The 55,445-nt window shown below is 66.8% G+C and carries 52 protein-coding genes (1 of these 52 running past the window's edge); 28 read left to right on the top strand and 24 right to left on the bottom strand.

The genetic code is table 11. From position 1 onward, the window contains the following. The 6 genes in view from ACWV14_RS31290 to ACWV14_RS31265 are tightly spaced (at most 48 nt apart) and all read right to left on the bottom strand, a layout consistent with a single transcriptional unit that may run on beyond the window. Positions 1-694 carry the 5' portion of an amino acid ABC transporter ATP-binding protein gene (locus ACWV14_RS31290; protein WP_454905756.1) on the bottom strand. It extends 35 nt beyond the left edge of the window, so the window shows 694 of its 729 coding nt (coding positions 1-694); its start codon is at positions 692-694; its stop codon lies off the left edge, out of view. Beyond that, entirely contained in the window at positions 678-1,325 is a 648-nt protein-coding gene (locus ACWV14_RS31285; RefSeq protein ID WP_454906142.1) for an amino acid ABC transporter permease, read from the bottom strand. The genes ACWV14_RS31290 and ACWV14_RS31285 overlap by 17 nt, the downstream gene beginning before the upstream one ends. Before the next feature lie 25 nt (positions 1,326-1,350). Next, entirely contained in the window at positions 1,351-2,034 is a 684-nt protein-coding gene (locus ACWV14_RS31280; protein ID WP_454905754.1) for an amino acid ABC transporter permease, read from the bottom strand. A gap of 48 nt (positions 2,035-2,082) precedes the next feature. Further along, positions 2,083-3,315 (bottom strand): UxaA family hydrolase, encoded by a 1,233-nt coding sequence (locus tag ACWV14_RS31275; protein WP_454905753.1) that lies wholly within the window; start codon positions 3,313-3,315, stop codon positions 2,083-2,085. A 14-nt stretch (positions 3,316-3,329) separates the two neighbouring features. Beyond that, the gene (locus ACWV14_RS31270) at positions 3,330-3,656 is read right to left on the bottom strand and encodes a UxaA family hydrolase (RefSeq protein WP_454905751.1); all 327 of its coding nucleotides are present in this window, start codon (positions 3,654-3,656) and stop codon (positions 3,330-3,332) included. 7 nt (positions 3,657-3,663) lie between these two features. Further along, the gene (locus ACWV14_RS31265; protein ID WP_422084396.1) at positions 3,664-4,335 is read right to left on the bottom strand and encodes an RraA family protein; all 672 of its coding nucleotides are present in this window, start codon (positions 4,333-4,335) and stop codon (positions 3,664-3,666) included. Positions 4,336-4,564: 229 nt separating this feature from the next. Here ACWV14_RS31265 and ACWV14_RS31260 point away from each other — a divergent pair, with 229 nt between their 5' ends. The 3 genes from ACWV14_RS31260 (at position 4,565) to ACWV14_RS31250 (ending at position 6,979) form a co-directional block, all read left to right on the top strand. Further along, positions 4,565-5,335: an SDR family oxidoreductase gene (locus tag ACWV14_RS31260; protein ID WP_454905749.1), complete on the top strand. Its 771-nt coding sequence runs from the start codon at positions 4,565-4,567 to the stop codon at positions 5,333-5,335. Positions 5,336-5,345: 10 nt separating this feature from the next. Next, the gene (locus tag ACWV14_RS31255; protein ID WP_422084397.1) at positions 5,346-6,200 is read left to right on the top strand and encodes an IclR family transcriptional regulator; all 855 of its coding nucleotides are present in this window, start codon (positions 5,346-5,348) and stop codon (positions 6,198-6,200) included. A 62-nt stretch (positions 6,201-6,262) separates the two neighbouring features. After that, entirely contained in the window at positions 6,263-6,979 is a 717-nt protein-coding gene (locus ACWV14_RS31250; RefSeq protein WP_454905747.1) for a hypothetical protein, read from the top strand. Between the two features lie 15 nt (positions 6,980-6,994). On the opposite strand, the gene argC is transcribed toward ACWV14_RS31250, so the two are convergent. Further along, positions 6,995-7,918 (bottom strand): N-acetyl-gamma-glutamyl-phosphate reductase, encoded by a 924-nt coding sequence (argC, locus tag ACWV14_RS31245; RefSeq protein WP_454905745.1) that lies wholly within the window; start codon positions 7,916-7,918, stop codon positions 6,995-6,997. 204 nt (positions 7,919-8,122) lie between these two features. Between argC and sucC the strand changes: the two genes are divergently transcribed. The 8 genes from sucC to ACWV14_RS31205 all read left to right on the top strand — a co-directional run bounded on the left by sucC (position 8,123) and on the right by ACWV14_RS31205 (position 16,336). After that, positions 8,123-9,289: an ADP-forming succinate--CoA ligase subunit beta gene (sucC, locus tag ACWV14_RS31240; protein WP_454905743.1), complete on the top strand. Its 1,167-nt coding sequence runs from the start codon at positions 8,123-8,125 to the stop codon at positions 9,287-9,289. A 10-nt stretch (positions 9,290-9,299) separates the two neighbouring features. After that, a complete protein-coding gene (gene sucD / locus ACWV14_RS31235) occupies positions 9,300-10,193 on the top strand; it encodes a succinate--CoA ligase subunit alpha (RefSeq protein ID WP_081268719.1) in 894 nt (297 codons plus the stop codon). 119 nt (positions 10,194-10,312) lie between these two features. Continuing rightward, positions 10,313-10,996, top strand: a complete 684-nt coding sequence (locus ACWV14_RS31230; RefSeq protein WP_454905741.1) for a TerC family protein — start codon at positions 10,313-10,315, stop codon at positions 10,994-10,996. A gap of 25 nt (positions 10,997-11,021) precedes the next feature. After that, positions 11,022-11,831: a Stp1/IreP family PP2C-type Ser/Thr phosphatase gene (locus ACWV14_RS31225; protein ID WP_422084402.1), complete on the top strand. Its 810-nt coding sequence runs from the start codon at positions 11,022-11,024 to the stop codon at positions 11,829-11,831. A 66-nt stretch (positions 11,832-11,897) separates the two neighbouring features. Next, positions 11,898-12,548, top strand: coding sequence for an FHA domain-containing protein (locus ACWV14_RS31220; RefSeq protein WP_422084403.1), 651 nt, complete (start codon positions 11,898-11,900; stop codon positions 12,546-12,548). Positions 12,549-12,599: 51 nt separating this feature from the next. After that, positions 12,600-14,852: a CHASE2 domain-containing protein gene (locus tag ACWV14_RS31215; protein WP_454905738.1), complete on the top strand. Its 2,253-nt coding sequence runs from the start codon at positions 12,600-12,602 to the stop codon at positions 14,850-14,852. Between the two features lie 29 nt (positions 14,853-14,881). Continuing rightward, a complete protein-coding gene (locus ACWV14_RS31210) occupies positions 14,882-15,685 on the top strand; it encodes a 3',5'-cyclic-nucleotide phosphodiesterase (protein WP_454906140.1) in 804 nt (267 codons plus the stop codon). 210 nt (positions 15,686-15,895) lie between these two features. Continuing rightward, the gene (locus ACWV14_RS31205; RefSeq protein WP_454905736.1) at positions 15,896-16,336 is read left to right on the top strand and encodes a pilin; all 441 of its coding nucleotides are present in this window, start codon (positions 15,896-15,898) and stop codon (positions 16,334-16,336) included. Positions 16,337-16,466: 130 nt separating this feature from the next. On the opposite strand, the gene ACWV14_RS31200 is transcribed toward ACWV14_RS31205, so the two are convergent. Beyond that, positions 16,467-16,976, bottom strand: coding sequence for a hypothetical protein (locus tag ACWV14_RS31200; RefSeq protein ID WP_454905734.1), 510 nt, complete (start codon positions 16,974-16,976; stop codon positions 16,467-16,469). 453 nt (positions 16,977-17,429) lie between these two features. Here ACWV14_RS31200 and ACWV14_RS31195 point away from each other — a divergent pair, with 453 nt between their 5' ends. Genes ACWV14_RS31195 through ACWV14_RS31170 form a run of 6 tightly spaced genes read left to right on the top strand, consistent with a single transcriptional unit; the run spans position 17,430 to position 25,385 of the window. Continuing rightward, positions 17,430-17,915, top strand: a complete 486-nt coding sequence (locus ACWV14_RS31195; protein ID WP_454906138.1) for a GspH/FimT family pseudopilin — start codon at positions 17,430-17,432, stop codon at positions 17,913-17,915. A 31-nt stretch (positions 17,916-17,946) separates the two neighbouring features. Continuing rightward, positions 17,947-18,480 carry a type IV pilus modification protein PilV gene (gene pilV / locus ACWV14_RS31190; RefSeq protein ID WP_454905732.1) on the top strand — a complete coding sequence of 178 codons (534 nt, stop codon included), beginning with the start codon at positions 17,947-17,949 and terminating at the stop codon, positions 18,478-18,480. A gap of 4 nt (positions 18,481-18,484) precedes the next feature. Beyond that, the gene (locus ACWV14_RS31185) at positions 18,485-19,342 is read left to right on the top strand and encodes a PilW family protein (protein WP_454905731.1); all 858 of its coding nucleotides are present in this window, start codon (positions 18,485-18,487) and stop codon (positions 19,340-19,342) included. Then, the gene (locus ACWV14_RS31180; protein ID WP_454905730.1) at positions 19,339-19,908 is read left to right on the top strand and encodes a pilus assembly PilX family protein; all 570 of its coding nucleotides are present in this window, start codon (positions 19,339-19,341) and stop codon (positions 19,906-19,908) included. Before ACWV14_RS31185 ends, ACWV14_RS31180 begins: the two co-directional genes overlap by 4 nt. A 15-nt stretch (positions 19,909-19,923) precedes the next feature. Next, complete coding sequence (locus ACWV14_RS31175) at positions 19,924-24,915, top strand: pilus assembly protein (protein WP_454905728.1); 4,992 nt, start codon at positions 19,924-19,926, stop codon at positions 24,913-24,915. After that, positions 24,888-25,385 carry a type IV pilin protein gene (locus ACWV14_RS31170; protein ID WP_454905726.1) on the top strand — a complete coding sequence of 166 codons (498 nt, stop codon included), beginning with the start codon at positions 24,888-24,890 and terminating at the stop codon, positions 25,383-25,385. The genes ACWV14_RS31175 and ACWV14_RS31170 overlap by 28 nt, the downstream gene beginning before the upstream one ends. 22 nt (positions 25,386-25,407) lie before the next feature. On the opposite strand, the gene moaC is transcribed toward ACWV14_RS31170, so the two are convergent. Beyond that, positions 25,408-25,890 carry a cyclic pyranopterin monophosphate synthase MoaC gene (gene moaC, locus ACWV14_RS31165; RefSeq protein WP_454905724.1) on the bottom strand — a complete coding sequence of 161 codons (483 nt, stop codon included), beginning with the start codon at positions 25,888-25,890 and terminating at the stop codon, positions 25,408-25,410. Between the two features lie 53 nt (positions 25,891-25,943). On the opposite strand from moaC, the gene ACWV14_RS31160 reads away from it, so the two are divergent. Beyond that, positions 25,944-27,509, top strand: a complete 1,566-nt coding sequence (locus ACWV14_RS31160; protein WP_454905722.1) for a M48 family metalloprotease — start codon at positions 25,944-25,946, stop codon at positions 27,507-27,509. 30 nt (positions 27,510-27,539) lie between these two features. Here the strand turns inward: ACWV14_RS31160 and ACWV14_RS31155 are convergent, their stop codons facing one another. From ACWV14_RS31155 to ACWV14_RS31145, 3 genes are all read right to left on the bottom strand, one after another. Then, positions 27,540-27,893: a phage holin family protein gene (locus ACWV14_RS31155; RefSeq protein ID WP_422084420.1), complete on the bottom strand. Its 354-nt coding sequence runs from the start codon at positions 27,891-27,893 to the stop codon at positions 27,540-27,542. An 88-nt stretch (positions 27,894-27,981) separates the two neighbouring features. Next, positions 27,982-28,446 (bottom strand): hypothetical protein, encoded by a 465-nt coding sequence (locus ACWV14_RS31150; protein WP_422084421.1) that lies wholly within the window; start codon positions 28,444-28,446, stop codon positions 27,982-27,984. Positions 28,447-28,533: 87 nt separating this feature from the next. After that, positions 28,534-29,280 carry a TerC family protein gene (locus ACWV14_RS31145; protein ID WP_422084422.1) on the bottom strand — a complete coding sequence of 249 codons (747 nt, stop codon included), beginning with the start codon at positions 29,278-29,280 and terminating at the stop codon, positions 28,534-28,536. Positions 29,281-29,775: 495 nt separating this feature from the next. Here ACWV14_RS31145 and ACWV14_RS31140 point away from each other — a divergent pair, with 495 nt between their 5' ends. Together ACWV14_RS31140 and ACWV14_RS31135 are read left to right on the top strand one after the other, a co-directional pair. Continuing rightward, positions 29,776-30,246: a DUF3717 domain-containing protein gene (locus ACWV14_RS31140; protein ID WP_454905719.1), complete on the top strand. Its 471-nt coding sequence runs from the start codon at positions 29,776-29,778 to the stop codon at positions 30,244-30,246. Between the two features lie 2 nt (positions 30,247-30,248). Next, the gene (locus ACWV14_RS31135; RefSeq protein ID WP_422084424.1) at positions 30,249-30,554 is read left to right on the top strand and encodes a putative signal transducing protein; all 306 of its coding nucleotides are present in this window, start codon (positions 30,249-30,251) and stop codon (positions 30,552-30,554) included. Between the two features lie 12 nt (positions 30,555-30,566). On the opposite strand, the gene ACWV14_RS31130 is transcribed toward ACWV14_RS31135, so the two are convergent. Continuing rightward, positions 30,567-31,127 carry a YaeQ family protein gene (locus tag ACWV14_RS31130; RefSeq protein ID WP_454905717.1) on the bottom strand — a complete coding sequence of 187 codons (561 nt, stop codon included), beginning with the start codon at positions 31,125-31,127 and terminating at the stop codon, positions 30,567-30,569. Then, complete coding sequence (gene purB, locus ACWV14_RS31125; RefSeq protein ID WP_422084426.1) at positions 31,127-32,506, bottom strand: adenylosuccinate lyase; 1,380 nt, start codon at positions 32,504-32,506, stop codon at positions 31,127-31,129. Before purB ends, ACWV14_RS31130 begins: the two co-directional genes overlap by 1 nt. Before the next feature lie 131 nt (positions 32,507-32,637). On the opposite strand from purB, the gene ACWV14_RS31120 reads away from it, so the two are divergent. Further along, positions 32,638-33,249 (top strand): glutathione S-transferase N-terminal domain-containing protein, encoded by a 612-nt coding sequence (locus tag ACWV14_RS31120; protein ID WP_422084427.1) that lies wholly within the window; start codon positions 32,638-32,640, stop codon positions 33,247-33,249. Positions 33,250-33,256: 7 nt separating this feature from the next. Here ACWV14_RS31120 and ACWV14_RS31115 read toward each other — a convergent pair whose 3' ends face one another. From ACWV14_RS31115 to ACWV14_RS31090, 6 genes are all read right to left on the bottom strand, one after another. Continuing rightward, complete coding sequence (locus tag ACWV14_RS31115; protein ID WP_422084428.1) at positions 33,257-34,051, bottom strand: SDR family NAD(P)-dependent oxidoreductase; 795 nt, start codon at positions 34,049-34,051, stop codon at positions 33,257-33,259. Further along, positions 34,048-35,346 (bottom strand): MFS transporter, encoded by a 1,299-nt coding sequence (locus ACWV14_RS31110; RefSeq protein ID WP_454905714.1) that lies wholly within the window; start codon positions 35,344-35,346, stop codon positions 34,048-34,050. The genes ACWV14_RS31115 and ACWV14_RS31110 overlap by 4 nt, the downstream gene beginning before the upstream one ends. A 15-nt stretch (positions 35,347-35,361) precedes the next feature. Next, positions 35,362-36,579, bottom strand: a complete 1,218-nt coding sequence (locus tag ACWV14_RS31105; protein ID WP_454905712.1) for a class I SAM-dependent methyltransferase — start codon at positions 36,577-36,579, stop codon at positions 35,362-35,364. A 61-nt stretch (positions 36,580-36,640) separates the two neighbouring features. Next, the gene (locus ACWV14_RS31100; RefSeq protein WP_454905710.1) at positions 36,641-37,438 is read right to left on the bottom strand and encodes a DUF1365 domain-containing protein; all 798 of its coding nucleotides are present in this window, start codon (positions 37,436-37,438) and stop codon (positions 36,641-36,643) included. Then, positions 37,435-38,778, bottom strand: coding sequence for an NAD(P)/FAD-dependent oxidoreductase (locus tag ACWV14_RS31095; RefSeq protein ID WP_454905708.1), 1,344 nt, complete (start codon positions 38,776-38,778; stop codon positions 37,435-37,437). The genes ACWV14_RS31100 and ACWV14_RS31095 overlap by 4 nt, the downstream gene beginning before the upstream one ends. Before the next feature lie 305 nt (positions 38,779-39,083). Next, entirely contained in the window at positions 39,084-39,698 is a 615-nt protein-coding gene (locus tag ACWV14_RS31090; protein ID WP_454905706.1) for a glutathione peroxidase, read from the bottom strand. A gap of 129 nt (positions 39,699-39,827) precedes the next feature. On the opposite strand from ACWV14_RS31090, the gene ACWV14_RS31085 reads away from it, so the two are divergent. From ACWV14_RS31085 to ACWV14_RS31075, 3 genes are all read left to right on the top strand, one after another. Further along, positions 39,828-40,685, top strand: coding sequence for a ferritin family protein (locus tag ACWV14_RS31085; RefSeq protein WP_237678033.1), 858 nt, complete (start codon positions 39,828-39,830; stop codon positions 40,683-40,685). 80 nt (positions 40,686-40,765) lie between these two features. After that, positions 40,766-41,656 (top strand): RNA polymerase sigma-70 factor, encoded by an 891-nt coding sequence (locus ACWV14_RS31080; protein ID WP_454905704.1) that lies wholly within the window; start codon positions 40,766-40,768, stop codon positions 41,654-41,656. A gap of 87 nt (positions 41,657-41,743) precedes the next feature. Next, positions 41,744-42,205, top strand: a complete 462-nt coding sequence (locus tag ACWV14_RS31075; protein WP_454905702.1) for a carboxymuconolactone decarboxylase family protein — start codon at positions 41,744-41,746, stop codon at positions 42,203-42,205. 4 nt (positions 42,206-42,209) lie between these two features. On the opposite strand, the gene ACWV14_RS31070 is transcribed toward ACWV14_RS31075, so the two are convergent. Together ACWV14_RS31070 and glnE are read right to left on the bottom strand one after the other, a co-directional pair. Beyond that, on the bottom strand, positions 42,210-43,421 hold the full coding sequence (locus ACWV14_RS31070) for a septal ring lytic transglycosylase RlpA family protein (RefSeq protein WP_454905700.1): 1,212 nt from the start codon (positions 43,419-43,421) through the stop codon (positions 42,210-42,212). Further along, the gene (gene glnE / locus ACWV14_RS31065; protein ID WP_454905698.1) at positions 43,414-46,209 is read right to left on the bottom strand and encodes a bifunctional [glutamate--ammonia ligase]-adenylyl-L-tyrosine phosphorylase/[glutamate--ammonia-ligase] adenylyltransferase; all 2,796 of its coding nucleotides are present in this window, start codon (positions 46,207-46,209) and stop codon (positions 43,414-43,416) included. The genes ACWV14_RS31070 and glnE overlap by 8 nt, the downstream gene beginning before the upstream one ends. Positions 46,210-46,234: 25 nt before the next feature. Here glnE and ACWV14_RS31060 point away from each other — a divergent pair, with 25 nt between their 5' ends. The 4 genes from ACWV14_RS31060 to ACWV14_RS31045 are packed head-to-tail and all read left to right on the top strand — an operon-like array spanning position 46,235 to position 54,012. Continuing rightward, positions 46,235-50,467: a YhdP family protein gene (locus ACWV14_RS31060; protein ID WP_454905696.1), complete on the top strand. Its 4,233-nt coding sequence runs from the start codon at positions 46,235-46,237 to the stop codon at positions 50,465-50,467. After that, positions 50,464-51,279 carry a carbon-nitrogen hydrolase family protein gene (locus ACWV14_RS31055; protein ID WP_454905695.1) on the top strand — a complete coding sequence of 272 codons (816 nt, stop codon included), beginning with the start codon at positions 50,464-50,466 and terminating at the stop codon, positions 51,277-51,279. Before ACWV14_RS31060 ends, ACWV14_RS31055 begins: the two co-directional genes overlap by 4 nt. A 2-nt stretch (positions 51,280-51,281) precedes the next feature. Continuing rightward, on the top strand, positions 51,282-53,336 hold the full coding sequence (locus tag ACWV14_RS31050) for a two-component system sensor histidine kinase NtrB (RefSeq protein ID WP_454905693.1): 2,055 nt from the start codon (positions 51,282-51,284) through the stop codon (positions 53,334-53,336). A gap of 49 nt (positions 53,337-53,385) precedes the next feature. Continuing rightward, positions 53,386-54,012 (top strand): response regulator transcription factor, encoded by a 627-nt coding sequence (locus ACWV14_RS31045; protein WP_081268755.1) that lies wholly within the window; start codon positions 53,386-53,388, stop codon positions 54,010-54,012. 12 nt (positions 54,013-54,024) lie between these two features. Here the strand turns inward: ACWV14_RS31045 and ACWV14_RS31040 are convergent, their stop codons facing one another. Beyond that, complete coding sequence (locus ACWV14_RS31040) at positions 54,025-54,591, bottom strand: OmpA family protein (RefSeq protein WP_454905691.1); 567 nt, start codon at positions 54,589-54,591, stop codon at positions 54,025-54,027. A gap of 122 nt (positions 54,592-54,713) precedes the next feature. Further along, the gene (locus ACWV14_RS31035) at positions 54,714-55,373 is read right to left on the bottom strand and encodes an OmpA family protein (protein ID WP_081268757.1); all 660 of its coding nucleotides are present in this window, start codon (positions 55,371-55,373) and stop codon (positions 54,714-54,716) included. Positions 55,374-55,445: the final 72 nt, after the last annotated feature.

The raw sequence follows: 55,445 nt of genomic DNA, 5'->3' as shown, positions 1-55,445 counted from the left end.
GCGTCTGCGGGTTGCCGAGGATGCTGGCGTCGCCCTCCTCCCACACCAGCCCCTGGTGCATGTAGATGACCTTGTCGGCCACGCCGCGCGCAAAGGCCATCTCGTGCGTGACGAGGATCATGGTCATGCCTTCGGAGGCGAGCTTCTCCATCACCTTGAGCACTTCGCCGGTGAGCTGCGGGTCGAGCGCGGAAGTGACTTCGTCGAAAAGCATGAGCTGCGGCTTCATCGCGAGCGAGCGCGCGATGGCCACGCGCTGCTGCTGGCCACCGGAGAGCTGCTCGGGGTAGGCATCGGCCTTCTCGGCCAGGCCCACGCGCTCGAGCACTTCCATGGCGATGGCGCCGGCTTCCGAGGCGCTCATCTTCTTCACCGACTGCGGCGCGAGCGTGATGTTCTGCTTGACCGTGAGATGCGGGAACAGGTTGTAGCTCTGGAACACGATGCCCACGTCCTTGCGCAGCGCGCGCAGGTTCAGGGCCGGGTCGTGCACCGCGTGGCCGCAGCACTGGATGGTGCCGCTGTTGATGGTCTCCAGCCGGTCGATGCAGCGCAGCGCCGTGCTCTTGCCCGAGCCGCTCTGGCCGATGATCGCCACCACCTGCCCGCGCTGGACCGAGAACGACACGCCCTTGAGCACATGCAGCTTGCCGAAGTGCTTGTGGACGTCGTTGAGTTCAACCACGGGCTGCATTGAGCTTCCTTTCAAGGGCGCGACTCCATCGCGAGAGCGGGTAGCAAAGAATGAAATACAGAACCACCGCGCACCCGAAATACAGGAAGGGCTGGAAGGTCGAGTTGTTCAGCACCTTGGCGTTGTAGGAAAGCTCGGCATAGCCGACCACCAGCGACGCGATCGATGTGTTCTTGATGATCTGGACCAGGAAGCCCACCGTGGGCGGCGTCGCGATGCGCAGCGCCTGCGGCAGGATCACGCGGCGCATGCGCTCGATCCGCGTGAGCGCCAGGCATTCGGCCGCTTCCCACTGGCTGCGCGGCACGGCCTGGATGCAGCCGCGCCAGATTTCGCCGAGGAAGGCGCTGGCGTAGACGGTGATGGCCAGCGCCGCCGCAGCCAGCGCGGGTACCGAGCCGATGCCCGCGATGTTGGGCCCGAAGAAGCACACGCCCATCAGCACCAGCAGCGGCGTGCCCTGGATCACCTGGATGTAGCCCGCGGCCGCCACGCGCACCGCCTTCACCGGCGACACGCGCGCCAGCGCCACCGCGAGCCCGATCAGCCCGCCGCCGAGGAAGGCCAGCGCCGAGAGCTGCAGCGTGCCCCATGCGCCCATCAGGAGAAAGCCGAAGTGCTCGGCCGGCATGAATGTCATGGCGCGTGCCTCTTCTTCACAGCGGCGTGCCGAGCTTGCGCCGGCGCGGAAACACGATCATGCCGAGCAGCCAGAAGCCCAGGCGCATGGCGTAGGACAGAGCCAGGTACACCACCCACAGCACGATGAAGATCTCGAAGTTGCGGAAGGTGTCCGACTGGATGCGGTTGGCCACGCCGAAGAGCTCTTCCGCGCCTATCGACGACATGATGCTTGAGGCCAGCATCAGCAGCACGAACTGGCTGGCGAGCGCCGGGTACACGCGCTCCACCGCCGGGCGCAGGATCACGTGCCAGAACACCTGCAGCTTCGACAGCCCGAGGCACTCGGCCGCCTCGAGCTGGCCCTTGTGGATCGACTCGATGCCGGCGCGGATGATCTCGCAGCTGTACGCGCCGATGTTCACCACCAGCGCGAGCACCGCGCCCACCATGATCGGCATCGTCACGCCCGCGCTCGACAGGCCGAAGATCAGGAAGTAGCTCTGGATCAGCAGCGGCGTGTTGCGGATCGCCTCCACGTAGCCGCCCGCCAGGCCACGCAGCCAGCCATGCCGGCTGTTTCGGCCCAGCGCGCAGACGGTGCCCAGCGCGAAGCCCAGCACGGTGGCCAGGAAGGACAGCTGCACGGTCGTCCACGCGCCTTCGAGCAGCAGCGGCCACTGCTCGAGCACGGGCATGAAGTCGAACTGGTAGTTCAATGCGTCGGGCTCCGGAAGTCCAATGAAGACAGGAAGGAAAAGGTGCGGCTACGCGGCGCGCGCGAGCGGCAGGCACGAAGGCCCGAGCGGCTCGAAGGCCTTGTAGGTCAGGATGAATTCGCGGTGCCCCAGCGCTTCGGACTTGGTGGCGGCGCCATCGGCCACGCGTCGCACCGCGTCGAAGATCTCCTCGCCCACCTCCTGCAGCGTGCCGCGTTCTTCGAGGATGCGGCCGGCGTCGACGTCCATGTCTTCGTGCAGCCGGCGGTAGGTGTCGGGATTCGCGCAGACCTTGATGACCGGCGAGACGGCCGAACCCACCACCGAGCCGCGCCCCGTGGTGAACAGGATCACGTGCGCGCCGCAGGCGATGAGCTCGACGATTTCCGCGTTGTCGCTGATGTTCGGAAAGCCGAAGCGCGGCTCGCCGTCAGGCACCACGTCCAGCAGGTAGAGACCACCCTGCGGCGGCACGTCGCCGGGCTTGACGATGCCGTTGATCGGCGAGGCGCCGCTCTTGGCATACGCGCCCAGCGACTTCTCCTCGATGGTCGAGAGCCCGCCGTCGGCATTGCCGGGCGCAAAGCTGCCGTGGCCCATGGTGCTGTAGTAGCGCGCGGCCTTGTTCACGCATTCGACGATGGCCTGACCGAGTTCCGGCGTGGCGGCGCGCCGCTGCATGTGGAACTCGCAGCCGATCAGCTCGCCGGTTTCCTCGAAGATGCAGCGCGCGTCCTGTGCGATCAGCAGGTCGAAGGCGCGGCCCACGGCCGGGTTGGCGGTAATGCCGCTGGTGCCGTCGGAGCCGCCGCAGATGGTGCCCACCACGAGCTCGCTCAGGTCCATCGGCACGCGCTGCTGCTGCGCGAGTTCGGCCAATGCCCACTGCACCCACTGCGTGCCTTCGCGGATGGTGCTGCGGGTGCCGCCCTCCTGCTGGATCGTGAGCGTGTGCACCGGCCGGCCCGAGGCGGCGACCGCTTCTTCCAGCTTGCGCTTGTTCATGCTCTCGCAGCCCAGCGAGATCAGCAGCGCCGCGCCCACGTTGGGGTGCGTGGCAATCGCTTCCATCATGCGTTCGGCGTACTCGTTCGGATAGCAGCCGGGGAAGCCGACGAGATGCACTTCCGATTCGCCGTCCTGCTGCCGGAAGTTGAGGGTGATCTCGCGCGCCACGTGATGCGCGCACTCGACCAGGTAGGCCACGACCACGACGTTGCGGATGCCCTTGCGGCCGTCGGCGCGCGGGAAGCCGCGGATCTGGAGATTGGGAGCGTTCATGCGGGGAGGGCGCCTCAGGCGTGGCCGACGAAGGTCTTGCCCTCGTCCAGCGTGTAGGTCGGCGTGTAGTCGCTGTCGAGGTTGTGCGTGTGGATGTGCTCGCCAGCCGCCACCTGCGCGTGCAGGCTGCCGATGACGGCGCCGTACTTCAGCACTTTCTCGCCAGCGGCAATGGCATGGCGCGCGAGCTTGTGGCCCAGGCCGATGTCCCTGGCCAGCACGACGGCGCCGCCCTCGAGTTGCACGGCGGAGCCGGCGGCGAGGTGGGTGCAGGCGATCAGGCAGTTGTCGCCGGGCGAGAGCAGCACCAGCCGGGCGTCGATGGATTGCGGGTTCGGCATCCGTCGCTCAGAACTTGCGGTACTTCAGGTAGGCCTCTTGCGGGTCGGTGCCCGCGAGGATGGCGGTGCGCACGAGGTTCTCGCGGCCCATCATGTGCTCTGCCTCGGTGATGATGGCCTCGGCCTGCGCGAGCGGCAGGCAGATCACGCCGTCGGTGTCGGCCAGCAGCAGGTCGCCGGGGTTCACCGTGACATCGCCGATGCGCACCGGCACGTCCATCGCGTCGGGCAGCCAGTAGCCGACGATGTCGCGCGGCGTGAAGTAGCGGTGCCACACCTGGAAGCCCTGTTGCAGGATGAATTCGGCGTCGCGCACGCCGCCGTCGGCAATCACGCCCAGCACGCCCTTGCGGCCCAGCGTCTCGGCCGAGAGCTCGCCCATGTGCGAGACGGTCGAGTCGTTCGGCTGGATCACGGCGACGTGGCCCGGCTTGGCGCGCGAGAGAAACCCGGTCCACGCCATCAGCGTCTCGTGCGGATCGGCCGTGGGGTCGACGCGGCCGTTCACCGTGAAGGCCGGGCCGCACATCTTCTGGCCGGCGATCAGCGGGCGCAGCGTGGGCGGCAGCGTGAAGTCGCGCAGGCCCGCGGCGCGCATCACGTCGTGGAGGATGCCCGTGTAGCAGGCTTGCAGGCGGGGGAGCAGCGAAGTAGCCGGGGCATCGGAGGCGTGGGCCATGGGCATGTCTCTTTTTCTTAGATAAAACTGCTTTTCATGGATGAGGTTAGCAGTGAGGCTTTGCCGGGAAGCTGGGGTTTGCGCCTATTCGAGGGTATCTACCGATGATTGGGCGGTCCGGCACGGGTTTTTGAGGGGGTGCGGGAGCTTGCCAGTCGCGTATATTTGATTTCATCAGTGAAATTTGTATTTCACATGTGTGGCAACCATCACTCAAGGACATCGCCAAATGACTTCTCGCGTTCAAGGAAAGAACATCCTCGTCACCGCCGCTGGCAAGGGCATCGGCCGGGCCAGTGCGCTGGCGCTGGCGCGCGAAGGCGGCACCGTGTGGGCCACCGACGTGGACGAAGCCGCGTTGGCCGAACTCGCCGCGCTGGCCCGCGAAGAAGGCCTGGCAAGCCTGAAGACCGCCACGCTCAACGTGCGCGACAACGCCGCGGTGCAAGCCTTCGCGCAGACCACGGGGCGGCTGGACGTGCTCTTCAACTGCGCCGGCTTCGTGCACAGCGGCAACATCCTGGCCTGCGAAGAGGCCGACTGGGACTTCAGCATGGACCTCAACGCGAAGTCCATGTACCGCACGATCCGCGCCTTCCTGCCGGCAATGCTGGAGCGAGGCGGCTCGATCATCAACATGGCCTCGGCCGCGTCGAGCGTGAAGGGCGTGCCCAACCGGTTCGTGTACGGCGCCTCGAAGGCCGCCGTCATCGGGCTGACCAAGGCGGTGGCGGCCGACTTCATCCAGCAGGGCGTGCGCTGCAACGCGATCTGCCCGGGCACGGTGGAGTCGCCCTCGCTGCGCGACCGCATCTCGGCACAGGCCCAGCAGGCCGGCACCGACGAGGCCGCGGTGCGCGCCGCCTTCGTGGCGCGCCAGCCGCTGGGGCGCGTCGGCAAGCCCGAGGAAATCGCCGCACTGGTGGTGTACCTGGCTTCCGACGAGTCGGGCTTCACGACCGGTGCCATCCATATGATCGACGGTGGATGGTCGAACTGAACGGGGAACGATGAAGCAAGCAGCACCAGCGCCGGAAGAACAACAGGGCCAGGAAGGCCACGAAGAGGCCGCGCCGGAAGGCGAGGGCGCGCTGCGCTACGCCGCGCCGGCCCTGGAGAAGGGGCTGGACATCCTGGAGGCGCTGGCCGACAGCGTCTCCGGCTACACGCTCAACGAGCTGGCGCAGAAGGTCGGGCGCAAGGTCAGCGAGATCTTCCGCATGGCGGTGACCCTGCAGCGGCGCGGCTTCGTGCAGGTCGACGAGAACGACCGCTACACGCTCACGCTGCGCATGTTCGAGCTGGCGCATCGCCAGCAGCCGCTCAAGAGCCTGGTGAGCGTGGCGCTGCCGCTGCTGCGCGAGCTGGCCAACCGGGCGCGCCAGTCATGCCACCTGGCCATGTACCAGGGCGGGCGCGTGGTGGTCATCGCGCAGGTCGAAAGCCCCGAGCGCTGGTCCTTCGGGCTCAAGGTGGGCGTGGTCATGGGACTGACGGACACCTCCTCGGGCCACGTGCTGCTGGCGTTTCGCGACGAGATCGACCGCGCCCGCATGCTGCGCGCCCACATCGGCGTGGAAGGCGAGCTGGAGATGGACCCGGGCGAGCTCTTCGCCATCCTGCAGGACGTGCGCGAGCGCGGCTACTCGGCCATGCCGAGCAAGCAGACGCGCGGCATCACCAACATCGCATTCCCGGTGATGGGTGCGGCCGACCACGTGATCGCGTCCATCAACGTGCCTTACATCGAGCGCATCGACCAGAAATCGGCGCCGGACGCGGTGCAGGTGCGCGGCATCGTGGGCAACATCGCCGGGCGCCTGTCGGCGCTGATGGGGGCCAGCGGGTACAACGACAACGAGTAGCGCGAGGGCGGGGGGGACGGGGGGATGGCATCATCTGCGGCAAAACTACGGAGGAGCCTTTCATGTCATCTGATCCCGTCAGCCAGCAGTCTCTCGTGCGTACCGGCGCCAAGGCCGGCCTGTCCTTTGCCGGCTCCGTCATCAAGGGCGGCCTGCTTGGCGTCGTCCTGGGCGGCGGTGTTTTCTTCTTCTATCTGAGCCAACTGCAAGGGCCGGGCAACGTGGCCGCGCGTGCCGGCGGCGTCGGCGCGTTGGTAGCGCTCATCACCTCGCCGCCGCTGCTGGTGGCGCTGTTGCTGCTGCTGTTCGTGGTCGTCTACGTGATGCTGGGCGTGCACCAGGGGCGCGCGCGTGCGATGCAGCATCTGGTTGCGGCGCGCGGGGAGGCCGTGTCGCAACGGCTGGCCGGTGCCATTGCCGGCCGCATCGAGGCGATGCCGCGCACGCAGGGGGCCTTGCATCGCGCGGCCGACTGGCTGTCGGCCGACGCCTTGAGCAAGCAGCTCGCGCCGGTGCTGGGCGAGGGCAGGGCGGTGCGCTCCGTGGTGTCCTTCGTGCTGAACCGCCTGCCGATGAGCGAGATGCTGGCCGAATGGCAGCAGAGCCGCGCCGAGCATGGCGCACCTGCCTCGGGCGAAGACCCCGCGCTGCGCGCACTGCTCACGCGCCGCATCAACGAGACGCTGCAGGACATGGCGACGCCCTCTCGCAAGCCGCTGTACATCGCGCTGGGCGCGCACGCGGCCCTGCTGGGCGTGGGGCTCTGGCTGGTGAACTGAGCGCGCGGCTGGCGCTCAGAGCGCCAGCATCAGCTTCAGGTTCTGCACCGCGGCGCCGCTGGCGCCCTTGCCGAGGTTGTCCAGGCGCGCGATCACCACGGCGTGGCGGTGATCTTCATTCGGGAACACGCGGATCTCGAGGTTGTTGGTGTCGTTGAGCGCCAGCGCTTCTAGCTTGCCGTCTTCCGTGGGCGGCAGCACCTTCACGAACTGCTCGGGCGTGTTGCTCCGTGCATAGTGCGCGGCCAGGGCGTCCTGCAGGTCGCCGGCCTTCGGCTTGCCGGGCAGCAGGTCGAGGTGCAGCGGCAGCTGCACCAGCATGCCCTGCTTGAAATTGCCCACCGACGGGATGAACACCGGCCGGCGGGTGAGGCCGGTGTAGGCCATGATTTCGGGGATGTGCTTGTGCTTCAGGCCCAGCGCGTAGATCTCGAACAGCGGCGCCTTGCCGCTCTCGTAGTCCTCGATCATGACCCGGCCGCCGCCCGAGTAGCCGCTCACGGAGGGCAGCGAGATCGGGAAATCGGCGGGCAGCAGGCCCGCATCGACCAGCGGGCGCACCATGGCGATGGCGCCGGTGGCGTAGCAGCCGGGGTTGCCCACGCGATCGGCCTTGGCCACGGCCTGCCAGTGGCCTTCGGTGAGTTCGGGAAAGCCGAATACCCAGCCGGGAGCGATGCGGTGTGCCGTGGAGGCGTCGATGATCTTGGGTTTCTTGCCCGGGAGCTGGTCGATCAGCGCGACCGATTCGCGCGCCGCGTCGTCGTGCAGGCACAGCACCACCAGGTCGACGCCTGCCATCAGGTCGCGCTTGGCATTGGCGTCTTTTCGCAGTTCGGGAGCGATGCTCACGAGTTCGACCTGCGGCATCGTCTGGAGCCGTTCGCGGATTTGCAGGCCGGTGGTACCGGCTTCGCCGTCGATGAAAACCTTGGCCATGATGGAGTTTGCCCGGGGTAGCTAGAAGAAAGTACGTATTGACCGCAACCCCACGTACAGTATTGGTGCGGCGCACCATGATACAGTCCGCGGTTGTTCGCCGCCCCCAGCCGTCAGGCTGCCGTCGCCCGCGAGCAACAGAGCAGAAACACTCTCACCCCAGATCTCCCGTTCTCAACCTCCTCCTTCCGAGAGACATCCCTCATGAAGATTCACGAGTACCAAGGCAAGGAAATCCTTGCCAAGTTCGGCGTGCCGGTGCCGCGCGGCATCCCGGCCTATACGGTCCAGGAGGCGGTGGAAGCCGCCCAGAAACTTGGAGGCCCGGTGTGGGTCGTCAAGGCCCAGATTCACGCGGGTGGCCGCGGCAAGGGCGGTGGCGTCAAGGTCGCCAAGACCATCGAAGACGTCAAGAAGCTGGCCGGCGAGATCCTCGGCATGCAGCTCAAGACGCACCAGACCGGCCCCGAAGGCCAGAAGGTCCGCCGCCTCTACATCGAAGACGGCGCCGACATCAACAAGGAATACTACGTTTCCGCCGTGACCGACCGCGCCACCCAGAAGGTGGCCTTCATCGCTTCGAGCGAAGGCGGCATGGACATCGAGGAAGTGGCCCACTCCTCGCCGGAAAAGATCATCACCGTGTTCGCAGACCCCGAAAAGGGCCTGACCGACGAACAGGCCAAGCAGATCGCCGACGGCATCGGCATGCCGGCCGACTCGACCGCGCAAACGGTCGACATCCTGAAGAAGCTCTACACCTGCTACATGGAGACGGACGCCTCGCTGGTCGAGATCAACCCGCTCAACCGTGACAGCAAGGGCAACGTCATGGCGCTGGACGCCAAGTTCAACTTCGACAGCAACGCGCTGTTCCGCCACCCCGAAATCGTGGCCCTGCGCGACCTCGACGAAGAAGACGCGGCCGAAGTCGAAGCCTCGAAGTTCGACCTCGCCTACATCTCGCTGGACGGCAACATCGGCTGCCTGGTGAACGGTGCCGGCCTGGCCATGGCCACCATGGACACCATCAAGCTGTTCGGCGGCGAGCCGGCCAACTTCCTGGACGTGGGTGGCGGTGCCACCCCCGAGAAGGTCACCGAAGCCTTCAAGATCATGCTGAAGAACAAGAACGTGGAAGCCATCCTCGTGAACATCTTCGGCGGCATCATGAAGTGCGACACCATCGCCACCGGCGTGATCGCAGCCTGCAAGGCCGTGAACCTGCAAGTGCCGCTGGTCGTTCGCATGAAGGGCACCAACGAAGTCGAAGGCAAGAAGCTGCTGGCCGATTCGGGCCTGCCGATCATCAGCGCCGACACCATGGCGGAAGCGGCCCAGAAGGTCGTGGCAGCAGTCAAGAAGGCCTAAGGAACAAGTCATGTCGATCTACATCAACAAAGACACCAAAGTCATCACGCAAGGCATCACCGGCAAGACCGGTCAGTTCCACACTGAAAAGTGCCAGGAATACGCGAACGGCAAGAACGCCTTCGTGGCTGGCGTGAACCCGAAGAAGGCCGGCGAGTCCATCTTCAACATCCCGATCTTCGGCTCGGTCAAGGAAGCCGCCACGCAGACCGGCGCCACCGTGTCGGTGATCTACGTGCCGCCGGCAGGCGCCGCGGCCGCCATCTGGGAAGCCGTCGAAGCCGACCTGGACCTGGCGATCTGCATCACCGAAGGCATTCCGGTTCGCGACATGCTCGAAGTGCGCAACAAGATGAAGGCCAAGGAAGCGGCCGGCGGCAAGAAGACCTTGCTGCTGGGCCCGAACTGCCCCGGCCTGATCACGCCCGACGAAATCAAGATCGGCATCATGCCCGGCCACATCCACCGCAAGGGCCGCATCGGCGTGGTCTCGCGCTCGGGCACGCTGACGTACGAAGCCGTGGCTCAACTGACGGAAATCGGCCTGGGCCAATCGTCGGCAGTCGGCATCGGCGGCGACCCGATCAACGGCCTGAAGCACATCGACGTGATGAAGGCCTTCAACGACGATCCGGACACCGACGCGGTCATCATGATCGGCGAAATCGGCGGCCCGGACGAGGCTGACGCAGCCCGCTGGTGCAAGGACAACATGAAGAAGCCGGTCGTCGGTTTCATCGCCGGTGTCACCGCCCCTCCCGGCAAGCGCATGGGCCACGCCGGCGCGCTGATCTCCGGTGGCGCCGACACGGCCGATGCCAAGCTGTCCATCATGGAAGAATGCGGCTTCACCGTGACGCGCAACTTCTCGGAACTGGCCAAGCTGCTCAAGGCCAAGCTGTAAGAAACGGCCCCTGGACACCGGCCGCAGAGCCGGGTCATGCGAGGACCACGCAGAAATAAAAAAGCGCCCGCACTGGATTGCGGGCGCTTTTTTCAATAAAACACAGTGGGATCAGAGACATGGAAATTCTTCAAAGCACAGACTTCTGGTTAGGTCTGCTCAAGATCGTCTGGATCAACATCATCTTGTCGGGGGACAACGCGGTGGTGATTGCGATGGCGGCGCGCTCGTTGCCGCCTGCACAGCAGAAAAAGGCCGTACTGTTCGGTTCGGGAGCGGCCGTGGTGCTGCGCATCGTGCTGACGGTGGTGGCGGCCAAGCTGCTGGCGCTGCCTTACCTGCAGATCATCGGCGGCATGCTGCTGCTGTGGATCGGCATGCAGTTGCTCAGCGAGGACGACGAGGACGACGGCGAGTCCAAGGAATACGGCAGCATGATGGCGGCCGTGCGCACCATCCTCCTGGCCGACCTGGTGATGAGCCTGGACAACGTGATTGCCGTCGCGGCCGCCGCGCAGGGCAGCATGGTCCTGCTGATCCTGGGCCTGGCAATCAGCATTCCGTTGGTGATTTTCGGCAGTACCCTCATGATCAAGCTCATGGAACGCTTCCCGATCATCGTCATGCTGGGCGCCGCGCTGATCGGCTGGGTCGGTGGCGAAACCATCGTGAGCGACGTCGCACTGCGCGATGTGCTGGTCGCCAATCCCTGGTTGCACTATGCAGCGGCTGCGGCCGGTGCGGTGTTTGTCGTGGCCGCGGGCCGCTTGATGCAACGGCGCGCGCACGCCGCTGCTCACTGATTTGCGAAGTCTGCGCTGACAAACCATGGCGAGTGTCGGCGTCTCCCTGTTCTCTACTCGTCCACCGCTGACCTGGGAGTTCGCCGCCCTGACCGATGTCGGCAGGCTGCGCGCTCACAACGAAGACGCCGTACACGTGGATTCCGCGCTGGGGCTGGCCTTGTTGGCCGACGGCATGGGCGGCTACAAGGGCGGTGAGGTGGCGAGCGCCATGGCTGTCTCGCTGCTGCACGCCAGCTTCGGCCGCTGGTTCGCGCAGGCCGGCATGCAGGCACCAGCCCGCGTGGTGCGGCGTGCGCTGCAGGCTGCCACCGACGAGGCCAACGGCTCCATCCTGCACGCCGGCACCACCAACCCCGAGCTGCAGGGCATGGGAACGACGCTGGTGCTGGCAGCCTTTCGGCCGCAGCGCGTGGTGGTCGGGCACATCGGCGACTCGCGTTGCTACCGGGTGCGCAACAACAAGCTCGAACTGCTCACGCGCGACCATTCGTTGCGCCAGCAGCAGCTCGACGCGGGCGCCATCACCCCCGAGGAAGCGCTCAACTCGCCAACCCGCAACCTCGTGACCCGGGCGGTCGGCGTGGAGGCCCAAGTCTTGCTGGAAATGCATGAGCACAGCGCAAGGCCCGGCGATCTCTATATGCTTTGCTCCGACGGGCTGAGCGAGATGGTTTCGGATGCGCAGCTTTTCACGCTTCTAGGACACGATGTCGGGCTCCAGAAAAAAGCTTCACTTTTGGTTGCAATTGCCAACGAGAATGGTGGCAGGGACAATATTTCGGTTGTTCTGGCAAGGGCAGGCGTTGCGGAAACGCCTCGCGCAGCCAAGTAGCAGGCCTGAGCGGTACCCCACCGCTGCGCTTGCAGTCATTCAAGCTTTGCAATCGGGGAGTCGGCAATGCCGAAGATGATCATTTCGGTCGATGGCGTTGTCATCGGGCAAGTGGCGCTCGCCAAGGAACGCACGACGCTGGGACGTCGCGCCTACAACGACATCGTGATCGACAATCTGGCAGTCAGCGGCGAGCACGCCGTGCTGCACATGAGCGATGGCGACGTCGAAATTGAAGATCTCAACAGCACCAACGGCACCTACGTCAATGCGCTCGCCATCCAGAAGCAGGCGCTCAAGGACAACGACGTCATCGAGGTCGGAGGTTGCCGGATTCATTTCCGTGCCCGCAGCAACCTGGCCGTCGGCCCAGGTTCCGTGCGCAATCCTGTGGGCGAATATTCGCCCTCCACGCCGCTGTCTTCGGCACCCACGGAATCGGGCGCGCTCGTCGAGCTCGGCATTCCCGTGCTGCGGGTGCTGGCCGGCCCCAACGAAGGCCAGGACGTCGCGCTGCAGAAAGTCGTCACCACCATCGGCAAGCCCGGGGTTGCAGTGGCCGTCGTCACGCGTCGGCGGCAAGGCTACGTGGCAGCGGGCGTCGAAGGCAACGTCACGCTCAACGGCCTGCAACTGGGCACCGAGGCAGTCGCCCTGCAGGAGCGCGACGTACTCGAGCTCGGCGGCACCGCGCGCATGCAATTCGTGCGGGTCTGATTCTTTTCTCCCCAAGTTTCGTGGCGGCGTGAACCGCACGGACGGCGCGCTGTGAGCGTGTTCCGGCGGCATTGGCCACGCATCGTCATCAGCCTGCTGCCGGTGCTGCTGGCGCTGGCGCACGCCACCGGCGCCTGGCCGCTGAGCGCGCTCGAACGCCTCGACCGCCTGATCTACGACATCCGCCTGCGTGCGACCATGCCGCGAACGCTCGATCCGCGCGTGGTGATCGTCGATGTCGACGACGCCAGCCTCGCGCGCCAGGGGCAGTGGCCCTGGGCGCGCGACAAGATCGCCGGCCTCACCACTGAACTTCTGGGCCGCCAGCAGGCGGCTGTGCTGGGCTTCGACGTCATGTTCCTCGAGCCTGACCGGAGTTCCGGCCTCGAGAGGCTGCGGGCAATTGCGGCCGGCCCGCTTCGCGGCATGCAGGGGCTCGCCACCGAGATCGAGCGGCTCGCCCCCGCGCTGGACCACGACGCCACTCTTGCGAGGTCGCTGGAGGGCCGGCCGGTGGCGCTCGGCTACTACTTCACACGAACCGCCACGCCCAGCGCCAAGGGGCAATTGCCCGACGCGCCACTGCTGCCGGTCGACGCGTTTCCCGCCAGCGGCATCTACGCTTCCAGCTGGAACGGCTTCGGTGCCAGCCTGCCGGCGCTCGCCAAGGCCGCACCCACCGCGGGCTTCCTGAACACGCTGGTCGGCGCACAAGGCGACGGCGTGATCCGCAGCGTGCCCCTCATCGCCCGCTATCAAGGCGACCAGGCCCAGCCCGGTTACTTCGAGTCGCTTGCGCTCGCGGTCTACCGGCTGGCGAACGGCTTGCCGCCCGTGCGTCCGGCCTTCGCCCCTGGCGGCACCGTGCCGCGGCTCGAATCCCTGCGGATCGGCCAACTGCGCGTGCCGGTCGATCAGACCGCCAGCATGCAAGTGCCGTTTCGTGGCCCGGGCGGCGCGAGCGGCGGATCGTTCCGCTACATCCCGGCCGCCGACGTGCTCGAAGGCCGCCTCGGCCCCGGCGAGCTGAAAGGAAAGATCGTGCTCGTCGGCGCCACCGCGCCAGGCCTGCAGGACCTGCGCGCCACGCCCGTCGAGGCCGCCTTCCCGGGCGTGGAAGTGCACGCCAACGTCGTCTCCGGCCTGCTCGACCAGCGGCTGTTCAGCGTGCCGGACTATGCGCCGGGCTACGAAGTGCTGAGCGTGCTGGTGACGGGGCTGCTGCTGGCCTTCGGCCTGTCGCTGCTGTCGGCGCCGCGCGCGGTGCTGCTGGTCGCGGCAACCATCGCCGCGCTGGTCGGGCTCAATACCTGGCTCTTCGTCGGCCACGGCCTCGTGCTGCCGCTTGCGTCAGCCCTTGCCATGACGATGCTGGCGTTCGTGCTCAACATGAGCTGGGGCTACTTCGTCGAATCGCGCGCGCGGCGCGGGCTGGTGCGGCTCTTCGGCACCTATGTTCCGCCTCAGCTGGTCGACGAAATGCTGGTCCAGCCTGACCGCTACAGCATGCGCGCCGAAAGCAAGCAGATGACCGTGATGTTCTGCGACATGCGCGGCTTCACCCGCCTGTCGGAGCAGATGACGCCGGCGCAGCTCCAGGCCTTCCTCAACACCGTGTTCAGCCGGCTCACCGACGTGATCAGCGCGCACCGTGGCACCGTCGACAAATACATGGGCGACTGCGTCATGGCCTTCTGGGGCGCGCCCATCGATGCGCCCGACCACGCCGCACTGGCCGTGCACGCAGCGCTCGACATGGCCGATGCCGTGCGCGACATCAACGACGCCAACCGCGCCGGCGGCCGCCCGGAGATCAGCGTGGGCATAGGCATCAACAGCGGCGTCATGAGCGTGGGCGACATGGGCTCGACCGCGCGGCGCAGCTACACCGTCGTCGGCGACGCGGTCAATCTGGCGTCGCGCCTCGAGGGCCTGAGCGGCCACTACGGCGTGGAGATCGTCGCCAGCGGCACCACCCGCGAACTGGCGCCCGGCTACGTCTGGCAGGAACTCGACAGCGTGCGCGTCAAGGGCAAGGCGCAGGCCGTGGCCGTGTTCACGCCCCTGGCCGAGCGCACGCCCGAAGCCGAAAAACAAGCCCAGCAGATGCTTGAGCGCTGGGGCGACGTGCTCGCCGCCTACCGTCGCCAGGACTGGGCCGTGGGCCGGAACTTGCTGGCCCCCCTGCTCGCCGCAGATGCCAAAAAAGTCCTTTACCAGCTCTACGCCCAGCGTTTAGCCTCCATGGCGTTGCGACCCCAGGATCCGAACTGGGACGGCGCAACCCGGTTCGAAACCAAATGACGACGGACACACACAAGGGGTCTTTCACAATGCAGGTTCGTGTGCTGGGTTGCTCAGGCGCCATTGCCAAAGACTGCCGCACCACCTCGTTCCTGGTCGACACCGACCTGCTCGTCGATGCGGGAACCGGCGTCGGCGACCTCACGCTTGACGAAATGGCCGCCATCGACGACGTGGTTCTGACGCACTGCCACCTCGACCACATCGCCGCCTTGCCATTGATGCTCGACGCCGTCGGTAGCCGCCGCTCCAGGCCGCTGCGCGTGCATGCGCTGCGCGCCACCATCGAAGCGCTGCGGACGCACGTGTTCAACAACGTCATCTGGCCCGATTTCGAGAGCATCCCCAGCCTGGAAGCGCCGTTCGTGAGCTTTCACGACATCGAGGTGGGGCAGATGCTGCAGTTGGGCAGCTGTGCGCCCAAGTCGATCGAAGTGCTGCCGGCTGTGCATACCGTGCCGGCCTGCGGCTTTGCCGTGCGGCGGGCTTCCGGCGGGTCGAACTGGGTTTTCAGCGGCGACACCGAGCGCAACGCGCCGTTCTGGGACCGGGTAAACGCGCTGGATGTGGCGATGCTGGTAATAGAGACGGCCTTCAGCAACAGAGAGCAGGCACTGGCCGAGCGCAGCCTGCATTTGTCACCGGTGATGCTGGCGGATGAACTGGCGCGGATCGCCCCGGGGAAGCATTTTCCGATCTACATCACGCATACCAAGCCGGCGGAGACCGATGAGATCATGAGCCAGATCGAGGCGCTGGCGGAGCATCAGGTGGCGGGGGTGGCGCTGCGGGATATCAGGTGGTTGAAGGCGGATGGGGTGTTGACCTTTTGAGGTATCGGCGGCGCGTGCCGGCATGACATATTTGTCATTTCAGATGCATCTAGACACAAAATGTGTCGCACAGTGTTACACGTTGGTAAACAAAGGTGACGCGTTCGGTCGGCAGGAGGCTGGTTCGGTGGGTGGCACAGATGCTGCGGAAGTTCTCCCGCTCCGGGCAGGTTCCCGGGCGTAACAACCAACCAACCTGGAGTTAGTTCAATGAACCGTCGTACTCTCGCCCGCCGTGCACAGGCCGGCTTTACCCTTATCGAATTGATGATCGTTGTGGCGATCATTGGTATTCTGGCTGCTGTGGCTCTGCCGGCCTATCAGGATTACACCATCCGCGCTCGTGTCACCGAAGGTCTGAGTCTCGCGAACGCGGCAAAAGTCGCGGTCACTGAAACCACGCAAACCAACGGCGGCGTTCTCCCGGCGACCCAAGCTGCTACTGGCTACGTCAGCCCAGCAGCAACTGCGAACGTAACGAGCGTCGCAGTCGCAGATGCGACTGGCACGATCACCATTACATACACCGCAGTGGCTGGCAACGGCACCATCACTTTTGTCCCAACCGTGCAAGCTGGTGGCGAAATCACGTGGTCCTGCACTGGCGGCACTTTGGTTGCGAAGTATCGCCCGGCGAACTGCAGGGCCTAAGCCGATCGGCTTTACAGATACCGGCCGCCTTCGGGCGGCTTTTTTAATATTCGAAAGGTGTCAGGAAGCACTCTGATTTGAGTGTGTGTCGCCTTGATCGAATTTCTGATCTCCGGTGCAAAAAACGGGGTCAGATTCCAATTGAGGCGCGGCCATTCAGCGCAATACGCAACGATTGAATCGTGATGTCGGCCGCTTCGATGCGCCGCCCCAACTCCTCATTGACCAACCACACCAGGGCGCTGAATTCGGTACGCGTCGGATAGACCTCTTCCGTGTCGTTCACGTGGTGCGGAGCGATGAGTTTTTCGAGACACGTGTAGGCGCGTCGCACAACCTGCAGGTTGTCGATGTCGTCGCTTGCCTGTAGTGCGAGCGATTCGGCACCGGCAGTTTCAGAAGACTCAGGAAGTGAAAGAACGTGCGCAGGCGCGCGTGCGGATATAGCCAAGAACGACTTACAAGTGATTGCAGTTTTCAAAAACTGCCGTCCCGAGACCAATCTGGGAGGCAGCTCGACGGGTTGGTCTACCGGGCAACCACTTGCGTGAAACCGGCCGGGCTCGCGCTCGCCCGTCGAGCAGCCAAAACTGGAGGCACGAGCGATAAAGCCGCAGACCCTGCGGGGCGCGGCTTGCATCGCAGTGAGTGCACGGGATACCAATCCCGATCACGCCGTCTGTCGGCATAACCGCCGGGGTATAGCCATCCAGATGCTTTGTCGACCGCGAGAGGGCTTTGGCTGTTTCAGTCCAGAGCCGCGCGAAAGAGTTCGATTGTGTTCGAGGCGCTTGCAGCTGGTCGGCCTCCTGTGCTTCGCCACTGTATGGTCATCACAAAGATTGCTCGCCGAGCAGCCGACAGCGGCTCGATGGCTTTCGAGCCGACCTCAGGCGAGCCCAACTTGCTGGCTTCCCCGAGCGCTTCTCTGAAATCCGCTCCCGGCGTTCATAACTTCCGGAATTTCTGACAAGCGGTCATTTCCGAATGGCCGAGCGGTCCTTCGCTTTGGTAACAGTTGCGTTCACAAACATTACCATCGGAAACCTTCCTCCACTGATCTGATGCCAATGGGCCACGGGTGCGGCGATCAATGAAAAAATTAGCTTTGTCACCGCGAGCGCAGCACGGCTTCACTCTGATCGAGATGATGATCGTCGTCGCCTTGGTGGCCATCCTGGCGGCGCTGGCAGTGCCATCGTTCACAACGATGATCGCCAATCAGCGGGTGAGCTCCGCCGCGCAGGAGCTGCAAACCCTGCTCCAGCTTGCTCGTGCGGAAGGTGTCTACAAGCGCGCGCAAAGCACGGTCACCGCCTCGGCGCAGACGTGGCAAGCCAAGATCGGAACACAGGTGCTGCGCGAGGCCACGCTGGCGGATACGGTCACTGTCGAGCCCGGCTCCTCGGGCGGCGTGATTTTCGAGGTGACGGGCCAGGCCAAGCCTGCCTCCGGCGGCGGTACCTCGTACACGGTGTCCTTTTCAGGGACCAATGCATCACGCGTGCAGTGCCTCACCGTGACCGGCGCGGGCCTCGTGCGGCTGAAAAGCGCGGCAACCACGCAAGCCTGCTCATGAGGTCCGGCATTTCCGTCGCGGCTTTTCTTCCATGACTATCCCTCGCTCCACATCATCGTCCCGACAAGCGGGCATGAGCCTCATCGAGGTTCTCATGGCCGTTCTGCTCGTGAGCATCGGGTTGCTCGGTGCTGCAGGCATGCAGGTGCGTGCCATCCAGTACACATCCGATACCGAGCGGCGCCAGATGGCGTCGATGGTGGCCTCCGAATTGATGGAAACGATGCGCGGCGACACGCTCACCGTGCTGCAGGCCGCTGGCGTGCCCAAGACCGATCTCGGTGGCTACGCGAAAGCGAAGGGAACCGCGCTGGCGACCGTTACCGATAGCGACTGCAAGCCGCTGGCCGCGGCGCCCGCGAAGCGGCTGGGCTGCTGGGGCGCGCGCGCCAAGCAACTCATGCCCGACCTTGTCGATGACGTTCTCACCAATAACTTCGCCGTCGGCCTGGATGCGACGAGCGGGGTGATCTCGATCACGGTGGCCTGGCCGGTCAGCAAGGGCCAGTGCCTGGATGGATCCGACAATGACTATTGCTCCTACATATTGCGCTCGAGGCTCTGAACCCGTGTCGCGCGCTTGCTCCCCAACATGCGGCGGTATTGGTCGCCGCTTTCCGCTGGCAGCCGAACGGGGAATTTCGCTTGTGGAACTCATGGTGGCGATGGCCGTCGGCCTCATCGTTGTGCTGATTGCCGGCACGATTTATGTGAATGGCTTGCGCAACTTCAGCTTCCGCGCCGGCCAGAGCGAGAACCTCGGCAACAGCCGTTACGCGTTGGGAACGCTGGATAGCGAATTCACGAAAGCTGGTTACCGCCGGGACCCGACGCAGGCGATGGACGAAGCCTTTCCTGCCGACGCCGCCAAGCATCCCAACGATTGCCAATTCAGCGTGGGACAGGCCATCTATGCGGTAGACGCCACCACTTTGTGCATCCGCTACCAGGCGCGGGACAACAACGAGAAAGACTGCGCTGGTTCGGCTGCCGGCATCGCTGGCCTGAAGGCCTACGAAGCGCCGTCCGCCCCGGCACTGGGCGCGGGCATGTTCGTCGAAAAGTATCTGCTCGTGGACGGCAAGCTCGTATGTCGTGCAGGGAAACCCGTCGTGGACACGCAGGTGGCCGACGGGGTGCGTGGTGTGTTTTTCGAGTTCGGCGTTGGCAAGGGCACCGACTCGTTCGAGGAGCGACGCGTCGAAGAGTTCAAGACCAGCACGCCCGTGGCCGACGACGCCATCAGGTCCTTGCGTTACGCCATCCTGCTGGCGAGCTCGGCGGAAAAGATCACCGGAGGCATTGAATCCTCCGTATGCAGTCGCTGGGAAAGCGTCGGCGGTGCCAGCGCCGTTTGTGACACCAGCAAAGGTCAGCTTTACCAACTGGCGAGCGGCTCCCTCACGCTGAGAAACCTGATGCCATGAGCGCACGCCATATTTCGATTTCGTCCCTACGGTTGCGCCAGCGCGGCGCGGCGCTGTTCGTCGCCATGGTCATGATGCTGCTGGTGCTGGTACTGGCGGTGGTCGGCATGCGCACCGTCACCCTCGAATCGCGCATCGCCGGCAACATGCTCGAAAGCCAGAAGCAGCAGGAGACGGCGGACGGCGCGCTGCGCGAAGGCGAGCGCGTGATCCAGGCATACGGCATCGCGCTGTCCAAGTGCGTCGATGGCTCGACCAGCCCTGTCGATGCCGCCAAGAAGCCTTGCTACATCTCCGACGCACGCGCGGACGGGGTCCTGACTACCTCGTTCGGCGTCAAGGCCCAGGCCGGCGGCTTCGAAAATCCATACGGCTTCTGGTATCCGCGCTACATCTCCACCGTCTGCCCCAAGGGTTCGAGCGCCACTTCGGCGCTCGAAGCCGCAAGCACCGGCTGCACCGAGTTCTACGAACTCAACGCCCAGGCCACCGCCACGAATTCCGTCAAAGACTGCGGTCCGGATGCGTTCTGCCTGCGCTCCACGGTCAATCTGTTCATCAAATAGTCGAGGAGGGCTGCGATGGCTCGCTCCACACGTTCAAACCGCTCACCTTTTCGTCTCTTTCACACGGTCGGCTTGCTCGCGGCAGCGGCGGCCCTGCTGCTCGGCCAACATCTTGCGACCGCGCAAGACAGTGGAGACACTGCCCTGGCACAGACACCGCTGTTCGTGAGCGAGAGCAATCCGCCGCTGAACATGCTGGTGATGGGGCGCGACCACAAGCTCTACTACGAGGCCTACAACGACGCCTCCGACCTGAACGGAGACGGCGTGATCGACGTGGGCTACAAGCCCGACCAGATCGACTACTACGGCTACTTCAACAACAACGCCTGCTATGAGTACGCCAACGACAAGTTCTCGCCTGTCGCGGCCGCCACGGGTGCCAAGAAGAAGATCTGCGGCGGAACCCGCTGGAGCGGCGACTTCCTGAACTATCTCGCCACGTCGCGCATGGATGCCATACGCCGGGTGCTCTATGGCGGAACGCGGGTGACCGACACCACCAGCAGCACTGTCCTGCAGGCGGCCTACATGCCTCGCGACGCGCATGCCTGGGGCAAGGCCTACGATCCCGTGCGCGACGGCACCGTCTACAACATCAGCGACTATGCGCCGCTGACGCAGCCAGCGAGCGGTACCCGCCATCTCTTCGCAGTGACCACATTGGGCGAAAGCGGCGACAACGCGATCCCTCGGCTGCGAGTCCTCAATGACTCGAAGTTCCAGATCTGGGACTGGGTGTCCAAGGAAGGGACTGCCGGGCAGGACGTTTGTCTGGGCGGGGGGCAATGCGCGGCGGATGGCGGCACGACATTCGACATGCTGCCCAGCACCGTTTTCCGGAACCTGACCATCAAGACGTGGAAGAAGACGAACAACAGCACTGCGACGCCCACGAGTGCGTCGCAGATGATCACCTTCTTCACGTCGAACGGCATCAGCACCAACCTGTGCGGCACGAGCGCGATCAGCGTGATCGACACAACCGGCGGCAATAACAACCCGTTTGCTGGCACGAACAACTGCACCCAAGAAAACTACCTGACCGAGATCGTCGGCGAGATCAATATTCCGACCGCCGGGAAATACACATTCGCGGTCGACGGGGATGACGCCGTGGAGGCCACCATCGATGGCACCACCTGGGGCTGGTATGGCGGTCACGGCGCCGACCGCAGCCAGAACGGCCTGCAGAGCCACTCAAAGGACATCACCTTCGCGACTGCAGGCTGGAAGACGGTGAAATTCCGCCACGTCGAGGGAACGGGCGACGACAACTGGGGACTTGCGTTGAAGATTACGCGGCCAGCCAGCACCATCACGACCAACAAGATCAGGGTGGAGGCCTGCTCCAGTACCGACGCAGCCTTGCGTGAGGCCAGCTGCAAGTCCTACCCTAACAACGGTGGCACGGCCATCTACAAGCCTACCGGCTTGCTGCACGACTTCGGCGAGAACAACAAGATGTACTTCGGCCTGCTCTCGGGCTCGTACCAGAAGAACATCGCGGGCGGCATCCTGCGGCGCAACATGAGCAGCTTTGCTGAGGAAGTCGATCCGCAGACGGGCGTGTTCCAGACCAACGTCGCGGGCGTCGTCGCCAACATCGACCGCCTGCGCCTGATCGGCTTCAACGGCAGCCAGTACAACGATTGCGGCTGGATCACCGACGGCCCCATCAGCGGCAAGACCGATCCATCGATGTGCGCGATGTGGGGGAGCCCGGTGGGCGAGATGATGTTCGAGACGATGCGGTATTTCGGCGGTGCATCCGGTGCGCATAGCCAGTATGACTACGGCAGCGGCGCCAAGGACAGCGCGAATCCCCTGAATCTCTCGAAGCCCGACTGGGTGTCGCCCTATGCGGCAAAGACCGCTGGCGGCGGCGGCTACCAGCATTGCGCGCGCCCCGTGATGACCGTGCTCAGCGACATCAATCCGTCGTATGACACGAAGATGCCCGGCAGCCGCTACCAGTCCATCGCCGTCAACGCGGATGCCCTGGGCGGCTTCAATGTCGCCAACGAGGTGCAGGCCATCGGAGCGGCCGAGGGCATACACGGCAAGAATTTCTTCATCGGCCAGTCGAACTCGACCAACGCGAACGGCGCGCCGTCGGTGAAGACGGTCGACGATCTCTCGTGGGTGCGCGGACTGTCGCCGCAGGAGCCCAGCAAGGAAGGCAGCTATTACTCCGCAGGGGTATCGCGCTTTGCGGCCAACAATGCCGTCTTCGGCAATGCCAAGGGCAAGAACCGGCTGATGACCTATTCGGTGGCCATCGCCTCTCCGCTGCCGGAGATCCGTTTTCCGGTCGGAAACAACCGGTTCGTGACGATCTCCCCCTTTGCCAAGTCTGTGGCCGGCTACAGCATCGATCCCACGCGCTTCGTGCCGACCAATCAGATCGTGGACTACTACGTGGACCGCATCGCCAATACAGGCACTGCGGACAAGAACGCCAACATCAACGAAGGGCGTCCTTACGCGGAGTTCCGCATCAACTACGAGGACGTGGAGCAAGGTGCTGACCATGACATGGATGCGATCTCTCGCTATATCGTCTCGCTGCAGGCCAACGGCAGCGTGAAGGTCGACATGGTGTCCGAATACGCGGCCGGCAGCATCGGCCAGCACATGGGCTACGTGATCTCCGGCACCAATCAGGACGGCATGTATCTCGAGGTGCGCGACAAGGACACGGCCTCGGTGTACTACGCGCTGAACACGCCTCCTGGCCGTGCGCCGGGATACTGCGTGGGCCGATCCAACGATTCTGAATGCATCAATCTGCCGCTGTCGGCCAGCCGGACCTTCACGGCCAGCACCTCCGATTCTTCGGGCAGCTTTCTCAAGGACCCGCTTTGGTACGCCGCCAAGTACGGCATGCCTGGGCGCGATCCGGCGTCGGTCGTGGGCGATCCGGACAACTATTTCCTGGTCACCAACGCCACCACGCTGAAGGCGCAGATGACCAAGGCCTTCAACGACATCCTGCAGAACACCAACTCGGTGACTGCGGTGGCGGTGGATGTGCCCGGCGGCACTCTTGCAGCGGGCGCTGACGTCTATCGCACCCGCTTCGAGGCGGATGGCTGGGTCGGCGACGTGATCCGCGAAAGCCTGACCGATACCGGCACCACCGGCCTGAGCTATGTGCGCAAGTGGAGCGCGGCCGAGGTGCTGTCCAAGCGCACGACGACTCGAAACATTCTGTACGCTGGCGCCGGTACCACCACGCCGACCTTGCGCCCCTTCACCTTTACTGGCATCAACGGGCAGACAGCCGATGCGGCCTGGCTCACGGCGCTCAACAAGAATCCTGCGACCAACCAGGCGGATGCCAAGGCCGAGCAGCGCATCAGCTTCCTGCGCGGCGAGAACGACTCGTTCCGTGTCCGCAAGAGCCTGGCCAGCGGCAAGTCCAACATACTGGGTGACATCGTCAATTCCTCGCCGCTGCGCGTAAAGGGGGCGCTCTACCGGGCGGGCGCGGCCGACACCCTGGAGGGCACCGGCAGCAACTATGCAACCTTCGCTTCCAGCCAGGCGGGCAAGCCCGAGATGATCTACGTGGGCGCCAACGATGGGATGTTCCACGCCTTCCGTGCCGATACAGGAGACGAGTCGTTTGCCTTCGTTCCCACGGCGATGCGCAACAACCTGAACACGCTCACCGCGCCAGATTACGGCAAGAAGGACGGCACTCCCCATCGCTACTACGTGGACGGCACGCCTGTGGCTTCCGATGTGTACTTCGGCTCGGCGTGGCACAAGGTGCTGATCGGGAGCCTGGGCGCTGGCGGCAGGCAGGTGTTCGCGCTGGACGTCACGGACCCGGCTTCGCCTCAATTGCTGTGGGAGTTCGGTGCCGACACGGCCGCCGGTACCAACCTCAACATGGGCAATTCCCTGCCGCAGCCGACCATCGCCCGCCTCAATGATCCCGCAGATGGCAAGGGAAAATGGGTCGCATTGGTGCCTGGTGGGTACCAGGGCGGCAACAGCAGCTCAGGCGGTGGCGGTGCCAGCCTGTTTGTGGTGGACATTTCCAATGGCAGCGTGCTGCGCCGCTTCGACCTGGATGGCGGCATGACGGCTGCCGAGCTGACGGCTTCGCTGCCCCTGGGCAACGGGCTGTCGCGCTTGACCGCCGTGGACAACACCCGCGACGGCAAGGTGGACGTAGCCTACGCAGGTGACTTGGCAGGCAACATGTGGCGCTTCGACATGAGCAGCGGCGACATTTCGGCGTGGACAGTGCAAAAGTTCTTCACAGCCAAGGACGCCGATGGCAAACGCCAAGCTATCACGGCGGCGCCCTACGTGACGAAGCACCCCACCGGAAAGGGTGACCTGGTGATCTTCGCCACTGGCCGCCTGCTGACGGCCAGCGACAAGAGCAATCTGCAGCGGCAGACGGTGTACGGCGTCTGGGACCGCTACAGCGACGGCGGCGCAACCGCGCCCACGACATTGCCGACGGCGTCCAAGGTGCGCACGGACCTGCAGGGCCAGTCGTTCACGGAACTGGAAGCCGGCACGGGCAACTTCTCGCTGACGAACAACACGGTAGCTTGGTACAAGGCCAATGCCACCGGCAAGCAGGACAGCGATGTCGACAAATGGGGCTGGGTCGTGGACCTGCCGCGTAACGGCGAAAAGGTGATCTACGACATGACGCTGTACGGACGGGGGCTGTTCCTCTCGTCGGTGCGGACTTCCGAAGATCCCTGCGCGGCAGGCATGGGCGGCACGATCTATGGCATTGACCCCAACGGCGGCGGCCGCACCAACTATGTCGTGTTCGACATGAACGGCGATGGCGTCTTCAGCGCCGCGGATGCGGTGGCTGGTGGCCAGGTCAACGGTACGGAAACCGGTGCAGGCAAGCAGACAATCCGTGCTGAACGAGTGTTCGACCCCAGCGCGAATGCTGAACGCAGGGTCAATCATGGCTTGCAGTTCGGTCGCCAGAGTTGGCGCAAGCAACCGCCGAACAGTTGATGTCTCAGGCGAGCGGCATGTCTTTAAAGGAGAAACCAGTGCGCAATGCTGAAAAGGGCTTCACCCTGATCGAGCTGATGATCACCGTGGCCGTCATCGGCATCCTGGCTGCGATCGCCTACCCGTCTTACACGGAGTACGGGTTCCGGTCCCGGCGTGTGGAAGCGCAGAACTTGCTCAATGATGCCGCTGCGCGCCAGGAGCGGTGGAAGGCGCAGAACGGCAAGTACGCGGCGTCCGCAGATCTTGCCAAGCTGAAGCTGCCAAACGGCAATACCTCGGAGAACGGCTATTACACGCTGACCCTGACTCAGGCCAGCGATGGCAGCGACGGTGGATATGCATTCAAGGCCGCGCGTGCTGGCGTGCAGACCGCCGATCGCAAGTGTGGCGATTTCACGTTGGATGCCACGGGCAAGAAAGCCATGGCTGCGGATACGCCTGGTACTGTGGCGACTTGCTGGCGCTAGGCGTTCGGCATTGCGCCGGTCTTCATGCCGCCACCCAACTCCCCGACTTCCCCCCATGCTTCTCCAACACATGCACATCCGTGATCCGCATGCCCCGGTCCACCGCCTTGCACATGTCGTAGATCGTCAATAGCGCCACCTGCACCGCAGTCAGCGCCTCCATCTCCACCCCCGTGGGCCCCACGGTCTCGACAGTCGCTGTGCAAGCCACCTGCGGCGCGCTTCCCTGGTCGGCAAGGGCGAACGCCACCGCCACCCGCGTCAGCGCCAGCGGATGGCACAGCGGGATCAGGTCGCTCGTCTTCTTCGCCGCCTGGATGCCCGCGATGCGGGCGATCCCCAGCACGTCGCCCTTCTTCGCCGTTCCCGATTCGATCAGCGCCAGTGTTGCCGCCTGCATCTCGATGCGGCCCGTGGCCACTGCCACGCGGTGGGTGGAGGCCTTGCCGGCCACGTCGACCATGTGGGCCTGGCCCTGGGCGTCAAAATGGGTGAGAGTGCTCATGGTGAACGTTCGTTTTGAAGATGCATCATACGAGCCCGAGCCACAGACGAGGAATGCCGCGCTTGACTCCCACTCCCTTCAGAAGACGCCGCCTGACAGCCGCCCTGCGGACGTTCTGCGCTACTTTCTTGATAGCGTCCCAGGTGCTGCTGCCCGCCCCCGCGCTGGCGCAGATGCAGGTTCTGCCCGGCCTGGGCGACGGCGGCGAGATGACCGCCAGCGCCGAGCGCCATCTTGGCGACCAGATTGCCCGCGAGCTCTATCGCGATACCGACTACATCGACGACCCCGTGGTCGCGGCCTATGTGCAGGACATCTGGCAGCGCCTGCTGGCGGCGGCCCGCGCGCGCGGCGAACTCACGCCCGAACTCGACGAGCGCTTTGCCTGGACGATCCTGCTGGGCCGCGACCGCAACATCAACGCCTTCGCGCTGCCCGGCGGCTATCTGGGGCTGAACCTGGGCCTCGTCGCCGCGGTCGGCAGCCGCGACGAGCTGGCGACGGTGCTGGGGCACGAGCTCTCGCACGTCACCCAGCGCCACATCTCGCGCATCATGAGCAAGCAAGGCAAGCAGATGCCGCTGATGATCGCGGGCCTGATCCTCGGGATGATCGCCGCTGGCAAGAGCCGCAGCGGCGACGCCGGCCAGGCAGTGATCATGGGCAGCCAGGCGCTCTTTGCGCAGAACCAGCTGAACTTCTCGCGCGACATGGAGCGCGAAGCCGACCGCGTCGGCTTCGGCGTGATGACGCAGGCGGGCTTCGCGCCGCAAGGCGCGGCCGCGATGTTCGAGAAGCTGCAGTACGCCTCGCGCCTGAACGACAACGGCTCGTACCCCTATCTGCGCAGCCATCCGCTGACAACGGAGCGTATCTCCGACATGCAAGGCCGCTTCCAGTTCCGCATGGACGCCACGCCGCCGCTGCCGCTCGTCATGGACCACGCGATGATCGCTTCGCGCGCTCGCGTACTGACGCGGCCTGGTGTCGACGTGCTGCGGCTGTGGGTCGATTCCGCGTCTTCCGGCGAGTTCGCGAAAAGCTCGCCGGCCCAGCAGGCCGGCACGCTCTACGCGGCGGCGCTGTCGGCCAAGGAACTGCGCGACTACAAGGCTGCGCGCGCGCTGGCCGAGCGGTTGGTGGCTCGCACGGCCGATGACCCTGCCGCAGCCAAGCAGGCACGCTGGCTCAGCGCCGAGATCGAACTCGCCGCGGGTGCCCCGGCCAAGGCCGCCGCGCTGCTCGACGCCAAGTCGAAGGAGCGGCCAGAGATGATGCTCGCCGCCGAAGCCGCGACCGCCCTGCGCCAGCCCGCACCGATGATTCCCGTGCTGCGCGATTGGGTCGCCGCGAACCCGCGCGATGCGACGGCATGGCACACGCTGGCCAACCTCTACGGCGCGGAGAACGACACGCTGCGCGCGGTGCGCGCCGATGCCGAGGCCAATGTCGCGATCCTCGACTATCCGGCCGCGCGGGACCGATTCAAGGCGGCGCAGGAGCTGATTCGCCAGTCCGGCAAGCCGGTCGATCACTACGAGGCGTCGATCATCGACACCCGTGCGCGGGCGGTGGATGTGCTGGTGAAAGAGCAGGCCGCCGAGCCGCCGCTGAAGTAGCTGCGCGGGACGGCCGGCGCAGGCGCTTCTTCAGCGCCTGGACAGCAGCCCGCCCAGCGCGGACTCGATCAGCAGGCCCAGCAGCGAGTACAGCAGCGAGCCGATCAGCGCGGCCAGGAAGCCGTTGACGTGGAAGCCGGCGAGCAGCCCCGAGGCAGCCCAGAACAGCAGCGCGTTGATCACGAACAGGAACAGCCCGAGCGTGACGATGGTGACAGGCAGCGTCAGCACCACCAGCACCGGCCGAACGATCATGTTGAGCAGGCCGATGACGGCCGCGGCAATCAGCGCCGAGCCGAAGCTGCTGACCTGGACGCCGCTGTAGAGATAAGCCACCGCCAGCAGCGCGACGGCGCTGAGCAGCCATTTGATGATGATGCGCATGCGGCGCAGGATACCCCAGGGTGCCAAAAACAACGAGCCCCGGTGCGTTGCCGCACCGGGGCTCGTCGAAGAAGAGAACGCGAGGCGCTTACTCGGCCAGCTCGTTCGCCAGCACCAGCAGTGCGCCCATGCCCATCACCGCGCCTGGAAAGGCCCAGCCCGACTGGTGCGCCGGCTTCTGGTCCGGCGTCACCGGCTCCAGGTCGACACCGATCTTCGGACGGCGCGCATCGACCACGTGCACGGCACCGTGCTCGCGCTTCAGCTGCGCGGTCAGCTCGGCCAGCGGACCCTTGGCCAGCACCGGCGTCACCTGCCCGCCGTTGCGCTCCAGCAGGGGCAGCATCTGTGCCTGCACCTTGCTGAACCACTTGGCGCGCCAGTTCTCGCGCGCGCTGTGGCTCACCCATTTGCTGATGCGATGCGTCATGCGCGGCGCGCAGGCCACGAGCACCCAATGGCGCGCCACGACGTTGTTCGCGTCGGGCGTGAGTTCGGCGAACTGTTCACAGGCGTAGGTGACGTCGTCGATATAAAGAATGATCTTTTCCATGGCGTGCTCCTTCAGATAGTTAGAGTGACAGAGGCTGGCTGGTGACAGAAGTTCGCGGTGTCGATGTCCGGTGACGGCGAGCGATGCTCAGCCGGTGGTCACCGGGGTCTCTGGCTTGCTGCGGGCCTGGCGGGCGGCAACCCACTTGCCGACTGCCAGCACCAGCAGCGCGCCTGCAACGCCGGCCGCGTACTTGATCGTGTCGGTCTGCGGCACCTTCGGCACCCAGGTCCAGGCCGCGGCGTTAGCGAGCGCGGGGTCGGACACGGCCATCGTGCCGGCGATCCAGCCGAGCAGCATGCCGCCGGCGGTGATGATCATCGGGAACTTGTCCATCAGCTTGATGACCAGCTGGCTGCCCCAGACGATGATCGGGATGCTCACGAGCAGGCCGAAGATCACGAGCGGCATCTGGTGGCCTTCGCCTGCGCCTTGCGCGGCGCCGGCAATGGCGATCACGTTGTCCACGCTCATCACGAGGTCGGCAATGATCACGGTCTTGACCGCGCCCCACAGCTTGTCGCTGCCGGTGATGTTGCCGTGAGCGTCGTCATGCTCTGGCGCCAGCAGCTTCACGCCGATCCACACCAGCAGGATGGCGCCGACCAGCTTCAGGAACGGAATGGCCAGCAGCGTGAGTGCGAAGAAGATCAGGATGACGCGCAGGATGATGGCGCCGGCGGTGCCCCACAGGATGCCCTTGGTGCGTTGGTGCGGCGGCAGCTTGCGGCAGGCCAGTGCGATCACGACGGCGTTGTCGCCGCCGAGCAGGATGTCGATCATGATGATCTGACCGACAGCGACCCAGAATTCCGGGGCCATGAACAGTTCCATAGGTTCCTCTTTGTTGTCGCGCCCCAGTCTCTCCCTTCAAGAGGGCGACGACGAAGGCGCATGGCGATGCGTTTCGATTCATCCTGAGCGGATGGTCGAAAGCGAGGAATGAAGACCGGGTGACACCGGGGACTCGCGAACGCTTCGACCAAACCTGCACAGGTTCAAATCGAAGGTCTTGCTCGACGGCGTGCGCGCAAAAAAACAATGCGCGTACGCTGCCCGACAGGCCGGAAGTGTTTTGCTTCGTATTGACGACCTGACGATTCGCGCCGTTGTGGACGGCGGTCGGGAGCTACTCCCCTTCGTGGGCGGGATTAGAGCATCGAAGACCTTGGCGGCGCAACCGAAAGTTTTCAAGGGCTTAAAAGGAATGTCCTGGAAACACGCATGAACAGGAGCTCTGGCGCTCTTTGTTTTGTAGCAATCATGGCCCTTCATGGCCTCGGGGCATTGCCGGTCTATGATCCCCGCTCGCTGAATTTTTCACTCTTCATGGCCGCCATACACATCACCGACATCGAGGCCGCCATCAATCACTGGCGCGAGAAATCACCCTCGCCCGACGGGGTCACGCTGGGCCCCGAACTGCGCGCGCTGGCCGAGGTCTACGCGCTCATGGTCTTTCATCACGAGGAGGAGGTCGACGAGGTCGGCTTTCCGCCCAAGGCCTGGGCCGCATGGATGGCCTGGTACGAAAGCACGCCCGACACGCCCTGCATCGCGATCTGCTCCACCAGCCAGGGCGACGACGAATGCAAGGGCTGCGGCCGCAGCTTCGACGAAGTGCAGCTCTGGCCTGCCATGACGCCGGTAGAGAAGCGCGCCACCTGGCGCCGCATCACCATGGAAGACTCGGCCTGGCGCTTCAACCGCTATGCGGAACGGGCGCGCGAGGCAGAACCGCCGCCGTCCGCCGCCGATCCCGAGTTCGACCCCGACGACGAGCAGAGCTGGACACCCTGACAATGCGCCGCCTCGCGCAAGCCCCCAACCTCGCCATCGCGACCGTGTGGGCGCATGCATTGCGCGAGGAAGGCGTGGCCGCCACCGTGCAGCGCGAGTTCCTCGGCGCGGTCATGGGCCAGCTGCCGCCCGACCAGTGCCTGCCCGAGATCTGGATCGACGACGAAACCCAGTTCGACCTCGCCAGGCGCCTGCTGCACGCCTTGCAGCACCGCCCGCAACGCAGCTGGCAGTGCGTGTGCGGCGAACACGTCGAAGGCGGCTTCGAGCAGTGCTGGCAGTGCGGCGAGATGATGCCGGTCGCCTGACCGGCGCGAGCCCTATTTCCAGCGGAGCAGCTCGACGTCGATGCTGTTCGTGCCGTCGCCCAGCGTCAGCGTGTTTTCCTGGATCGTCGCCTGCAGCTGCATGCTGCGCTGCGCGAGCGCGGCCAGCGCCTGCGAAGCATCGGTCGGCACGCGGTAGACCTTCAGGTTCTGCGGCCGCGTCAGCTTGTTCTCGATGCCGCGCCACCAGATCTCGGCCGCGTGGTTGAAGCAATAGACGATCACCTCGTCCGCCTTGCCGCAGGCCTTGATGATGGGCTTGTCTTCCGGCTGGCCCACCTCGATCCAGATCTTCACCTCGCCGGTGAAGTCGCGCAGCCACACGTCGGGCTCTTCGACGTTCGACAGGCCGGCGCCGAAGGCCAGCGTGCCGTCGCCGTTGCAGATGTCCTGAAGCTGGTGCGCGTTGAGCGCGAGCGCGACGAGGCGGATCATCATCCGCTCGTCGGTCTCGCTCGGATGGCGCGCCAGCGTCAGCGCATGGTCGGCGTAGTAGCCGTGGTCGATGTCGGCCACCGCGAGGGTGGCCTTGAAGATGGTGGACTTGAGGGCCATCAGATGCGCTTGGCCAGCTCGGCAGCCTTGCCGACGTAGCTGGCCGGCGTCATCGCCAGCAGGCGGGCCTTTTCCTCTTCCGGAATTTCCAGCGAGCGGATCAGCCCGTGCAGCGCCTCGGCCGTCACGGTCTTGCCGCGCGTCACTTCCTTGAGCTGCTCGTAGGCGCCCTGCACGCCGAAGCGACGCATCACCGTCTGGATCGGCTCGGCCAGCACTTCCCACGAGGCGTCGAGGTCTTCGGCCAGCGCTTCTTCGTTGAGTTCGAGCTTGCCCAGGCCGGTGGCCAGGCTGGCGTAGGCCAGCGTGGCATAGCCGAAGGCCACGCCGATGTTGCGCAACACCGTGCTGTCGGTCAGGTCGCGCTGCCAGCGGCTGATGGGCAGCTTTTCGCTCAGGTGGCGCAGCACCGCGTTGGCCAGGCCCAGGTTGCCTTCGGCGTTCTCGAAGTCGATCGGGTTGACCTTGTGCGGCATGGTCGACGAGCCGATCTCGCCTTTCTTCAGGCGCTGCTTGAAGTAGCCCAGGCTCACGTAGCCCCAGACGTCGCGCGAGAAGTCGATCAGGATCGTGTTGGCGCGGGCCACCGCGTCGAACAGCTCTGCCATGTAGTCATGCGGCTCGATCTGGATGCTGTACGGCTGGAAGCTCAGGCCCAGCCCCAGCGGCGCGGGCGTCTCGATGACCTTGCGGCTGAAGGCTTCCCAGTCGAACTCCGGCCATGCGGCCAGGTGGGCGTTGTAGTTGCCGACCGCGCCGTTCATCTTGCCCAGCAGCTGCACCGAGGCAATCTGCGCGCGCGCCTTCGAAAGGCGCACCGCCACGTTGGCGATTTCCTTGCCGACGGTGGTCGGGCTGGCGGTCTGGCCGTGCGTGCGCGAGAGCATCGACACATCGGCGAACTGGTGCGCCATTTCGCGCAGCTTGGCGATCAGGCCGTCGATGGCCGGCAGCATGACCTTGTCGCGCGCGGCCTGGATCTGCAGGGCGTGGCTGGTGTTGTTGATGTCTTCGCTGGTGCAGGCGAAGTGCACGAACTCGGCGGCGGCCAGCAGCTCGGGCCGGGCCTCGAACTTGGACTTGATCCAGTATTCGACGGCCTTCACGTCGTGGTTGGTGGTTTTCTCGATTTCCTTGATGGCCAGCGCGTCGGCCTCGGAAAAGTGGGATACCAGGCCCAGCAGGTACTTGCGGGCGCCGCCCGTCAGGGGCTTGAATTCGGCGAAGCCGCAGTCGGACAGCGCAATGAACCACGCCACCTCGACTTGCACGCGCCGGTGCATATAGCCCTGTTCGCTCATCAGCGGGCGCAACGCCGCGAGTTTGGCCGCGTAACGGCCATCAAGGGGGGAAAGGGCGGAAACGGTGGAAAAGCTCATGCCTCAATTTTAGGCGGCCGGCGGTCCGTGGGGCCGGCCCGACACATCGGGGTCGATTCGGGCCTCCGGTTTTCCCGTTCACCTAAAATGACTATTAACTAATGTTGTCATAGTTTAGGGAGAGAGCCTTCATGAAACTGATCGGATCGGCCGCCAGCCCGTATGTGCGCAAGGTGCGCGTGGTGCTGGCCGAAAAACGGCTCGATTACCAGTTCCTGATCGAAGACGTCTGGGCTGCCGACACCACCATCGCCAGCTCCAATCCCCTGGGGAAGGTGCCCTGCCTGATCATGGAAGGCGGCGAGGCGATGTTCGACTCGCGCGTGATCGTCGAATACCTCGACACCCTGTCGCCCGTCGGCAAGCTGATTCCCCAGCAAGGCCGCGAGCGCGCCGAGGTCAAGACCTGGGAAGCGCTGGCCGACGGCGTCATGGACGCCGGCGTGCTCTGGCGCCTGGAAGCCACCTGGTCCGGCCGCAACGACGGCGAACGCAGCGCGGCATGGATCGAGCGCCAGCGCACCAAGGTGCTGGACGGCGTCGCGGCCATGGCCAAGGGACTGGGCGACAAGCCCTTTTGCAGCGGCATCCACCTGAGCCTGTCGGACATCGCGGTCGGCTGCACGCTCGGCTGGCTGAACCTGCGCTTTCCCGAGATCGACTGGCGCGCCGACCACGCCAACCTCGCCAAGCTGTACGACAAGCTGATGCTGCGGCCCAGCTTCATCGACACAAAGCCTTGACCAGGCTTCACAGGCCGGTGAACCGCGCCACCGCCGGAAAGTACAGCCGGTAGGGCAGCAGGCGCATGAGCTTCATCCAGAAGGTGAAGCGGCGCGGAAAGTGGATCTCGAAATCGCCCCGGCGCCAGCCGTCGAGCATGGCTTCGGCGGCCTGGGCGGGCGTGATCAGCGCCGGCATCCTGAAATCGTTCTTCGCCGTCAGCGGGGTGTCGACGAAGCCCGGCTGCACCACGCTCACGCCGATGCCGCGCGCATGCAGGTCGACGTACAGCACCTCGGCCAGATTGGTGAGCGCGGCCTTGGTCGGACCATAGGCCAGGCTCTTTGGCAGCCCGCGAAAGCCGGCAACGCTGCCGGTGATCGACACATGCCCCGCACCGCCCGCCACGAAGCCGGGCAACACCGCCGCCAGCACATGCAGCGCGCCGACATAGTTGACCTGCTGGTGCGCCAGCATCTGCTCGAGCGAGAACGCGTCGGCGCGCAGCGCGCCGTAGGTGGCGGCGTTGAAGAGCACGAAATCGATTCCGCCCGTAGCCGCCAGCAGCTGTGCATGCGCTGCGGCCACGGCGGCGCTGTCGCGCACGTCGAGCGGCAGCACGATCACGCGCGGCGGCTGGCCTGCATGGTTGTGCAGCGCCGCCAGTTCTTCGAGCGCATCGCCGTTTCGCGCCGACACCCCGACCCGCGCGCCGCGCTCGAGCAGCGCCAGCACCGTCGCCCGGCCGATGCCCGTGGACGCGCCGACGATCCACGCCGTCTTGCCCTGCCAGTCGGCGAGCGGCGGATTCAGCGGCTTCAAGGCGCGGCCTTCGGAACCGGCATGGGCTGCGAAGCCGCGGCTGCCGGGCGAATCACCAGCGCCCACAGCGATGCGCCCGCCATCACCTTGAGCACGCAGGGCAGAAGGCAATAGGCAAGCGACAGCGCCTGCAGCGCCCCAGCTTCGCGCGCGCCGGGCACGTAGCCGGCCAGCCCGAGCAGCGGCAGCGCCAGTCCCGCCGCCAGCGCGAGGTTGAGCTTGGTTGCGAAATTCCACCAGCCGAAGTAGGCGCCGGCATGCGATTGGTCGCCGGCCTCGGCAATGATGCCGGCCAGCAGGGCGCTCGGCAGCACGAGGTCGGAACCGATCGCGAAGCCCGAGAGCGCGCAAACCACCAGGAACGGCACCGCGTCGCCCGCGCCCATCGCGCCGGCCCAGGCGAACACGACCACCGACATGCACATGCCCCCGAGCCAGGAGCGCGCCAGCCCGAAGCGTTTCACGATGCGCAGCCATGGCGGAATCGACGCCGCCGCCATCACGAAGTACAGGCCCAGGAAGGCCGGCTCCAGCGAGGCCGGCGCGCGCAGCCTGTCCTGCACGAAGAACAGCACCAGCGTGGCTGGCACCGCGCTCGCGATGCCATTGAGCACGAATACCGCCAGCAGCCGGCGGAATGCCGGGCGGCGCAGCGGCAGCCGCAGGTCGACAGCCTCGTGCGGTGCGTTGCCACGCACGGGCCGCGGCGCCTGTGTCCAGAACACCCAGCCAATCACCAGCAGCACGCCGAACAGCGCCACCATCGCGGGCAGCCCTGCCAGCGTCGGTATCACCGATGCGAGCACCACGCCGACCAGCCCCAGGCCTTCTCGCCAGCCGACGATGCGCCCGCGCTGCAAGGCGTCGCCGCCCAGCATCGCGCCCCACGACTGGTGCGCGATGCTCAGCATGCTGTAGCCCGCGTAGGTCAGCGCCAGCAGCACGGCCGCCGCCACCAGCAGCGCCCCATGGTTCGACGGGTCGACCAGTACCTGCGGAAAGAACAGCAGACCGAAGCCCAGCAGCAGCACGCCGGCCGCGACGGCGCCGCCACCCAGCACCGCGTGCGCCGAACGCGCATGCAGCCGGTCGCTGAGCCGCCCGAGCAGCGGGTCGATCAGCGCGTCGAGCAGCCGCGCGCCCAGCAGCACAGCGCCCAGCGTGGCCAGCGGCACGCCGAAGGCGCGCGCGTAGTGGTTGGGCAGCAGCACGTAGAGCGGCAGCGCGACAAAGGCGAGCGGCAGCCCGAGGAGGCCGTAGCGCAAGCCGGCCAGGGGTCCGAAGGAGGACGACACGAAGGCCCGCGCGATCTAGCGCTTGCGCAGCGTGTACTGCACCACGTCGATGTTGGCCTGCGAGAACGCGGCCTCGCAGTAGGCCAGGTAGAACTCCCAGATGCGCATGAAGCGCTCGTCGAAGCCCAGCTGCAGGATCTGCGCGCGCTGCCCCAGGAAGCTCTCGCGCCAGCGGCGCAGCGTCTCGGCGTAGTCGGCGCCGAAGGCGAACTCGTCCACCACCTCCAGCCCCGCGGCCTCGGCCTCGCGGCGGAACTCGCGCGGGCACGGCAGGCAGCCGCCCGGGAAGATGTACTGCTGGATGAAGTCGGTCGAGTCGATGTAGCGGTCGAACAGCTGGTCGTCGATCACGATGCTCTGCACGCAGGCGCGGCCGCCCGGCTTGAGCAGCCGGCTCACGCTGCGGAAGTAGGTCGGCCAGTATTCGCGGCCCACGGCCTCCACCATTTCGATGGAGCAGACGGCGTCGAAGGGTGCGTCCGAGATGTCGCGGTAGTCCTGCAGGCGCAGGTCCGCGCGCAGACCGGCGGTGCGCTGCTGCGCGAAGGCCAGTTGCTCGGTCGAGAGCGTCACGCCCGTCACCGAGGCGCCGAAGTCGACGGCGGCCATCTCGGCCAGCGCGCCCCAGCCGCAGCCGATCTCGAGCACGCGGTCGCCGGGCTTCACGGCTGCGAGTTCGAGCGCGCGGCGCACCTTGGCGCGCTGCGCCCCGGGCATCGGCCTGGTGAGGTCGCCTTCGAACCAGGCCGACGAGTAGTTCATCGTCTCGTCGAGCCAGAGCTTGTAGAACGCGTTGCCCAGGTCGTAGTGCGCATGGATGTTGCGCGAGCTGCCGGCCTTGCTGTTGCGGTTCATGAGATGCCGCACCCGGTACACCAGGCGGCCGAACCAGTTGCCGTACACCACGTCTTCTATTGCGCGGCGGTTGGCGATGAACACCTTGATCAGCTCGGTGAGGTTGGGCGTGGTCCAGTCGCCCGCGATGTAGCTCTCGGCAAAGCCGATGTCGCCCGACTTGAGCGCGGCCTTGCACACGTTCCAGTTGCGCAGCGTGAGCGAGGCGGTGGGGCCGCTGCCCGGCGTGGCGCCGAAGTGCCGCACGGAGTCGTCCGGCAGGCGCACGGTGAGCGAGCCGTAGGCCAGCCGCTGCAGCAGGCCGAGCACGGTGCGCGCGGCGCCGGGCGCATCCTGGGGCAGCGAGAAGCGGGAGGCAGTGGTAATGGAAGAAGTCATTGAAGTACCTTCGTGCTGCGCACTGCGGTGCGAGCTTGCTTGGGACGGCCCGGCGCGGCGCTCATGGATTCGCCTGCTGCTGGTTGTCGCGTGAAACGAAATGGGTGGGCGGCGCCGGCTTGGCGACGAAAGGCACGCGCTTGAGCCAGAGCTTCGCTGCCTGCCAGTGGATGCGCGCGATCAGCCCGAAGGTCATCGCCGGGTAGCGCCACAGCGCGCGCCGCACGCTGGCCGGGTCCACGGGGGCGAGCTGGCCGCTCACGCTGGTCTGCAGCAGCGGGCCTTCGGCGTCGTCGTGGTCGATGCGCACCACGGTGCGCGTCAGCTCGGCATCGACGAAGAAGCGGAATCGATAGCCGCCGCTGACCTGGCAGAACGGCGAGACGTGGAAGGCCTTCGCGGCCTTGAGCTCGGCGCCGTACACCGGGCGGTCGAGCAGGTAGCAGTGGCGCTCGCCGAAGGTGTTGTTGACCTCGACCACGATCGCCCGCAGCACGCCTTCGGGCGTGTGGCAGTACCAGAAGCTCACCGGCTTGAAGGTGTAGCCGAACACGCGCGGATAGCAGTGCAGCCAGGCTTCGCCGGTGGCGTCGTGGATGCGGTGGGCGGCCAGCAGTTCGTCGAGCCAGGCCAGCGCGCCGCCTTGCTGGGGCGCTCGGCCGTCGCCGTGGTCGACGTCGTGGAAGGAAATCGCAGCCCGGCGATTGAGCGCCACGGCCTCGCTGCCATGCGCGCGCAGGGTGCGCATCGGCAGCATCAGGAAATAGGTCGGATAGGCGAAGGCGTTGCGCGCCGGGCGCAGGCGTGCATGCCGGACTTCCCCGAAGCCCATCAGCGGCACGGCCTGCGTCGGTGTCATGCCGCGCGCCTCGCGGTCGCGTCGCCGCCGGGGGACAGCCGGGCGCGCAGGCCTGCGGCGGCAGCCAGGCCGGCCTTCAGGCCGTCCTCGTGGAAGCCGTAGCCCATCCAGGCGCCCGCGAACCAGGTGTTGCGCTGGCCTTGCAGGGCTGGCACCTCGGCCTGCGCGCGGATCGCGGCAAGGTCGAGCACCGGGTGGTCGTAGTCGTATTCCGCCATGACCTGACTACGCTGGATCTCGCGGACCGGATTCAACGAAACGACGACCGGCTGCTGCCAGGGCAGCGGCTGCAGCTTGTTCAGCAGGTAGTGCAGGCAGACCCGGCCCGATTCGCGCTCGCCGGCTCGCTCACCGGTTGCCCGCTCGTAGTTCCAGGCGGCCCAGGCCGAGCGGCGCTGCGGCAATACGGCGGCGTCGGTGTGGAGTACGGCGTGGTTCGGCTGGTAGCGGATCGCGCCCAGCACGGCGGCTTCGGCCGGGCTGGCGTCGCCCAGCATCGCCAGCGACTGGTCGGAGTGGGTGGCCAGCACGACGTGGTCGAAGCGCTCGGTGCCGGCGTCGGTCGCCAGCAGCACGCCGTTCTCGGTGCGGGTGATGCGCCGCACGGGAGTGTTCAGGCGCTTGTCGGGCAGGCCGGCGACTATTTTCTCGACGTAGTTGCGCGAGCCGCCGCGTACGGTGCGCCACTGCGGCCGGTTGGCGATCTGGATCAGGCCGTGGTTGTGGCAGAACCGGATCATGGTGGCCACCGGGAACGCCAGCATCTGCGTGGTCGAGCAGCTCCAGATGCAGCCCATCATCGGCAGGAAATACCAGTCGCGGAAAGCCGCGCCGAAACGGTTGGCGTCGAGGAATTCGCCGAGCGGCTGGGCCAGTTCGCCCTCGGTTCCGGCTTCGGCGATGCGGGTGGTCAGGCGGTTGAAGCGCAGCAGGTCGCGCAGCATGCTCAGGAAGCGGGCGTCGAACAGGTTGCGGCGCTGTGCGAACACGGTGTCGAGGTTGTTGCCGCTCCACTCGAGCGGGCGGCCGTTGTCGCGCGTGGCCTGGACCGAGAACGACATGTCCGACGCGGCGGTCTCGACGCCGAGGTCGGAGAAAAGCCGGATCAGATGGGGGTAGGTGCGGTCGTTGTAGACCAGGAAGCCGGTGTCCACGCCGTGCGCGACGCGCGTGGCATCGGCGGGCGAGCGCGGAAGCTCGATCGTTGCCGTATGGGCGTGTCCACCGAAGTAGTCACTGGCTTCGAAGAGGGTGACGGTGGCCGCGTCGCGCAGCGTGTGTGCCGCGGCCAGTCCCGAGATGCCGGCGCCGATGACGGCGATGCGAGGGGGCTGCGTCATATCGCGAGCCCCGTCCGGCGGGAAGCCCGGCGGGAAGACAAAAATGCTGCGAGGCGCCCCGACGCGAAGGAGGGAGGGAGGGAGGAGGAGAAGAATCGCCTCGGGATTTCGACCGGGCGGCAGGCGTCCGGAAGACCTCGCAACATGAAAACTGGTGGGCAATCACTGCCCACGCAAGTTAGGAGCGCAGCGCCTGCGGCACGGTTCCCGCCGCAGTGGTAAACGTTTGTTTCGCTGAGTTCACGGAGATTTGGACGCATCGGTAAATAATATTACCGATCCGTCTTTCTGTGAACTGCTCAGTCTCAATTTGGTCCGAGTTGCTTCTCGATGACGCTCACAAAGCCGTTTTCGTCGGGTGCGGTCATGCTCGACCACGCCTGCACGACCTTGCCGTCGCGCCCGATCAGGTACTTGTAGAAGTTCCACTTGGGCGTGGTGCCCGAGGCCTGCGCAAGCTGCTTGAACAGCGGATTGGCCTCGGTGCCGCGCACCGACGACTTGGCGAACATCGGGAATTTCACCCCGAAGGTGCTTTCGCAGAAGTCCGCGATTTCCTTGTTCGAGCCCGATTCCTGGGCGAAGTCGTTCGACGGGAAGCCCAGCACCACGAGGCCGCGCGAGCGGTACTTCAGGTCCAGCGCTTCCAGGCCCTTGTACTGCGGCGTGAAACCGCAGAAGCTGGCCGTGTTGACCACCAGGACCACCTTGCCGGAGTACTGGCACAGTGTCTGGGGTTTTTCATCCTGCAGCCGCGGGAAGGTGTGCTGGAGGATGGCCGGGCATCCTGCGGCCTCCACCGGGGCGATGGCCGCCGGCGGTGTCTGCGCGCCGGCCGGGAGGGCTGTAAACAGGCTCGCCAGCAGGGAGATAGCCGGTGCGAGGCCGACTAGAGCCGACAATGGGGAATGGGTTCGCATGGCGGACTCCTGATCAAAAAGGGGGAATGCGCATCCGTGCCGCGAGGGCGCGCGTATACGCATCATCGCGCGTCTGTCATGGTCGCGCCAAACGAGCCGACTAAAATCGACGGCCATAGAAAGACATTGATGCTCTATCCGGAACTTTTCAGACAACTTGAATCCGTCCGCTGGGACATGGACAAGGACATTCCCTGGCAGTCGTTCGACGCTTCTTTGCTGACGGAAGAGCAGGCGCAGACCATCAAGATGAATGCCATCACCGAGTGGGCGGCGTTGCCGGCCACCGAGATGTTCCTGCGCGACAACCGCCACGATAGCGATTTTTCGGCTTTCATGTCGATCTGGTTCTTCGAGGAGCAGAAGCACTCGCTGGTGCTCATGGAGTACCTGAAGCGCTTCAGCCCCAAGCACGCTCCCACCGAGGCCGAACTGCACGAGGTGCGCTTCGACTTCGACCCGGCGCCCCCGCTTGAAACCCTCATGCTGCACTTCTGCGGCGAAATCCGCCTCAACCACTGGTACCGCCGTGCCGCCCAGTGGCACACCGAGCCGGTCATCAAGCACATCTACACGACGCTGAGCCAGGACGAAGCCCGCCACGGCGGCGCCTACCTGCGCTACATGAAGCGCGCAATGGAAAAGTTCGGCGACGAGGCCCGTTCCGCCTTCACCAAGGTCGGCGTCCTCATGGCCAGCGCCCGCCGCACTGCGCAGGCCCTGCATCCGACGAACCTGCACGTCAACAAGGCGCTGTTCCCCAACGACACCATCCAGAGCCGCATGCCCGACCCTGACTGGCTCGAGCACTGGCTCGACAAGCAGATCAAGTTCGACGCCGTCTGGGAAACCAAGGTCGGCGAGCGCATCCTGCACAACCTGAGCCTGCTCATGAACCGCAGCTTCAAGACGGTCCAGGAACTCAACCGCTACCGCAAGGAACTGGCCGCTTCCCTCGGCCCCAAGCCCGAATACCAGGGCGCATAAGAAAACAACTCGCCCCGCACCCCGGGGCGATTTTTTTGGGGCTCGTGTCACAAAGCGCGTGTGCCAGCCGTCTAGCAGCCATGGACGACGCCACCCTCACTTTCAACCGCCACCGCCCTCGCCTGCAGGGCATCGCCTACCGCATGCTCGGTTCCGTCGCCGAGGCGGAAGAGGTCGTGCAAGACGCCTGGCTGCGCTGGCATGAAGCCGCCAAGGACACCTTCGACAGCGCCGAGGCCTGGCTCGTGACCGTCGTCACCCGCCTGTCGATCGACCGGCTGCGCGCCGCAAAGGTCCAGCGCGAGCACTACATCGGCGCCTGGATGCCGGAGCCCACGCTCACCGACGCTCCCGATTCCCCCGCAACGCCCGAGCAACTGCTCGAGCGTGCTGACAACATCTCCGTCGCCTTCCTGGCCGTGCTCGAGCGCCTTGCCCCGGAGGCCCGCGCCGCCTTCCTGCTGCGCGAGGTGTTCGATGCCGACTACGACGAGGTCGCCCGCACCCTCGGCAAGAGCGAGGCCGCCTGCCGGCAGCTGGTGCACCGCGCCAAGGCCCAGGTGCAGGAAGGGCGCCCTCGCTTCAGCGTGCCGCGCGAAACCCATGAACGGCTGCTGCGCGCCTTTGCCGATGCCGCCGCGCGCGGCAGCCTGCAAGACCTGAAGGCGCTGATGGCCGAGGACGCAGAACTCATCGGCGACGGCGGCGGCAAGGTGCAGACCTTCAGCAAGAGCCTGCATGGCAGCCAGCGCGTGGCGCAGCTTTACTTTGCGCTCTGGCGCCGCATGGGGCCGGCGGTGCGCATGGAAATCGTCGACATCAACGGCGAGCCGGGCATGCTGCGCTTTCTCGATGGCGAACTCGAATCGGCCCAGACCTTCGAGATCGAAGACGGCCGCATCGTGCGCATCCGCGCGCAGCGCAACCCCGACAAGCTGGCGCGCATCGCACAGCTCTTTTCTTCGAAATAGTTCGCGCGGCGTGTCACAGGGCGCGGGGCCCGTCCGTCTTCAGTGGGTAAGCAGGCAGATTTCATTGCAACCCAACTGGAGAAACCCATGAACCCCACTTTGCGCCTCAACTGGTCCAAGCTCGCCCCGAAGTCCTTCGAGGCCTTCCTCGCGGTCAACGCCACGCTCGAGTCGAGCACGCTCGGCCACGTGTTGATCGATCTCGTCTTCGCACGTGTCTCGCAGATCAACGGCTGCGCCTACTGCCTCGACATGCATGTGCGCGACCTGCGCAAGCAGGGCGAGGATTGGCAGCGCATCAACAGCCTGCCGGCCTGGCGCGAGGTGAGCTTCTACAGCGCACGTGAACGTGCCGCGCTGGCATGGGCCGAATCGCTCACGCGGCTGGCCGACCGCCACGACGAACGAGACGTAGAGTTCGCTGCGCTGAAGGCCAATTTCGACGACCAGGAAATCGCCGAACTCTCGGTGGCGATCGCGCAGATCAACAGCTGGAACCGCCTGGGTGTCGGCATGCGCCTGCCTGTCGCGGCCAAGGCGATCGCCTGAAGGCTCAACGCCGCTCCACCACCATCGGCGCAATGCGCAGGCTGTCGCGCAACTGCGTGACCACCTCGCCGGCCGCGCTGCGCGACGGGAACGGCCCGGCCTGCAGCCGATGCGTGCCCGCCTCGCTGAACACGCGCAGCTGCGGCGCGAGCGAAGGCAGGCCGTGCGCGGCCTGGTTCAGCATGCTTTCGGCGCCGTCCCGCTCGCGGAACGCGCCCAGCTGCACCCAGAACCCTTGCAGCGCGGTGGAGGGCGCCGGTGCGCCCGCAGGCAAGGGCGGCGGTGACGAAGGCGCGGCCTGCAGCGGCGCCAGGTCGGTCACCACGATGGCGGGGCGCGACGGCGGAATGGATGGCGGCGACTGCGCCGATTCCGGCTCGGCCCCCACCGGTGGCATGGTGGCGATCGGCGTCTGCGGCGCGACCGGCATCGTGGAGGCAGGCGGCGGCAGGTCGTTGTAGCCGCTGCTGCTCGCGGCGACGGGCGTCGCCCACTGGACGGGCACGGCCACAGGCTGCTGCGCATTCGACGGACGCGACAAGGACGAGGATGACGCCACCCGCACCGGAACGAACTGCGCAGCGGGAGCGGCCGCGGGCGCTGCCGCCGCATACGCCGTTCCCGAGTCCCGCCGCCAGGCGCCGGTGCGGATGTCCTCGTTGGTGATCCGTTCGATCTCCACCGGTGCCACGCCGCGCAGCAGGTCGAGCTTCAGCGCGGCGGTGTAGCTCAGGTCGATGACGCGGCCGTCGACGAAGGGGCCACGGTCGTTCACCCGCACGATCACCTCGCGCCCGTTGGCCGGGTTGCGCACGCGCACATAGCTCGGCAGCGGCAGCGTCTTGTGCGCGGCCGTCATGGCGTACATGTCGTAGGGCTCGCCGCTCGACGTGGACTGGGCGTGGAACTTGGTCCCGTACCAAGAGGCCAGCCCCGATTCGCGGAACGGCTGGTCGTCGGTGATCGGCGCATAGCCGCGACCCAGCACCGTGTAGGGCTTGGCGGTGCCGCCGTTGGTGCGGATGGGTTCGATGCGGGGCTCGGCGTCGGGCACGCGCGCCAGGTCGGGCGGAATGTTGGTGCCCGGGCCGTCGCGGCCGCTGGAACCACCGCCGCCGGAGCGCGGGCCGCTCGCGCAACCCGCGAGGAAGACGGCGACGGCCACCGCGCAGGCGGCCAGCGCGGTGGTCATGGGGGTGCGGGCGCCGTCAGCCAAATACCGCCTTCCAGAGCGCCAGCATGGCGTCGCGCTCGGCGGCCAGTGCGGGCGGGGTGACTTGCGTCGGTTCTTCGTTCAGGCGCGCGCGATGCTGCACGCGGCGCAGCTCGCGGTAGGCCCGCGCCGCGCTGCGGCCCACGCCTTCGGGCAGCAGCCCGGCCAGTTCGGCGCGCAGCAGTAGCGCGATGTTGCCCACGTTGGGGATCAGCTCGGGGTGCTCGCCCGAGGACGACAGCACCAGGAACTGCACCGCGAACTCGGCATCGACCATGCCGCCGGGGCTGTGCTTCACGTCGAAGCGGTCGGCCTTCACCGGCCGCGCGCCGCGCAGCTTTTCGCGCATGGCGATGATCTCTGCCTTCAGCGCCTCGCGGTCGCGCGGCGACACCAGCACGGCCTCGCGCACCTGGTCGAAGCGCGCGCCCAGTTCGGCGCCGTGGTCGCTGCTGCCCAGCACGAAGCGGGCACGGGTCATGGCCTGGTGCTCCCAGGTCCAGGCCGTGTTGCTGCCGCGGCCGAGCTGGTACTTTTCGTAGGCCTCGAAGCTGGTGGTCAGCAGGCCGGAGTTGCCGTTGGGCCGCAGCGCGGTGTCGATCTCGAACAGGTCGCCCTCGCGCGTCTTCACCGTGAGCCAGTTGATGAGCTTGCGCACATAGGCCGCGTACACCTCGCCTGCGCGCTCGTCGTCATCGTCGTAGACGAACACGATGTCGAGGTCGCTGCCGTAGCCCAGCTCTTTTCCGCCCAGCTTGCCGTAGCCGATGATCGCGAACTGCGGCTCCTCGCGGTGGCGGTTGCGCACGTGCGGCCAGCACCAGCGGGCGGTCACGCGCAGCGTGGTGTCGGCCAGGGCGCTCAGGTCGTCGGCCACCTGCTCGACGGTGATGCGGCCATCCACGTCGCGTGCCAGCGTGCGGAACACCTCGGCATGGTGGGCGTGGCGCAGCAGGTTCAGCAGGCGTTCCTCGTCGGCTTCGCCGGTGCGGGTGAGCGAGGCGTGGCGCGCCTCGAGTTCGCGCTCGAACTCTGCGGCCACGAAGCGCCCGGAGAGCATCTCGTCGCTCGCCAGTTCGTCGATCACGCCCGGGTGCTGCATCAGGTAGCGCGCGGGCCACCTGGCCGCGCCCAGCAGGCGCAGCAGGCGTTCCTGCACGGCCGGCCGCTCGACCAGCAATGCCAGATAGCTCTCGCGGCGCATCAGCGGCTCGATCCAGTCGGCCCAGCGCATGGCGGCATCGACGTGGCGCGGCGTCTGCCCCGGTCCATCGCCGTCGGCCTCCTTGAGCCACATGCCGGTGCGCTGCACCAGCTGGCGCAGCCGCACACGGGTTTCCTCGCGCAGGGCCAGCACCCGGGGCTGCTCGCACCAGTCGCGGATGCGTTCGGCAAAGACCTGCGGCAGGTCGTCGAGCAGGTCGGCCAGTTCGGCGGGGGCGGCTGCCTTCTTGCCGCTGCATTTGCCATTGCAGGGCTTCTCGCCGCCGAGCAGCTTGTCGAACTCCTGCGCGACGAACTCGCGGTGCGTGTCGAGCTGAGCGAGGAAGGGGCAGCAATTGGCATAGCCCATGGTCTGGGCGATCCAGCGCAGGTCGTCGTCGGCCACCGGCAGCACGTGGGTCTGCTGGTCGTCGAGGTACTGGATGCGGTGCTCCACGCGGCGCAGGAACTCGTAGGCCGCGGCCAGCGTGTCGGCGGTTTCCTGCGGCATCAGGTTGGAGCGCGCCAGGCGCTGCAGCGCATCGAGCGTGGGCCGCGTGCGCAGTTCGGGGAACTGGCCGCCGCGCACCACCTGCAGCAGCTGCACGGTGAACTCGATCTCGCGGATGCCGCCGCGCGACAGCTTCACGTCGTTGGCGCGCTCGGGCCGGCCGGCGCTGCGGCGGGCCGACTGCTCGCGGATCTGCCGGTGCAGCACGCGCAGCGAATCGAACACGCTGTAGTCGAGGTAGCGCCGGAACACGAAGGGCAGCACCGCGCCGCGCAGCGACTGGGCCTGGCCTGCCTGCACAACGTCGCGCGGGGCCACCACGCGGCTCTTCATCCAGGCGAAGCGCTCCCACTCGCGGCCCTGCACCTGGAAATATTCTTCCAGCGCGTCCAGCGAGACCACGCTCGGGCCCGAGTTGCCGTTGGGCCGCAGCGCCAGGTCGACGCGGAACACGAAGCCGTGCTCGGTGGTGTCGCCCACCAGCGCGTAGATGCGCTTGACGGCACGCGCGAAGTACTCCTGGTTGGACAGCCGGCCGCGCCCGTCGGCGTCGCCCCGGGTGTCGCCGTCCAGGTCGTAGAGGTAGATCAGGTCGATGTCGCTCGACACGTTGAGCTCGCGCGCGCCGAGCTTGCCCATGCCGACGATCCACAGCTGCGCGCGCTGGCCGTCGGGGCCTAGCGGCGCGCCGTGCAAGGCGTCGAGTTCGTGGCAGGCGTCCTGGCACGCGATGTCGAGTGCCAGCTCGGCCAGCTCGGTGACCGCGGTGGTCACCACGGCCAGCGGCGCCTGCGCGTCGCAATCAAGAGTTACAAGCCGCTCCATCACGAGCTGCCGCACAATCCTCAGGGCATCGCCGACGCTGTCCCCACGCAGGCGCAATGCCTCGTAAGCCACCGTCATCGACTCGCGCCGCGGCGCGCCAGGGGGAAGCAATGAAAGCTCGGCCGCATACCTGCGACGCAGGCGCTGCACGAAGCGCGAGTAGGAGGAGAACGCTGTTTGCGTCGAAGTGGCTGGCAACTGGTTCACACTGATGCTGGTTTCCGTGGAACCCCTCTGAATGCTGGCGGTCATAATTCCCGACACAGCGCGATCCTCAATGAACGACACGGCGTCTACCCCTTCACGTCTGCTCAAAATAACCGCTGTGACGGCGCGCTGGCTGCTGGGTCTGTTGATCGCTGCATGGCTTCTGCTGGCGCTGTCAGTCGTTGTCCTACACGCGTGGATTGTGCCGCGAATCGGCGATTTTCGCGGCGCTCTGGAGGCACAGGCTAGCAAGGCCATCGGCGTGCCGGTCCGCATCGGGTCGATCACCGCCCGCTCCGAAGGGCTTTTCCCGGCCTTCGAACTGCGCGACGTGGTGCTGCAGGATGCCGACAAGCGCGAAGCCCTGCGCCTCGTGCGCGTGGTGGCCAGCGTGTCGCCGCGCTCGCTCTGGCGCCTCAATTTCGAGCAGCTTTACATCGAGGGTCCGCAGCTCGACGTGCGCCGCGACACTCAGGGAAAACTCCATGTGGCTGGCTTGCACATGGCGACCGACACGACCGGAGAGACCCGCGGCGCCGATTGGTTTTTCGCGCAGCGCGAGCTGGTCATCGAAGGCGGCACGGTGCGCTGGACCGACGAGCAGCGCAAGGCCGAACCCCTCCTGCTGACCGACGTGCGCTTCGTCGCGCGCAACACCGGCCTGCGCCACGGCGTGCGGCTCGACGCCACGCCGCCGGCCGGCTGGGGGGAGCGCTTCACGCTGCGCGGCCAGTTCCGCCAGCCGCTGCTGTCCATGCGCAGCGGCCACTGGCAGACCTGGGACGGCCAGCTCTATGCCGACCTGCCCTACATCGACGTGACCCGGCTCGGCCAATACGTGTCGCTCGACGCCCGCATCCGCGAAGGCAACGGCGCGCTGCGCGTGTGGGCCGACGTGGACGACGGCCAGATCGTCGGCGGCGCGGCCGACCTGGGGCTCGACAAGGTCGACGTCTCGCTCGACAAGGGGCTGCAGCCGCTGGTGCTTCGCGGCGTCACCGGCCGGCTGTCCGGCCGGCTCACCGCGGACACGCTCGAGTTCTCGACCACCGCGCTGCAGTTCGACACCAGCGACGGCCTGCGCTGGCCCGGCGGCAACCTGTGGCTGCAGCACACGCCCTCCAGGGGCCGCACGCCCGAGCACGGCGCGCTGCGCGCCGACCGGCTCGACCTCGCGGCACTGGCGCTCATCGCCGACCGGCTGCCGCTGGGCGATGCCTCGCACCGCCTGCTCGAGGCCTATGCGCCGCGCGGGCTGGTCGAACACATCGACTTCAACTGGCAGGGCACCCTGGGCGCACCCGACCGCTACCAGGCCAAGGGCCGCGTGAGCGGCTTGCGCGTGGCTTCGCAACCCGGTACGCCGCAGCCGGCAGCCGCCACACCGCCGGCTCCGGCCATCACCGCCACCACCGCCACCACGACATCGGCCAGTGCCGCGGCCGCTGCGCCGAAGGTCCATGCCGGCACCCCCGGCCTGAGCGGCGCCACAGTCGACTTCGACGCCACCCACGCCGGCGGCACCGCCACGCTGGCCATCGCGCAGGGCACGCTCGAATTCCCCGGCGTGTTCGAGGAGCCCGTCATTCCGATCGACCGGCTCTCGACCCAGTTGCAGTGGAAGCTCGACAACGGCAATGCGCAGCTGCAGGTCTCCAAGCTGCGCTTCGCCAACATCGACGCGGAAGGCGATGCCGAGGCCAGCTGGCGCACCAGCGATCCCGCCACCTCCAGCAGCAAGGGCCGCTACCCCGGCGTGCTCGACCTGCAGGGCAAGCTGACCCGTGCCGACGGCACGCGCGTGTTCCGCTACCTGCCGCTCGACATTCCCCAGCACACGCGCGACTACGTGCGCGAGGCCGTCACCAAGGGCACCGCCAGCAGCGTCGATTTCCGCGTGCGCGGCGACCTGCACGACATGCCCTTCCTGGACCCGAAGCTGGGCGATTTCCGCATCGTGGCCAAGGTAGCGGACGTCGACTACGCCTATTCGCCGCCCCACGTGCCGGCTACCCCGTCGCGCAACGGCAAGCCGCCGGCCGTGTGGCCGCCGCTCACTGCGCTGTCGGGCGAACTGGTGTTCGAGCGCGACAGCATGCTGGTGCGCAACGCGCGCGGCCGCCTGGCCGGCACCGCCGGTGTCGAGGTGACCAAGGCCGAGGCGCAGATCCCCGAGCTGTCGCACCACGCGCCGCAACTGCGCGTCGATGCCCAGGCCAAGGGACCGCTGGCCGAGGTGCTGCGCGTGGGCGCGCCGCTGGCCGGCACCGAGACGGGGGGCGTCGGCGAGGTCATGCAGCGCGCGCGCGCCACCGGTTCGGCCGACTACAAGCTGCATCTCGAACTGCCGCTCGCGGCCATGGACAACGCCAAGGTGCAGGCCAGCGTGACGCTGGCCGACAACGAGCTGCAGATCGTGCCCGAGGCCCCGTCGTTCTCGCAGACCAAGGGCACGCTCAACTTCACCGAAACCGGCTTCACGCTGGCCGGCGTGCAGGCCAGGCTGCTGGGCGGCGACATCCGCATCGAAGGCCGCGGGCGCTTCTCCGGCCCCAACCGGGAGGTCGCGCTGAAGGCGCAGGGCACCGCCACGGCCGACGGCCTGCGCGGCGCGCGCGAGGTCGACTGGCTCGCCCGCCTCGCGAAGAACGCGACCGGCAGCACGCCTTTCGCCGCCACCTTCTCGATGCGCGACGGCACGCCCGAGTTCTCGCTCACCAGCAGCCTGCAGGGCCTGGCGCTGCAACTGCCGCCGCCGCTCATGAAGACCGCCGAAGAGCAGATGCCGCTGCGCGTCGAGAAGAAAGTGCTGGCGCGCGACACCCGCCAGGGCGCCGCCAACGCAGGCGCGGCCACGCAAGACCAGCTCTCGTTCGAACTCGGCCGGGTCGGCTCGGTGCAGTACGTGCGCGACCTGGTGGGCGGCGAGGCGCGCGTGGCGCGCGGCAGCATCGGCGTGGGCCTTGCGCCCGGCGAAACCGCCAGCCTGCCCGAGAAGGGCGTGTTCGCGAACATCAACGTCGCCAAGCTCGACATGGGCGCGTGGCAGTCGCTGGCCGGCGATGCCACCGCAAGCACAGGCACCGGCACCGGCACCGAAGCCGCCGAGCGGCCCGACGACACCTCGCTGCTGGCCTACCTGCCCACCCGCATCGCGGTGCGCGCGCAGCAGCTGGGCGTTGCCGGGCGCACGCTGCACAACGTGGTGCTCGGCGGCACGCGCGACGGCACCCTCTGGCGCGCCAACATCGACGCCACCGAACTCAGCGGCTACGCCGAATACAGCCACACGCAGGCCGGGCGCCTCTATGCACGGCTCGCGCGCCTGAAGATCGCGCCGTCCGAGGCCACGCAGGTCGAGACCCTGCTCGACGAACAGCCCGGCACCCTGCCCGCCCTGGACATCGTGGTGGACGACTTCGAGCTGTTCGGCAAGCGCCTGGGCCGCGCCGAGATCGATGCCGTCAACCGCGGCGGCGCGGGCCGCGAATGGGCGCTCAACAAGCTGGCCTTCAGCACGCCCGACGCCAACTTCTCGGCCAAGGGCAGCTGGGCCGCCATTCCCGGCGCCGCGGCCGGCCAGCGCCGCACCGCCATGACCTTCAAGCTCGAGATCGTCGACGCGGGCGACCTGCTCACCCGTTTCGGCATGCCGGGCGTGCTGCGGCGCGGGCGCGGCCGGCTCGAAGGCGACGTCAACTGGCGCGGCTCGCCGTTCTCGCTCGATTACCCGAGCCTGGGCGGGCAGCTGCAGGTCGACGTCGAGCAGGGCCAGTTCCTCAAGGCCGACCCCGGCCTGGCCAAGCTGCTCGGCGTGCTGAGCCTGCAGGCCCTGCCGAGGCGGCTCACGCTCGATTTCCGCGACGTGTTCAGCCAGGGCTTCGCCTTCGACTTCATCCGCGGCGACGCGAAGATCAACAAGGGCATCGCCAGCACCAACAACCTGCAGATGAAGGGCGTGAACGCCGCCGTGCTGATGGACGGCTCGGCCGACATCGTGCGCGAGACGCAGAACCTGCGCGTGGTGGTGGTGCCCGAGATCAACGCCGGCACCGCCGCGCTGGTGGCCACCGCCATCAATCCGGCCGTCGGGCTCGGCACCTTCCTGGCCCAGTGGGTGCTGAGCAAGCCGCTGTCGGCCGCGGCCACGCAGGAGTTCCATATCGAAGGCACCTGGGCCGACCCCAAAATAGCGAAGGTGCCGCGCTCGCTGCAACTGCTGCCCCAGGGCATTCCCAACATGCCGGGGCTGCCCAGCACGCCGACCGCGGACGAAGGCAAGAAAACGGAGACCACGCAATGAAAGTCGCAGCCATCCAGATGGTGTCGGCCATCGCCCGCGAAGCCAATCTCGCACGCGCCCACGACCTGCTCGCCCAGGCCGCCGAAGCCGGCGCCGAGCTCGCGGTGCTGCCCGAGTATTTCTGCATGATGGGCGCGCGCGACACCGACAAGCTCGGCCTGCGCGAGACCGCCGGCGCGGGCACGGTGCAGGGCTTCCTGGCCGACGCGGCGCGCGAGTTCGGCCTGTGGATCGTCGGCGGCACGCTGCCCATCGAGAGCACCGACGCCGAGCACGTGTTCAACAGCTCGCTCGCCTTCTCGCCCGAAGGCCGCTGCGTGGCGCGCTACGACAAGATCCATCTCTTCTTTTTCGACAACGGCACCGAGCGCTACGACGAGCGCCGCGTCATCGCGCCCGGCGCCGAGCCCGTGGTGTTCGATCTGCCCTCGCGCGACGGCCACAGCTGGCGCGTGGGCATGAGCGTCTGCTACGACCTGCGCTTTCCCGAGCTGTACCGCGCGCTGGCAAAACAGGGCGCCGACCTGCTGCTGGTGCCCAGCGCCTTCACCCGCACCACCGGCGCGGCGCACTGGGAGGTGCTGCTGCGCGCCCGCGCCATCGAGAACCTCGCCTGGGTGGTCGCGCCCGCGCAGGGCGGCACGCATGAGAACGGCCGCCAGACCTGGGGCCAGTCGCTGGTCGTCGACCCCTGGGGCACGGTGGTGGCACAACAGGCCACCGAAGAAGGCGTGGTGCTGTTCGACATCGACGCCGCCCAGGTCGCGCGCACGCGCACGCAGCTGCCCGTGCTTTCGCACAGCGTTCTGTAGCAATGCCCGATGCGCTGCTGACCGTCCCACCGAGGCGATGGGCGCTCATCGCGTTCGCGCGCCTGCGCTCGCTGTGGCAGCGCTGGTTCCTGTGGCTGCTGCTGGCGGTGCTGGTGTCGGCGCTGCTGGTCACGGTGGTGTGGCTCGCGGGGCGGCACGAGGTCGAACAGGTGCAGGCCTCGCTCGACCGCGACACCGCCGATGCCGTCTCCGACCTGCGCAGCGGCTTCCAGCGCAACGCACAGAGCCTGCGCGCCACGCAGGCCCCGGGCGCCAACCTGGGGCAGTGGAGCGACATCGCCGCCTCGCTGCTGCGCGAGCACCGCGAGTGGCTGCGGCTCGAATGGCGCGACGCCGCGCTGCGCCCGCTGCAGGCCGTCAACACGCCCTACCGCATGCGCATCCTCGACGAGGCCAGCCGCGGCCCCGACCAGTCCGACGTCACGCTGGCCTGCGCGGCGGCGCGCAAGCTGGGCGCGCCGGCCTATTCGCCGAGCCACTACGTGCCGGTGGCGGGCGGCGGCGGCGTCGAGGTGATGGAGCTTTGCGTGCCGATCGACGCGGGCGGCTACCTCGTGGCCAGCTATTCGCTGCGCGACGCGCTGATCGAGCTGGTCGGCCCCACGCTCACGCGCGGGCAGGAAGTGGCCTTCACCGAGGCCGACGGCACGCGGCTGGTGGCGCTGGGCACCTCGCGGCGCACCGGCACGCGCGTGTTCACCTCGCAGCAGCTCATCGACCTGCCGGGCACCGCGCTGATGCTGCGCGTGGACGGCTGGCGCGCCGCGCCCGATCTGTTCCCGAACATGCTCACCGCGCTGGTCACGGCCATCTCGATCGCGCTGGTGTCGGTGCTGGTGCTGCTGGCGCGCGACACCCGCCGCCGCCTGCGCGCCGAACGCGACCTGGCCGACGCGCTGGCCTTTCGCAAGGCGATGGAAGACTCCGTCATCACCGGCCTGCGCGCGCGCGACCTGCAGGGCCGCATCACCTACGTGAACCCGGCCTTCTGCGAGATGGTCGGCTTCACGCCCGAAGAACTCATGGCCGGCAACGCAGAGGCGCCCGACGCGCCCTACTGGCCCACCGAACTGGCGCACGAATACCAGCAGCGCCAGGCGCGGCGGCTGGCCGGCGGCATGCCGCCGCGCGAGGGCTTCGAGTCGGTCTTCATGCGCAAGGACGGCACACGCTTTCCGGTGCTGATCTTCGAAGCGCCGCTGATCAACGCGCACAAGGTCCAGACCGGCTGGATGAGCGCATTCATCGACGTGAGCGAGCAGCGCCGCATCGAGGAACTGTCGCGCGCCAGCCAGGAGCGCCTGCAGGCCAGCGCGCGCCTGGCCACGGTGGGCGAGATGGCGTCGCTGCTGAGCCACGAACTCACGCAGCCGCTGGCCGCCATTGCCAGCTATGCCAGCGGCTCGCTCAACCTGCTCGGCCCGCATGCGCGCGGCGACCAGGGCGAAGTGGCGATGGCGGTGCGGCGCATCGCCGAGCAGGCCGACCGTGCCGGCCAGGTGATTCGCAGCGTGCACGACTTCGTGCGCCGGCGCGACCGCACGCGCGAGCCGGTCGCGCCGCAGGCGCTGATCGACGCGGTGCTGCCGCTGGTGCGGCTGCAGGCGCGCAAGCTCGGCGTGATCATCGAGGTGGTGTTCGAAGACCGCCTGCCCGCGGCCATGTGCGACCGCACGCTGGTCGAGCAGGTGCTGCTGAACCTCGCGCGCAACGCGATGCAGGCCATGGACAGCCCCGACAACGTCGGCAGCCGCGTGCTTCGACTGCGCGTGGCGCGCGCGGCGGCGGTGGGCGGCACGGTGCAGGAGGACGGCCGGCGCTGGCTCGAGTTCTCGGTGGCCGACCTGGGCTGCGGCATCAGCGACGAAGTGGCCGAGCGGCTCTTCACGCCCTTCTTCACCACCCGCGCCGACGGCATGGGGCTCGGCCTGAGCCTGTGCCGCACGGTGGTGGAGCAGCATGGCGGCGCACTGGTGTTCGAGCCGAACAAGCCGCGCGGCACCGTCTTCAGGTTTACGCTACCGGCGGCAGCCTGACGGTGCCTTTTTTCCCTCAAGCAAACAATCTTCCGCTGGACCTCTTGGCATGCAACCGCTGATCGATGGATTGATCTTTATCGTGGACGACGACGCCAGCGTGCGTGAGGCGCTCGCCTGGCTGCTGCGCTCGCGCCGGCTGGCCAGCGAGCATTTCGGCAGCGCGGAGGCATTCGAGCAGTTCCTCGACCAGGGGCCGCTGCCCCAGCAGCCGCTGTGCCTGCTGCTGGACGTGCGCATGCCGGGTACGAGCGGGCTGGTGCTGTTCGACCGGCTCGTGGAGCGCGGCCTGCTGCCCGCCATGCCGGTGATCTTCCTGACCGGGCATGCCGACGTGCCGACTGCCGTCGACGCCGTGAAGCGCGGGGCGTTCGACTTCTGCGAGAAACCGTTCTCGGACAACGCGCTGGTCGACCGTATCGAGCATGCGCTGAATGCGTCGCTGCAGGCGCTCGAGCTGCAGCGCCAGCGCCGTGGCCTGTCGGAGCGCATCGCCGAGCTGACCGACCGCGAGCGCGACGTGATGCGGCTCGTGATCGAGGGCCTGCCCAACAAGCTCATTGCCGACCAGCTCGCGATCAGCGTGCGCACGGTGGAAGTCCACCGCGCACGCGTGTTCGACAAGATGGAAGTGAAGTCGGCGGTGGAACTGGCCAACCGCCTGCGGGACCTTTAGAGGCCCGTCAGGTCAGGCCTTTTCCGCCACGAAGATCTCGACGCGGCGGTTCTGTGCGCGGCCGGCGGCCGTGCCGTTGTCGGCCAGCGGTTCGCGCGAGCCGCGGCCGTCGGTCGTGATGGCGGTGGTCGACACGCCGCGCGCCACCAAGTGGTTGCGCACGCTGTCGGCACGGCTCACCGACAGGCGCTCGTTGCCGTCTTCGCTGCCGGTGTTGTCGGTGTGGCCGACCACGCGCACGCTGGCGGCGGTGGCGCTCTTCAGGCCTGCCGCGACCTTGTCGAGCACCTGCGCGAGGTTGCGCTTGACGTTGGCACGGCCGGTGTCGAACGACAGCTCGTTCGGGATCACCACGTGCAGCTGGTTGTCGGCAGTCTGCTCGATCACTACCCCGGTGCCCTTGGTCGAAGTTTCGAGGTCGGCCTTCAGCGTGGCCAGGCGCGCGGTCCAGCTGTTCGCCGGTGCGGGTGCCGGCGCCTCGGCGGCCGGTGGCGCAGGTGGCGGCGTGGACTGCGAAGCGCAGCCCGCGATGAACAGCAACGCGGCCGCGGCCGCACTCGAAACGACAAACTTCCTCATGAGATTCCCTCTTCTCTATGTACCAATGGACAAATGGCGGGTACCGGCTTCTTGGAGGCGGCCGGTTACCCGGTGGAGTGGCGTGGCTGGCGCGCCGATGCGCGCGCCGGCACCCTGCTGGATCAGCCTTGCGGAGCGCGCTCGCCCACGAAGATTTCGACCCGGCGGTTCTGCGCGCGGCCCGCGTCGCTGTTGTTGTCGGCGATCGGCTCGCGCGAGCCGCGGCCTTCGATGCGGAAGGCTCCCGGGTTCACGCCGCGCGCCACCAGATAGTCGCGCGTGCTGGCTGCGCGCTCGACCGACAGCGGGTTGTTGATGGCGTCGGAGCCGGTGCTGTCGGTGTGGCCGATGATGCGCACCTCGGCGTTCGGGTTGTTGCGCAGGCCGTTCGCGAACTGGTCGAGCACCGGCGCGAAGTTCGACTTGATGTTGGCGCGGCCCACGTCGAAGGACACGTCGCTCGGGATCTGCAGCTTCAGCTCGTTGTTGGGCGTCTGGGTCACGGCGATGCCGGTGCCCTGCGTGGCGGCTTCCATCTGGCGCTTCTGGTTTTCCATGCGCTGCGACCACAGGTAGCCGCCGAGCGCGCCGGCCGCGGCACCGACCACCGCGCCCGTGCCGATGGCGCCACGGTTGCCGCCGGTTGCGGAGCCGATCGCCGCGCCGCCCAGTGCACCGATGCCGGCGCCGATGCCGGTGTTGCGCTGAGTGTCTGTCATGCCTCCGGCGCAGCCGGAGAGGACGAGGGCGGTGGCGGCGGTTGCGAGTACGAACTTTTTCATGGCGATCCCTTTCAAGGTTGAGTCAAGCGGGCCACAGCTTAGCTCCCGGGTGCCACGGATGGTACGGCTTCA

The sequence above is a fragment of the Variovorax durovernensis genome, from assembly GCF_977011995.1.
The sequence above is the reverse complement of the archived record's forward strand: the minus strand, read 5'-3'. Positions and strand labels throughout refer to the sequence as shown.

What these genes read in the sequence shown, in the direction of transcription:
- ACWV14_RS31230 (WP_454905741.1), top strand. Translation starts at nt 10,313, where the DNA reads ATGGAAATTCTTCAAAGCACAGACTTCTGGTTAGGTCTGCTCAAGATC.
- ACWV14_RS31265 (WP_422084396.1), bottom strand. Translation starts at nt 4,335, where the DNA reads ATGGCCCACGCCTCCGATGCCCCGGCTACTTCGCTGCTCCCCCGCCTG.
- ACWV14_RS31090 (WP_454905706.1), bottom strand. Translation starts at nt 39,698, where the DNA reads ATGCGAACCCATTCCCCATTGTCGGCTCTAGTCGGCCTCGCACCGGCT.
- ACWV14_RS31095 (WP_454905708.1), bottom strand. Translation starts at nt 38,778, where the DNA reads ATGACGCAGCCCCCTCGCATCGCCGTCATCGGCGCCGGCATCTCGGGA.
- ACWV14_RS31080 (WP_454905704.1), top strand. Translation starts at nt 40,766, where the DNA reads ATGGACGACGCCACCCTCACTTTCAACCGCCACCGCCCTCGCCTGCAG.
- ACWV14_RS31150 (WP_422084421.1), bottom strand. Translation starts at nt 28,446, where the DNA reads ATGGAAAAGATCATTCTTTATATCGACGACGTCACCTACGCCTGTGAA.
- ACWV14_RS31050 (WP_454905693.1), top strand. Translation starts at nt 51,282, where the DNA reads ATGCCCGATGCGCTGCTGACCGTCCCACCGAGGCGATGGGCGCTCATC.
- ACWV14_RS31130 (WP_454905717.1), bottom strand. Translation starts at nt 31,127, where the DNA reads ATGGCCCTCAAGTCCACCATCTTCAAGGCCACCCTCGCGGTGGCCGAC.
- ACWV14_RS31200 (WP_454905734.1), bottom strand. Translation starts at nt 16,976, where the DNA reads ATGCAAGCCGCGCCCCGCAGGGTCTGCGGCTTTATCGCTCGTGCCTCC.
- ACWV14_RS31105 (WP_454905712.1), bottom strand. Translation starts at nt 36,579, where the DNA reads ATGACTTCTTCCATTACCACTGCCTCCCGCTTCTCGCTGCCCCAGGAT.
- ACWV14_RS31270 (WP_454905751.1), bottom strand. Translation starts at nt 3,656, where the DNA reads ATGCCGAACCCGCAATCCATCGACGCCCGGCTGGTGCTGCTCTCGCCC.
- sucC (WP_454905743.1), top strand. Translation starts at nt 8,123, where the DNA reads ATGAAGATTCACGAGTACCAAGGCAAGGAAATCCTTGCCAAGTTCGGC.
- sucD (WP_081268719.1), top strand. Translation starts at nt 9,300, where the DNA reads ATGTCGATCTACATCAACAAAGACACCAAAGTCATCACGCAAGGCATC.
- ACWV14_RS31145 (WP_422084422.1), bottom strand. Translation starts at nt 29,280, where the DNA reads ATGGAACTGTTCATGGCCCCGGAATTCTGGGTCGCTGTCGGTCAGATC.
- ACWV14_RS31135 (WP_422084424.1), top strand. Translation starts at nt 30,249, where the DNA reads ATGCGCCGCCTCGCGCAAGCCCCCAACCTCGCCATCGCGACCGTGTGG.
- ACWV14_RS31060 (WP_454905696.1), top strand. Translation starts at nt 46,235, where the DNA reads ATGAACGACACGGCGTCTACCCCTTCACGTCTGCTCAAAATAACCGCT.
- ACWV14_RS31210 (WP_454906140.1), top strand. Translation starts at nt 14,882, where the DNA reads ATGCAGGTTCGTGTGCTGGGTTGCTCAGGCGCCATTGCCAAAGACTGC.
- ACWV14_RS31140 (WP_454905719.1), top strand. Translation starts at nt 29,776, where the DNA reads ATGGCCGCCATACACATCACCGACATCGAGGCCGCCATCAATCACTGG.
- ACWV14_RS31045 (WP_081268755.1), top strand. Translation starts at nt 53,386, where the DNA reads ATGCAACCGCTGATCGATGGATTGATCTTTATCGTGGACGACGACGCC.
- ACWV14_RS31220 (WP_422084403.1), top strand. Translation starts at nt 11,898, where the DNA reads ATGCCGAAGATGATCATTTCGGTCGATGGCGTTGTCATCGGGCAAGTG.
- pilV (WP_454905732.1), top strand. Translation starts at nt 17,947, where the DNA reads ATGACTATCCCTCGCTCCACATCATCGTCCCGACAAGCGGGCATGAGC.
- ACWV14_RS31195 (WP_454906138.1), top strand. Translation starts at nt 17,430, where the DNA reads ATGAAAAAATTAGCTTTGTCACCGCGAGCGCAGCACGGCTTCACTCTG.
- ACWV14_RS31205 (WP_454905736.1), top strand. Translation starts at nt 15,896, where the DNA reads ATGAACCGTCGTACTCTCGCCCGCCGTGCACAGGCCGGCTTTACCCTT.
- ACWV14_RS31035 (WP_081268757.1), bottom strand. Translation starts at nt 55,373, where the DNA reads ATGAAAAAGTTCGTACTCGCAACCGCCGCCACCGCCCTCGTCCTCTCC.
- ACWV14_RS31175 (WP_454905728.1), top strand. Translation starts at nt 19,924, where the DNA reads ATGGCTCGCTCCACACGTTCAAACCGCTCACCTTTTCGTCTCTTTCAC.
- ACWV14_RS31085 (WP_237678033.1), top strand. Translation starts at nt 39,828, where the DNA reads ATGCTCTATCCGGAACTTTTCAGACAACTTGAATCCGTCCGCTGGGAC.
- moaC (WP_454905724.1), bottom strand. Translation starts at nt 25,890, where the DNA reads ATGAGCACTCTCACCCATTTTGACGCCCAGGGCCAGGCCCACATGGTC.
- ACWV14_RS31040 (WP_454905691.1), bottom strand. Translation starts at nt 54,591, where the DNA reads ATGAGGAAGTTTGTCGTTTCGAGTGCGGCCGCGGCCGCGTTGCTGTTC.
- ACWV14_RS31285 (WP_454906142.1), bottom strand. Translation starts at nt 1,325, where the DNA reads ATGCCGGCCGAGCACTTCGGCTTTCTCCTGATGGGCGCATGGGGCACG.
- ACWV14_RS31180 (WP_454905730.1), top strand. Translation starts at nt 19,339, where the DNA reads ATGAGCGCACGCCATATTTCGATTTCGTCCCTACGGTTGCGCCAGCGC.
- ACWV14_RS31100 (WP_454905710.1), bottom strand. Translation starts at nt 37,438, where the DNA reads ATGACACCGACGCAGGCCGTGCCGCTGATGGGCTTCGGGGAAGTCCGG.
- ACWV14_RS31055 (WP_454905695.1), top strand. Translation starts at nt 50,464, where the DNA reads ATGAAAGTCGCAGCCATCCAGATGGTGTCGGCCATCGCCCGCGAAGCC.
- glnE (WP_454905698.1), bottom strand. Translation starts at nt 46,209, where the DNA reads ATGACCGCCAGCATTCAGAGGGGTTCCACGGAAACCAGCATCAGTGTG.
- ACWV14_RS31275 (WP_454905753.1), bottom strand. Translation starts at nt 3,315, where the DNA reads ATGAACGCTCCCAATCTCCAGATCCGCGGCTTCCCGCGCGCCGACGGC.
- ACWV14_RS31120 (WP_422084427.1), top strand. Translation starts at nt 32,638, where the DNA reads ATGAAACTGATCGGATCGGCCGCCAGCCCGTATGTGCGCAAGGTGCGC.
- argC (WP_454905745.1), bottom strand. Translation starts at nt 7,918, where the DNA reads ATGGCCAAGGTTTTCATCGACGGCGAAGCCGGTACCACCGGCCTGCAA.
- ACWV14_RS31225 (WP_422084402.1), top strand. Translation starts at nt 11,022, where the DNA reads ATGGCGAGTGTCGGCGTCTCCCTGTTCTCTACTCGTCCACCGCTGACC.
- ACWV14_RS31250 (WP_454905747.1), top strand. Translation starts at nt 6,263, where the DNA reads ATGTCATCTGATCCCGTCAGCCAGCAGTCTCTCGTGCGTACCGGCGCC.
- ACWV14_RS31160 (WP_454905722.1), top strand. Translation starts at nt 25,944, where the DNA reads ATGCCGCGCTTGACTCCCACTCCCTTCAGAAGACGCCGCCTGACAGCC.
- ACWV14_RS31075 (WP_454905702.1), top strand. Translation starts at nt 41,744, where the DNA reads ATGAACCCCACTTTGCGCCTCAACTGGTCCAAGCTCGCCCCGAAGTCC.
- ACWV14_RS31255 (WP_422084397.1), top strand. Translation starts at nt 5,346, where the DNA reads ATGAAGCAAGCAGCACCAGCGCCGGAAGAACAACAGGGCCAGGAAGGC.
- purB (WP_422084426.1), bottom strand. Translation starts at nt 32,506, where the DNA reads ATGAGCTTTTCCACCGTTTCCGCCCTTTCCCCCCTTGATGGCCGTTAC.
- ACWV14_RS31155 (WP_422084420.1), bottom strand. Translation starts at nt 27,893, where the DNA reads ATGCGCATCATCATCAAATGGCTGCTCAGCGCCGTCGCGCTGCTGGCG.
- ACWV14_RS31260 (WP_454905749.1), top strand. Translation starts at nt 4,565, where the DNA reads ATGACTTCTCGCGTTCAAGGAAAGAACATCCTCGTCACCGCCGCTGGC.